The following is a 57,671-nucleotide window of genomic DNA, read 5'->3' as shown; positions in this document are numbered from 1 at the left end:
GGCGCGGATCGCCTCGCTCGCCCCGGCGAGCCGGTCGCCGATCTGCGTGATGTTCAGTGGACCGCCGACCACGGCGACCCTCGCGCAGCCTTCCTCGATGAGATGGGCCATCGCGAGACGGCCCCCTTCGACGTCGTCGAGGGAGATGGACGCCTGCTCGTGCGACATCGCCGCCTGTCCGACGAGCACCGAGGGCGTGCCGCGCCGGCGAAGCCCCTCCAGGCGCTCCTCGATGGGCCAGTGCGAGGCCACGAGCATCGCGAGCACCTGGTTCTGCTCGAAGAAGTGCAGGTAGTCGTCCTCGCGCGCCCGGTCGCGGTGGGAGTTCGCGATGAACATCGAGACGCGCCGCTGCGCGGCCGCGAGCTCCACGGCCTCGGCGAGCTCCGTGAAGTAGGGGTTGCTCACGTCGGGGGCGAGGTAGGCGATCGCCGACCCCCGTCCGAGTCGCAGCTGCCGACCCGCGTTGTTCGGGACGAAGCCGAGGGACTCGATGGCCGCACGGATCCGCTCGGCGCGCTCCGCCGAGACGCGATCGCGGTGGTTGAGATAGTTCGAGACCGTGCCGAGGGACACTCCGGCGAGCGCGGCGACCTCGCGGATGCCCACTCTCGCCATCTCGCCTCCCTGTCGCCGGTGCACGTCGCCCGCCGTTCGTTCGCTCCACTGTATCGAAGGCGCATCCGATTCCGCGGGAGCGCCTCCCTCATTTTGAAACGTCTCATAAACTGGCCTCCTCGCCCCGCACCGCGGAATCGAAGGAGATCGACGGCATGGCACTCGACGAGATCGCAGCAAGCCTGTACGCATGGGACATCGCGGACGAGGGGATCGACCACGCCCTCGATGTCCTGCAGACCCGCGCCGGCGTGAACTCTGCCTATCTCGTGGGGCTCATGCACCATGAGAAGCGGCCGTTGACCGGACAGTTCTACCCGCACAACCCGAGGCGCCGGTACTACCTCCCCGAGGACTCCCGCGTGTACTGGCGTCCGCAGATGTCGCGCTACACCGGACGGATCCGCCCGCTGACCTCGGAACGCGACTTCCTGCGCGACCATGACTGGCTGACCGAGCTCGTCGACGGCGCCCGCGACCATGGCATGCGCACCGGCTGCGAGATCTCGCACACCGTCTTCGACGCCCGGATCGCCAGGGCGGAGTTCCCCGATCTGCTCCAGCGCGATGTCGACGACGAGTTCGCCGGCGCCGCCGAGGCGAACGAGCACGGCCGCGCGCTCCCCTGCGTGAACCAGCCGGAGGTGCAGGACTACCTGCTGAGCCTGTTCGGCGACCTCGTCCACAACTACGACCTCGACTACGTGCAGACCTGCCTCGTGCTGTTCGGCGGCGGCATCGAGGACCCCGGCGGGCGCCCCGTCGCCGGCCGGTGGCAGAACATCCTGGGCGTCGCGACCGGCGGATGCTTCTGCACCGCCTGCGAGCGCAGGGCGCGCGCCGAGGGGCTCGACTGGGACGCGATCCGCGCCGAGGTCGGCCATCTCGCCGCTCTGCAGCGCCGCCGTGGGCTCGAGGCCGTGCACGAACGCCAGATCCTCGACAAGTCCGCCGTCTCGGAGGCCTCGCTGCTGCTGGAGAACCCGGGGCTGGTCGCCTGGCTGCAGTTCCGCGTCCGGTCGGTGAACGCGCTGCTCGCGATGGTGCGGGAGGCGATCCGTTCGGCCGGGACGGGGATCGAGTTCCGCTACAACACCTACATGACGGTCCCCGAGCGGGCGGGTCTCGACTTCAAGACCGCTTTCGCCCATGTCGACTCCGTGCGGGAGTCGGACTACTCGGAGCAGCGCGGCGTGGCAGAGGGCATCGAGGTCAAGCGGGCGAAGCTCATGAAGGCGCGTCGGGCCCTCCGGGACGACCAGCGCCTGATCGCCGCGCTCGGCGTGCGGCCACGGGCCACGCCGGAGCTGCTGATCTCCGCGGTGCGGGCCGCGGTCGAGTCCGGCGCGGACGGCCTCTCGCTCGGACACTACGACGGTGCGACGATGGAACGGCTCGACGCGGTCGCGGAGGGCGTTCGCCGTGGGGAGGGCGATCAGTCCCACTGGCAGCCCGCCTGACCGGCTCGGGCGCCGTGCGAGCCGGCCGTCGACTCGGCCGAGGCAGACTCAGCCCTTCGTGCTCTGCTCCCTCGGCACGAGGCGGAAGCGCGGGCGGATGCCGGTGAGCACCCGTTCCACCTCGTCGACCATGTAGTCGAAGAAGCGCCGCTCCGCGGCGTCCGTGACGCCGGCGATGTGCGGGCTGAGGAACACGTTCGGCATCGCGCGCAGCGGCGAGTCCACCGCCAGGGGCTCCGGGTCGACGACGTCGAGGCAGGCGATCACGTCGCCCGCGCGCAGCCGTTCGATCAGCGCCCCGGTGTCGACGACGGGTCCGCGCGAGACGTTGACGAAGACCGCGCCGGGCTTGAGCAGGGCGAGCTCCGCGGCTCCCAGCATCCCCGCCGTCGCCGTGGTCAACGGCACGAGGCAGATCACGACGTCCGACCGGGAGAGCACGACGTCGAGGTCGGCGAGGTCGATGTCGTAGGCGTTCGCGAGCACGTCGGGAGCGCCGGGATCGTATGCCAGCACGTGCACGCCGAAGGGGTCGAGGAGCTCCAGCAGCCGCCGTCCGACGTTCCCGAGGGCGATGAGCCCGACCGTCTTCCCGGTCAGCTCGCCGTTCAGATATCCGGGGTCGTCCAGGAACACGGTTCGATCCGGCCACATCGACTCTCCCGCGACCAGACGGCGGAAGTGGGCGCCGGCATTGCGCAATCCGATGAGCGAGAGGCCGAGCGCCCACTCCGCGACCGGATCCGAGGAGCCGTTGGTCGTGTCCACCGCGACGATGCCGCGGCGCGCGGCCGCCTCCACGTCGACGCGCGCGGCGAAGCGGTCGCCGTGGGTGTCGCCGATCATGCGCAGCCGCGGGGCGTCCGCCATGATCTCGTCGGTGATCCGCGGGGAACCGTATCCGACGACGAGGGCGTCGAGGTCGCGGACGAACGCCCGCACGCGCTCGACCAGCTCCGGCTCCTCCGGCGGAGCGCCCGTCGTGCGGTCCGGCCCCTCGAGCTCGAGCCAGATCACCTCGGCGGAGCGCCCGAGCCGTTCGACGGCATCCGGGAAGAAGTACCGCTGCCGTGCCGCGGCCGTCACGATGACGCCGACGCGCGGCCGTCCGCCTGGCGCCCCGCTCATGCGATCCTGTCCCTCTCCCGCAGCAGGCGCTCGGCCGTGCCGCCCTGGATGCTCTCGACGTCCTCGGCGCTCAGGAAGCCGGCATGCTCGCGCAGCACCTGCAGCGCCTGACGGTAGCTGTGATGCGGCAGCAGCGACGGCCAGTCCGACGCCCATACCATCCGACCGACGCCCCACGACTCCGCGAACGCCCGGACGATGCGGAGCCGGTCGGCGTACGGATAGTCCCACGGACGCTCATGTCCGTAGTAGTACCCCGACACCTTCACGAGGAGATTGGGGATGTCGTCGTGGTCGAGCACGAGCCTCAGCCCCTCGTCCACGCCCTCGGGGTGCAGCATCACGACGCCGAGATGGTTCACCAGGAACGGCACCTCGGGGAAGCGCCCGGCCACCGCGCGCAGATCGTCGAGCCAGGCCGGCGGGACGGCGAGGCTCACCAGCAGCCGCTTCTCGGCGGCGACGGAGAAGAGCTCCAGCCCCTCGTCGGAGAGGAGCCATCCGTCGTTCTCGGGAGCGAGATAGTGCGAGACGCCGACCGGATCGTGCCGGTCCACCAGGGCCCGCAGCCGGTCGGCTGCGCCCGGCCGGTGGTAGTCCGGTCCGAAGCGGCTGTCCAGATCCGCGATCTGCAGGAGCCGGCCGGGATGCCGGGATGCCGCGTCCCGGCCGTACTCGTTGTTGTCCTCGGCGTTCTCGATCCGCGCGCTCACGACGAGCGCCACATCCACCCCTGCGCGGTCCATCTCGAGCACGAGGTTCTCCGCGCTCCCCCTGGAGTCCGCGTCCGGCACGTCCGGCCGGTACGGCCAGCGCGGCCAGGTGTGGGTGTGGGTGTCGACGATCACCCCTTCACCGATCCGGCCGTGAGCCCCTTCATGACCTGCTGGTTGATGAAGAGGTATACCGCGAGGGTCCCGAACACGATGAGGCTGATCCCGGCGAACAGCGGCCCGTAGTCGATCGAGCCGTACTCGTCGCTGAAGTGCAGCAGCCCCACCTGGATCGTCGACAGATCGGAGTCCGTGGTGAACGTCAGCGCGATGAGCAGATCGTTCCAGACCGAGAAGAACTGCAGCAGCGCGACGGTGAAGATGCCGTTGCGCACCATGGGGAGGCCGACCGAGAAGAACGCGCGGTAGGGGCCGCCGCCGTCCAGGGTCGCCGCCTCGAACAGCTCGCGCGGGATCGATCGGAAGTAGGTCGCCATCAGGAAGACGGTCAGGGGCAGGCCGTGTCCGACATAGGTGATGATCAGCGGCAGATAGCTGTTGATGATGCCGGTCTTGAAGTAGATCGTGAACAGCGGCAGCAGCACCATCTGCAGCGGGACCATCATTCCGCCGACGATGAGGAAGAGCACCGTGTTCCTGCCCTTCCAGACCATGACCTCCAGGGCGAAGCCCGCCGCCGCGCCGAGCAGGATGATGAGCGCGAGCGAGGGCACCGTCACGATGAGGCTGTTCAGCGCGTAGCGGCCGAGGTTGCCGGACGTGACGGCGTCGACGAAGTTCTCCCACTGCAGGCCCGACGGCAACGACCACAGCGGAGCGCTGACGATCTCGTCCTGCGTCTTGAACGCGCTGGTGAGGAGCCAGAACAGCGGATAGATCTCGATGACCAGGAGCACCGCGACGATGAGCTTGATCACGAGCCCCCAGGCGATGGGTCTGGACGGCTTGCGCGGCCGCCCCGCGGATTCGCGGAGGGCGGCGCGGGGAGCCTGCTGAATGGTCGTCACGTTCTCATCCCTTCGTCAGGTCGCGCCGCGAGCTGCGGAACACCAGCAGCGTCACGAGCAGGCACACCACGGTGATCAGCAGCGCGAGCGCGCTGCCGTAGCCGAAGTCGCCGTAGGTGAACGCGTTCTTGTACATGAGGAGGTTCAAGGGGGTCGTCGCCGTTCCCGGACCGCCGTTGTTGAGCGCGAGGATCGAGTCGAAGACCTTCAAGGAGGAGTTGAGGCTGAAGATGACGGTGGCCATGAGCACCGGCAGCGACATCGGCAGGATGATGTGGCGCACGAGCCGCAGGCCGCTGGCGCCGTCGAGCCTCGCGGACTCGAGGATCTCCTCCGGGATCTCGATGAGCCCTGCGAAGAGCAGGATCGCGAAGAATCCCATCGAACGCCACAGATCCATGATCACGATGACGATGAAGGCGTTCTCGCCGGTCGCGAACCAGTCCACGGCCTGCTGACCGAACAGCTCGATGATCGAGTTGATCGGGCCGGTCTGCGGCGAGACGGCGAAGAGCTTGTTGAACAGCAGGCTGATCGCGACCGTGGGCAGCACCACGGGGAAGAACACCAGGGTGCGGACGAAGGTCGAGCTCCTGCGCAGCGCGAAGACGTACAGCAGCGCGAGGAGATACCCGAGGAGGATCTGTCCCGCGCTGATCACCACGGCGTACTTCAGGGTGAACAGCAGCGCCTGCATCGCCTGCGGATCGCTGAAGAGCCGCTCGATGTTGACCCAGCCGACGAACTCGAATCCGAGGACGGGCGTGCCGTCCATGAACGCCAGGAAGAAGGACCAGACGGCGGGGACCACCATCACGCCGACATAGAACAGGAGAGCAGGTACCAGGAAGACGAGGATGGCCTTCTTGTTACCGAGGACGTGCTTCACGAGTGTCCTCTCGGTCAGGGGACGAGGCGGCTACGACCAGGGTCGTCGCCGCCTCGTCCGGCATTGATCTACTACCAGGGCCCCGGATCAGCGTCCGGCGTCCAGCGACGCCTGGATCTGGGCCATGTAGTCCTCAGCAGACATCGCACCCGTCAGCAGCGGCGCGGCGTTGCCCGAGGAGTCGGCGTTCGCCTGGGGGGTGAACAGACCCTCCATCCACAGCACGGAGCTCGGCGCCGACTCGATGATGTCGCCGATCTCCTGCGTCAGCGGCGGGACGTTCTCGACGTCGCCGTTGACCTTGAAGCCGGAGAAGCTGCCCTGCACCTCGAGCGCCTGGGCGCCCCAGTTCTCGGCGATGCAGGTCAGCCAGGAGCCGACCTCGTCGTTGTACGCCTTCTTGTTGATGACGTTCGGCGAGCCGACGTTGGTCGGGATGCCGTCGATCTCCGGGAACGTGAAGAACCCGATGTCCTCGCCGACCTTGTTCTGGGCGGGGTCGTTGACGTTCGCGAGGAACCACGAGCCCATGTACATCATGGCGGCGTCGCCGTTGAGCATCTGCGCGTTCATGGTGTCGTAGTCGAGGTTGGTGATGCCCTCGATGAAGTCCGGGCCGAGGTCCTGGACCCACTGGGCGGCGGCGACGTACTCCGGGTCGGTCAGCTTCGCGTCGCCCGAGGCGACCTTCGCCAGCGCGTCGGAGCCGACCATCGCGTAGATGGTCGCGCCGACCCAGCGGCTGATGGTCCAGCCGGTGCCGCCGGAGGCGACGATCGGGGTGACGCGGGCGGCCTTGAGCTCGTCGGCCGCGGCCTTGAGCTCGTCGAGCGTCGTGGGCACCTCGATGCCGTTGTCCGCGAAGATCTTCTTGTTGTAGAAGATGCCCTCGGCGTTCAGCTGCAGCGGAAGGGTCGGGATGGTCCCGTCGTACAGCTGCTCGATCACCGATTCCGCGGCCGGGGTCACCTGGTCCCAGACCCCGAGGTCCGTCAGCGTCTCCTTGAGGTCGAGGACCTGTCCGGCCTGCTCGAGGTCGCCGCCGGGCTTGACGAGGGACTGTGTGCCCGCGTAGAAGACCGGGAGGGCGTCCTGGCCCGCGAGCAGGGAGATCCGCGACTGGAGGTCCGCGCTCGGGGTCTGGTCGAGCTTGTAGGGCAGGGCGGCCTCGGCGTCAGAGCACTGGTCGTCCTTCAGGATGTCGAAGATCTGGCCGGTCTGGGTGTTCTCGGTCGAGACGAGGACCGAGAACTCCTTCGGATCGGCGGATGCTCCGGATCCGGAGGCGTCGCCGTCGCTGGAGGAACATCCTGCGAGGACGAGACCGGTCAGTGCGGTCATCGCGATAGCCGTGAGAGCGCCTCGACGGCGCCTGGTCATGATCACCATCAAACTCCTTTGTTGGGTGCCTGCCGCAATATCGCGGCTGCGGGTGAATGAAACGTTACAAGTTGCTTCAGCCGGATGTCAACATCCGTAATAAAATCGTTTCAAAGTGCGTTCGAGGCGCTCCATCCGCGCACCTCGTCACCGGCCGCCTCGAGGTTGGCGAAGGTCATCTCCGAGTACTTCCGCGACAGCAGCAGACCGTCCGCACCGCCGTCGAGAGCCGCGGCCACGGACTTGCGGACCTCGATCGGCGTCGTCTGGAAGACGTGATCCGGCGTCGGCACGTTGACATCGATGCCCGGATACACCGAAGCCCTCCCGCCCACCGCGGCGACGGTGCGCCGCGTCTCCCTCCGCACGTAGTCGGGCGACAGCCCCGTGCCGGGGAGGTCCTCGAACGCGATCGCCTCGTCGTAGCCGAGCGCGTGGCGGAACAGGTCGAACACCGTCTGCTCCGGAACGCCGCGGAAGATCCGCTGCGTGACGTTCTTGATGTAGTGGTGGAGACGGTAGCCGGCGCAGTTGTTGTACAGGACGGGCTTGACGAAGTCCGAGTACGCGGACATCCGGTCGAAGTCGACCTGCGACCGGTACCACGGCGAGAACGAGTTGTGATGCCACACGTGCCAGCCCACCTGGATCCCGGGGGCGAGGAACTTGGCCGTCCCGTAGATGCGCGCCTGGAACTCCTCATAGCCGCGGTACCAGAGCTGGTCCCAGGCGATGATCTCGGGATAGGCGCCCAGCAGCCGGAGGAAGCGGATGAACGCGGAGTCCCCGACCGGCACGTCGGGGGCGCTGTCATTGCACAGCCGGTCGAGCTCGAGGTATCCCTCACGCGCCCGGCGGACGTCGATGCCCTCGCGCTCGCCCGCCTCGACGCACCAGCGGCAGAAGCAGTAGGGATTGCCGTTGCGGGCGAACCCGCCCTCCGAGATCGCGTTGTCGAGCGGGCCGTTGCGCTCGGATCCCCACATGATCCCGTCGAGCCCCTCGTACTCGCCGACGTGCTCCTCGATGATCGACAGCCACCAGTTGACGTAGTCGGGGTTGCGCAGGCAGGCATAGGCGTCCGCCCGCCCCCAGGCGTCCACCTGCAGCACCTTGGGCCAGTTGGGGACGTTGCGGCTCAGCCCGGAGTGGGTGTTCTCCAGCAGGAAGGCGTAGACGCCCATGCCGCGCTCCTTGGCGGCGGGGGTCACCTCCGCCAGGACGTCGAAGCCGGCGACCTCGGCGTCCGCGGCGCGATGCGGCTTCAGCACGGTGCCGCCGTAGTGCTCCTCGTGCGGGGTGAGGAAGGAGCCGCCCAGATGCAGGTCGTCCTTCGACTCCGGGCCGTGACCGGGCCACGGCCGGTAGAGCGTCTGCCGGCCGGCGACGCCTCTGTCGAAGCCGTGGGTGTTGACGAAGACGGTGTTCACCGCCCCCTTCTCCGCGACGGTGTCGAGAACGTTCCCGACTCCCTCGTCGACGAACGAGATGGCGCCGATCTGTATGCCGACCATCAAGGACATGCGAGCCTCCTGCCGCATTCGCGCATGGCCCCGACGAGGACCAGCGACCATCCTTGGTCGCCCTTCGAACGTTAGATTCTGTTTTGAAACGTGTCAAGTTCACATAGGATGCGCTAGAGTCAGCAAATTGATACGTTCCAAAGAAAGGGCGACCAATGACGGGACGACCCTCCCGACCACGCATCGAGCACCACAGGGATCCTCTCGGGATCGGCGAGTCCGCCCCCCGCGTCTCGTGGACCACCGAGGCTCCGGCCGGCTGGACGCAGCAGTCCTACGAGCTCGAGGAGACGCGGGACGATCGCACAGCGAGCGTGACGGTGTCCGCTCCTGAGCAGATCCTCGTCGCGTGGCCGTTCGAGCCGCTGTGCTCCCGCGAGCGCGTCGCCGTGCGCGTGCGCCTGACCGGCGGCGACGGGAGGACGGGCCCGTGGTCGGAGCCGGCCGTCCTCGAGGCGGGCCTGCTGGAGCCCGACGATTGGAGCGCCGTGCCCGTCGGAGCCTCCTGGGCGGAGGACCCGGAGTCCGACGACCGTCGTCCCTCGCTCGTGCGCCGCGACTTCCACGCCCGCACCGGCCTCGTCTCGGCTCGCCTATACGCCACGGCGCACGGCCTGTACGAGGTGGAGATCAACGGCCGGCGCGTCGGCGACGACGCGATGTCGCCGGGCTGGACCGTCTACCCGAAGCACCTGCGGTACTACACCTACGACGTGACGGAGCTCATCGAGGAGGGCGACAACGCGATCGGCTCCTGGCTGGGCGACGGCTGGTACCGCGGCCGCCTGGGCTGGCGCGCCGGCTTCCGCAACCTCTTCGGCTCCGATCTCTCGCTCCTCGCACAGCTCGAGCTCCGCTACGCGGACGGCAGCGTCGAGACCGTCGCGACCGACGGCTCCTGGACCGCGGCGCCCAGCCCCATCATCCGCACGGGCAACTACGACGGCGAGGACTACGACGCCCGCGAGGAGCAGACCGGGTGGTCCGCTCCGGGGTTCGACGCCTCGTCCTGGACGCCGGTGGCCCTGCACGAGCAGGACCCGGCCGTCCTCCGCGCCCCGAGCGGCCCGCCGGTGCGCTGCACGCAGGAGATCGCGCCCGTCGCCGTGATCGACGCACCCGGCGGCGGGAAGATCCTCGACTTCGGCCAGAACCTGGTCGGCCGCCCTCGTCTGCGCGTCACCGGTCCCGCGGGCACGACCGTGCGCCTGCGCACCGCGGAGGTGCTGCAGGAGGGCGAGATCTACACCCGTCCGCTGCGCGGCGCGCGCTCGACCGATCACTACACGCTCGCCGGCCGCACGGAGGGCGAGGAGTGGGAGCCGCGGTTCACCTTCCACGGCTTCCGCTACGTCGAGGTGGACGGATGGCCCGGAGACCTCGACGCCGCCGTGGCCGAGGGCGGCATCGTCGCGAGGGTCTACCACACCGACCTCGAGCGCACGGGCTGGTTCGAGTCCTCCGACGAGCTGCTCAACCGGTTCCACGAGAACGTGGTGTGGGGCATGCGCGGCAACTTCCTCGACATCCCCACCGACTGCCCCCAGCGCGACGAGCGCGTGGGCTGGACCGGCGACATCCAGGTGTTCGCGCCGACGGCCTCGTTCCTCTTCGACGTATCGGGGATGCTCTCCGGATGGCTGCAGGACGTCGCCCGCGAGCAGCTCCCCGACGGCACCGTCCCCTGGTACGTGCCCGTCATCCCTGCGCATCACATGTGGACCCCGATCCGGCCTGGCGCCGCCTGGGGCGACGTCGCCACGATCACCCCGCTCACGCTCTTCGACCGATTCGGGGATGTCGGCGTCGTCGAGCGCCAGTACGACTCCGCACGACGCTGGGTCGACCTCGTCGAAGGCCTCGCCGGTCCTTCCCGGCTGTGGGACGAGGGCTTCCAGCTCGGCGACTGGCTCGACCCCGCCGCTCCCCCCGCCGACCCCGCGGACGCCACGACGGATCGCTATCTCGTGGCGACCGCCTACTACGCGTACTCGGCGCGAGCGGTGGCGCGGATGGCCGGGCTCCTCGGGCGCACCGAGGACGAGGCACGTTACTCCCGTCTCGCGGACGAGGTGCGGGACGCCTTCGCGGCGGCGTACGTGCTCCCCGACGGACGGATGACCAGCGACGCGCAGACGGCGTACTCGCTCGCCATCGTCTTCGATCTCATCCCCGATGAGTCACGGCGCAGGGCGGCAGGAGACCGGCTCGCGCAGCTGGTCGCCGAGGCGGGGAACCGGATCGCCACCGGCTTCGTCGGAACGCCGCTCGTCTCCGACGCGCTGTCGGCCACAGGGCACCTCGACTCGGCGTACGACCTGCTGCTCGAGGAGGAATGCCCCTCCTGGCTGTACGCCGTGCGGCAGGGCGCCACGACGGTATGGGAGCGCTGGGATGCGCTGCTGCCCGACGGGACCGTCAATCCCGGGCAGATGACCTCGTTCAACCACTATGCGCTCGGCGCGGTCGCGGACTGGATGCACCGGTACGTGGCCGGTCTCGCCCCTGCGGAGCCGGGTTACCGGAGCATCCTCTTCCGCCCCCGCCCCGGCGGCGGCATCCGACACGCCTCGGCTCGGCACCTCACCCCCTACGGCGAGGCGTCGATCCGCTGGGAGCTGACGGACGACGTGATCTCCGCCGAGGTGAGGGTGCCCACGGGCACGACCGCCGTGCTCGACCTTCCCGGCGGCGAGCCCGTCGCGCTCGAGTCGGGCGTTCACCACGTCTCGGCGCCTGTCACGGGGATGCTGGTGGCATGACCGCGACGGTGGTCGTCCGCGGCCTCGGCCTGGACGAGGAGGAGCGCGCCCGGCTGCGCGCGATCGTCGAGCGCGAGATCGGCTGTTGACGGGCCGGCCGATGCGAGGATGGGCGCCGTGAGGGATTCCGAGACCGCTCTCCTGGCCGACGGCGCGTCCGTCGAGCACCTGGCCTCCGGCGCGGCGTGGAGCGAGGGACCCGTCTGGCTGCCCTCGACCCGCCGCGTCCGGTGGAGCGACATCCCGCGCTCCCGCATCCTGGAATGGGATGCCGGGACGGGCGAGACCTCGGTCGTGCGGGAGCACGCCGAGTACCCCAACGGGCGCACCCTCGACCTCGAGGGGCGCATCGTGCAGTGCAGTCACGGCAGGCGCGCCATCGAGCGCGAGACGCCGGACGGCCCGGAGATCGTCGTCGATCGCTGGAGCGGCGGGCGCTTCCACTCCCCCAACGACGTGGTCGTCGCCTCCGACGGCGCGATCTGGTTCACGGACCCGCCGTACGGACTGCACCCCAACGGGCGGGAGGGCCGTCCTGCGCCGCGGGAGTACGAGGGGTGCTTCGTCTTCCGCGTCGACCCGCGGTCCGGCGTCGCCGAGCCCGTGATCACGACGATGGTGGAGCCGAACGGGCTCGCGTTCTCGCCCGACGAGCGCACGCTCTACGTCGCCGACACCGGGTTCTTCGGCGGGGCGCCGGAGGCGAAGCACATCCTCGCCTTCGACGTCGAGGGCCTCGGACCGGCAGCGCGGGGGACGACGTTCGCCCGCGTGCCGGTCGGCGCCGCCGACGGCTTCCGCGTCGACGAGCAGGGCAGGGTCTGGACCTCCGCCGGCGACGGCGTCTACGTGTACGCCCCCGACGGGACGCTGGTCGGCGGCATCCCGGCGCCCGAGCGCATCTCGAACGTCTGCTTCGGCGGGGACGACGGGACCACGCTGTTCCTCACCGCCGCCGGCGGCCTCTACGGCGTCCGGACCACCACGCGCCAGGCGCCCCGCCCGCCGGCCTGAGCACGCTCTCTCCCTTTTCGACCGGCTCGAAGAATCGAGGACACGATGGACCGATCCACCCGCCTGCTCGCGGACTACATCATCACCAGCTCCGAGCAGATGACCCGGCAGCCGTCCGGCGTCCTGACCCACCCGTACACGGTGCCGAGCACCCCTGATTCGCCGCTGTACTCCGCGGCGCTGTGGGACTGGGACTCCTGGTTCACGAGCGTCGCCCTCGGCCAGGTCGAGGCGGATGCCGGAGCGCCGGGCCGCTTCCGCTCCTTCGAGGAGGGCGTGGTGCGCAACTTCCTCGAGCACACGGACGAGGACGGCGTCATGCCGATCCTGCTCAAGACCGACGGCCCGATGCTGCACGGCGACCCGGGGCGCGAGGCCGGCTTCTCGCAGAACATGCACAAGCCGGTGATCGCCCAGCAGGCCGCGCTGCTCACGCAGCGCGGCAGGGACGTCGCGTGGATCCGCGACGGCCTGCCGGTGATCGAGCGCTTCCTCACCCGCTACCTCGAAAGCCATGTGCACGCCGCGACGGGCCTCGCCTACTGGCAGACCGACTTCGCCGTCGGCGTCGACAACGATCCGTCGACCTTCTACCGAGCCGACGGCAGCTCGGCGTCCGTCTACCTCAACTCCCTGCTCTACCGCGAGCTGCTCGCGTTCGGATATCTGCTCGAGGAGGTCGACCGTCTCTCGGACGCGATCCGCTGGCGCGGGCACGCGCAGGACCTCGCCGATGCGATGCAGACGCACCTCTGGGACGAGCGCGACGGCACCTTCTACAGCGCCGATCTCGCCTTCCGCGACATCGATCCGGCCGACTGGCTGCACGAGGGGGCCCCGCGCGCATGGTCGTCACTGCTCCTGCGCGTGGACAGCTGGTCGAGCTTCCTGCCGATGTGGGCGGGCGTCGCGACGCAGGAGCAGGCCGAGCGGATGCGGGAGCGGATGCTCGACCGGCGCACCTTCCGCGCGAACCACGGCGTGCGAACGCTCTCCCGCCTGGAGAAGATGTACGACCTGCGTGCGACGCACAACCCGTCGAACTGGCTGGGTCCGGTGTGGGGGGTCAGCAACTACCTCGCCGTCCGCGCGCTCGCGCGATATGGATTCCACGACGACGCCAGGACCATCGCCGAGGAGACCGTCACGCTGTTCGGCCGAGACCTCGTGAAGTCCGGCTCGCTGCACGAGTATTATCATCCCGACACGGGAGAGCCGATCATGACGAGAGGCTTCCAGAACTGGAACTTCCTCGCGCTGAACCTGCTCGCGTACCTGGAGGACCGTCCGCTCGTCGCCGAGTTCTGACCGGTCGGGTGGAGTCGCCCTCCGGTTCTGAATATCCTTTCGTTAGCGAATCAGGATTCCGGAACAGGAGCGGTCATGTCTTCGAGTGCCTACGGCAAGCCCGTCGACGGGCAGCTCCGCCTGATGACGAAGGTCGCACGCATGTACCACGAGCGCGGCATCCGGCAGGCCGAGATCGCCGCCGCTCTGAACATCTCGCAGGCCAAGGTGTCGCGTCTGCTGAAGCGCGCGGCGTCTGCGGGGATCGTGCGCACCACGGTGACGCTCGCACCCGGCCTCCACGCCGCGGTCGAGGAGCAGCTGGAGAAGTCGTACGGTCTGGCCGAGGCGGTGGTCGTCGACGTCGATCCGGACGCGGATGCCGCGGAGACGCTCGCGGCCATCGGCGCCGGCGGGGCCGCGTACCTCGAGGCGACGCTCGCGGGCGCGGACCGGATCGGGATCTCGTCCTGGAGCCAGACCCTGCTCGCCGTCGTCGAGCGCATGCATCCCTTCGCGGCGCGCGGAGCGAGCGAGGTGGTGCAGCTGCTCGGCGGCTCCGGCGCTCCGGAGGTGCAGGGTCACAGCCACCGGCTGCTCGGCGACCTCGCTCGCATCCTGCGCGCCGAGGCCGTGTACGTGCAGTCCCCCGGAGTGGTGGGCAACGCGCAGATCCGCGATTCGCTGATCGCGGAGTCCGCGATGCAGGACGTCGGACGCCGCTGGCGGGAGCTGACCATGACGATCATGGGCATCGGCGGCATCGAGCCCAGCGACGTCCTGGCATCCAGCGGCAACGCCTTCACCGCGTCGGACAGAGCCGAGCTGCTCTCGGACGGCGCGGTCGGCGACATCTGCCATCGCATCTACCGCCTGGACGGCACCCCCGTCCAGGGCGAGGTCGACGGGCGGATCATCGCGATCCCGGCGGACGAGCTGAGGCGCGTTCCGAGACGACTCGGCATCGCCGGGGGCACGCACAAGATCGATGCGATCCGAGGGGCGCTGGCGGGCGGCTGGGTGAACGCCCTGATCACCGATCTGCGCACCGCGCAGGAGCTGCTGGCCGAATGAGCCCGCCCTCCGGCTGCCCGATCAGCCGGAGATCGCGTCGCGCAGGCGCGTGATGCCCGGCTCGAGGCTCGTGAGCACCGGCACGGAGACGGAGACGGCCGCGGCCGCGCTCGCCATGGACGCCTGTGCGAGCACGACGACGTCGTTCTCGCCGGCCAGTCGCATGATCGCGCCGGCGACCAGCTCGTCGTGCGCTGCACGGTCGCCGGACGAGACCGCGGCGAACGCGCCCTCGACGACCTCGCTGACGATCCGCGGCTCCGCTCCTGCGAGGGCGGCCCGCTCGGCGATCAGCCGGGTCGTCGGCGCGAGCGTCGTCGGCAGCGTCGCGATGACGGCGATGCGCTCGCCTGCGGCGACGGCTTGGTCGGCCATGGCCTCGTCGATCCGCAGGACGGGGATGCCCAGCCGCTCGGAGAGCGGTGCGGCGTATTCCGAGATCGAGGAGCAGGTCAGCATCACGGCGTCGGCACCGGCGGCCTGCGCCGCGCGCACCAGATCCTCGAGCCGGGCGTCCACGGACGAGGAGCGCTCCGGGTCGGCGAGGTCGGCGACGATCTTGTCGTCGAGGTAGTTGACCGTCGCGGCGTCCGGGAGCAGACGGCTCGCGAGATCCATGACGGGTGGGATGACCACGGCGCCGGTGTGCAGGAACGCGATACGAGTCATCTCCGGGCCTTTCGCTCGTCTGAAACGCTACCGAGGAGCAGAAGATGTGTCAACACTCAGTGCTGCAAGAATATTCACTTCGCGCCGAACCCGTGGAATACTGAGAGCGTCAGCCGATCAGATCGCCTCGAACAGGACCCTCGATGACGAGCACCGCTCCCCACGCCCCCCTCCGCCCTCTCGACGCCTCCAGCGCCCGCTGGTCCAGCGGCTTCTGGGGAGGTGTGCAGCACCGCACCTTCGCGACGACCGTCCCCACGATGTGGGATTCGCTGAACGACGACGCGCTCAGCGCCGGCATCCGGAACTTCCGCATCGCCGCCGGCCTCGAGGAGGGCGAGCACTTCGGCCCTCCCTATATGGACGGCGACGTCTACAAGTGGATGGAGGCGGCCGTCGCGTCCCTCGAGCTCGACTTCGACCAGCGGCTCGCCGACCGCCTGGAGGAGCTCGCGGACCTCATCGCGTCGGTGCAGCGGGAGGACGGCTACATCCACACCCCCGTCCTGATCCGCGCCCGTCATACCGAGCAGGCCACCGCGCTCGCGAACCGCTTCCACTTCGAGACCTACAACCTCGGGCATCTCATCACGATGGGCGTCCGTCACCACCAGGTCACCGGCAGCGAGACGCTCCTCGAGGTCTCGAAGAAGGCCGCCGGCTACATGGCCGGCCTCGCGGCGGACGAGCCGCTCGAACTGGCCAAGAGCGCGATCTGCCCCTCGCACTACATGGCCGTGATCGACCTCTACCGCGCCACGGAGGATCCGCGCTATCTCGACCTCTCGGAGGCGTTCCTGCGGGTCAGGGACGCCTTCGAAGAGGGCGGGGACGACAACCAGGACCGCATACCCGTACGCGAGCAGACCGAGGTGAACGGCCACGCAGTGCGCGCCAACTACCTGTACGCGGGCGTCGCCGACCTGGTGGCCGAGAACGGCGACCAGGAGCTGCTGCACGTGCTCGAGGGGCTGTGGGACAGCGTCGTCGACAGGAAGCTCTACATCACCGGCGGCTGCGGCGCGCTGTACGACGGCGCCTCCCCCGCAGCCACGCCGTGGCAGGACACCCTCAGCCGCGTGCACCAGTCGTATGGCATGCAGTATCAGCTGCCCAACACCACCGCGCATGCCGAGTCCTGCGCGAACATCGGCATGATCCTGTGGAGCGAGCGGATGCTGGCGCTGACCGGCGACGCCCGCTACGCGGACGTCATCGAGCGGATCGCCTACAACGCCCTGCTCGCGAGCATCAGCCTGGCGGGCTCGGAGTACTTCTATACCAACGCGCTGCGCCAGGTGCGCGACCTCCCCTATCCGCTGCGGCGCCCCGGAGACACCGCCCTGCGCCCCATCCCCGTTCCGCCCCCTTCGGACGAGCGCTTCCGCCAGCGCTACCTGAGCTGCTTCTGCTGCCCGCCGAACATCGCGCGCACTCTGGCGCGCTTCCACGAGCGCGCCGCCTCCATCTCGCCCGACGGGCTGTTCGTCCACCAGTACGGAGGCAGCGCGATCGAGCTGGCAGAGGGCGTCCTCGGCCTCCGCGAGGACAGCGACTACCCGTGGGACGAGCGGATCGCGTTCACCGTGACGGCGGCCTCCGATGGCGGGATGCCCGTGCACCTGCGCATCCCCGGGTGGTCGTCCGGCGCGACGCTCACCGTGAACGGTGCGGAGCACCCGGTCTCCGAGCCCGGCTCGTACACTCGCATCGACCGCGCCTGGAGGGTCGGCGACGTGATCGAGCTCACCCTGCCGATGCCGGTGCGCGTGCTCCGCGGGCACCGGCTGGCCGAGGAGATCACCAACCAGGTGGCCGTCCAGCGCGGGCCCGTGGTCTACGCGCTGGAGAGCGCCGATCTGCCCGATGGCGTGCTGCTGGAGCAGGCCGCCTTCCGCCGGGGCGCGGGCTTCGACCTCGTCCGGTCCGAGATCGAGGGCGTGCCGCTGGTGACGCTGGCGACCGACCTCGCCGTGATCCCGGATGCCGAGGAGGACGACCTCTACGCCGACATCGACGACGCGGCGCTGCGCACCGCGCCCGCCCGGCTGATCCCCTACTTCGCCTGGGGCAACCGCGGACGTGGCGAGATGTCCGTCTGGCTGCCGGTGGTGTGGTGATGACGGCTGTCTCCCCCGACCACGTCGTCGCGACCTACGTCATCGAGACCTCGCTCCCGCTGCTGCAGGCGGCCGAGGTGCTCGCGGGCGAGCAGTCCACCGGAACGTTCGTGCGCGTCGAGCGGGAGTCGGACGAGGTCCGCGCCCGGTTCGCCGCCCAGGTCGAGAGCCTCGACGAGATCCCGCTCACCGGCGCCTCGCCGCTGCCGGGGACCGTCGGCGACCCCGCGGCGCGGCGCAGGGCGCTCCTGCGGCTGCGGTTCCCGCTGAACAACTTCGGCGCCTCGCTTCCGAACCTCATGGCGGCCGTCGCCGGGAACCTCTTCGAGATCAAGGAGCTCGCGGCGATCAAGCTGATCGATCTCGACCTGCCTCCCGCGTTCGCCGAGCGCTACCCCGGACCGGCCTTCGGCGTCGAGGGGACTCGCCGTCTGATGTCGCGTCCCGACGGCGCGATGATCGGCACGATCGTCAAACCCAGCATCGGCCTGACCCCCGAGCAGCTCGCGGAGCTGGCCGGGGAGCTGGCCGCGGCCGGCGTCGACTTCATCAAGGACGACGAGCTGCAGGGCAACGGGCCCTCGGCCCCGCTGCACGCCAGGGTCGCGGCCGTGATGCCCGTGCTGAAGCGCCACGCGGACCGCACCGGCGTGATGCCCATGTACGCCTTCAACATCACGGACGACATCGGCCGGCTCGAGGAGAACCACGACCTGGTCGTCGCCGCGGGCGGCACGGCGGTGATGGCCTGCGTGAACCTCATCGGCTTCGCGGGTCTCGAGTTCCTGCGGCGACACGCCGCGGTGCCCATCCATGGGCACCGCACCATGCTCGGCGGCATCATGCGCTCCGGGCAGCTGGGGATCGGGTTCCGTGCATGGCAGAAGATCGCACGGCTCTCCGGCGCCGACCACCTGCACACCAACGGCATCAGCAACAAGTTCTACGAGACGGACGCCGAGGTGCTCGACTCGATCGCGGCGGTCCGCGAACCCCTGCTCGGGATCGCTCCGACCGTCCCCGTGCTCTCCAGCGGCCAGTGGGGAGGCCTCGCCCACGCCACCTACGCGGCGGTCGGCACGAGCGATGTGCTCGTGCTCGCCGGCGGCGGCATCCACGGGCATCCGGACGGCGCGGCCGCCGGCGTCGAGAGCATGCGCGCCGCCTGGGCATCCGCCGAGCGGGGCGAGACGGTCGAAGAGGCGCTGCGGGACTCCGGCCCGCTGCGCCGCGCGGTCGAGCGGTTCGGTCCCGCGCGTGTCTGAGGGGATCCGCGTCGCCTATTACGGCGACGACTTCACCGGCAGCGTCGACGTGCTGCTGCAGTTCGCGCGGCACGGCTGGTCGGGGCGCCTCTTCGTCGGCACGCCGGACGGCGCGCAGCTGCGCGCCGCCGCGGCCGGGCACGATGTCGTGGGCATCGCCGGCATCGCCCGCTCGCTGCCGGCAGATCGGCTCGACGAGGAGGTGCGCCCGGCGCTGGAGGCGCTTCTCACGCTCTCACCGCAGGTGATCCAGTACAAGGCCTGCTCGACGGCCGACTCCTCTCCCATCGTCGGCAGCATCGGTCGCGTGATCGAGATCGGACGCGAGGTCGTCACCGCACGACCGGTGCCGATGCTGTTCGCCCAGCCCGACTTCGGCCGCTACACGGTGTTCGGCACGCACTTCGCCGCCGAGGACGGAACGGTCCACCGGCTCGATCGCCAGCCGACCATGTCCGCGCATCCGTCCACGCCCATGGGCGAGGCCGATCTCGTCCGGCACTTCGCCGCGCAGACCGCTCTGCCGATCGGCGGCATCGCCCGGATCGAGTACGCTCACCTGGCCGCGCGCCTCGCGGCGTCCGCGGATGCCGCGGTCGTGCTGGATGCCGTCGACAACGCGGACGCCGAGACCGTCGGCCGCGCCGTGCTGAGTCTCCCCGCCCCGGTGTTCGCCGTGGGCTCCGGCGGACTCAGCTGGGGGATCGGCGCCGCGTCCCCGGGTGCGCACGTCGCGATCCCGGCGACGACGCCGGCACGCGGGCCGGTGCTGGCCGTCTCGGGCAGCAGGTCTGCGCAGACCCGGCGCCAGGTCGAGCACACGGCGGCGGCCGGCTGGCTCGTCGCCCCTCTGGATTTCACGGACGCGACGGAGCAGATCGCCGTCGTCCGGGGAGCGCTGATCGAGGGGCGCAGCGTCGTCCTCACCTCGGACGATGCTCCGGAAGAGGACACGCTCGAGCGGATCGCGGCGACGTCGGCCGCCGCGATCCGGTCCGCCGCCGATCTCGCCCGCCGCGTGATCGTGGCCGGGGGCGACACCTCAGGGCGGGTCACGCGGATGCTCGGTGTGACCTCCCTCGAGATCGCGGCGAACCCCACCGGGAACGTGGTGCTGCTGCGTGCCGCGTCCGCCGCCCGCGATGTCGACGGCCTGGAGCTGCTGCTCAAGGGCGGCCAGGTCGGAGCCGACGACCTCTTCGAGAGCATCCGCCTGCTCGGCGCCTGAGCTCAGCGGGGTTCGGTTCTGAATCGGACCGCGAGGCGAGCGGCCTGCGGGTGCAGGCGATGCTGCGGGAGCACACCGGGCCCGCACGCCGCCGTGCCGACTCCGTGGACGCGCGCGTTCAGGGAGAGGACGAGCCGGCCGGTGCCGGCCGGAAGCTCGTGGGGATGCGTCGCGGCGGCCAGCTCGGCATCCGTCCATGGCCGCAGAGAGAAGGCGAAGGGCTCTCCCTCGACGACCAGCCAGCGGTCGCCATGCGCGATCGCGAGGACGCCCGTGTCCGCCCGCACGCCGTTGTCCTGCGGGCGCAGATACGACTCCTGGAGCCCGGCGACCGTGGTCTCGAACCAGCCCAGCCGCGCACCGGAGCCGGTGTCGGGGTAGCTCTGCCCGAATCCACGCCCGAACCAGCGCACAGCGGTCTGTTCGTCGAGCCCCGGGAGCACGAGGTCCCAGCCGATCCGCGGCAGGGTCGTCTCCTCGCCCCAGGGTCCGAAGGGCGCCACGTCCGCATCGAGCAGCAGAGCGCCGTCCTGCGCGCGGAACCGGACCGTCTCGTCGAAGCCGACGTCGCGACCGGGGAACCCCCACCGCATCCGCCTCTCCTCGTCGCCGAGGCCGATCAGCCGCCCCTGCGGGGCGAACAGGTGCAGATCACGCCAGGACCGCGCCTCCGAGGAGCCGCCCAGCTCCACCATCCGCACCGCGAGGTCGTTGTCCGTCGGCGCGCGCCATACGCCGAGCGACGGCCCGTCCAGTCGGATGCCGTCGCTCCGGATGCCGCGACGATCGACGCTCCACGACGACCGGCGATCCCCGGCAGCGCGACCCGCGGCCCACGCCGGACGCGCGATGAGATGCTGCCCCCACGCGACCTCGTGTCCGGCCGGAGCCCAGACGGCGTCCTCGGCGAGCACGGCGCTCACCGTGATCAGGACGGCGTCCGGATCGGCCCGCAGCGTCACGACCGCCGAGGCTCCGGGAGCGACGGCCGGCACGGCGACCGCCTCATCGCTCGTCGATCCGTCGGCCCGCAGACGGCGCACGACGTAGGCGTACTCGGAGGTGTCGGTGCGCTCCTTCCGGTTCCGCACGGTGACCGCGCTCGCGGTGACCTCCAGGTCGACAGGCCGGAAGACGGCCTTCAGGTCGTCGAGCGCCGGCCGTCCCACCCGGTCTGGCGAGACCAGGCCGTCCGCGACGAAGTTGCCGTCGTGCACCGCCTCACCGAAGTCACCGCCGTACGCGTAGGCGCGCGCGCCGTCGGGTCCCGGCACGGCGATCCCGTGCTCGAACCATTCCCAGACGAATCCGCCCTGCAGCCGAGGGAACCGGCGGAACAGCTCCTGGTACTCCTCCAGCCCTCCGGGCCCGGTGCCCATCGCGTGCGCGTACTCGCACAGGATGAAGGGCTTGTCGTTCAGCCCGCTCAGCTCGCCCTCGTCCGCGAGCACCACGGCGTGCCGCGGCAGCGTGACAGGCTCGAACCGTCCGATGCGCTCCAGCGCGGCGTGCTCCGCGTACATGAGCGAGAACACGTCCGAGTGCTGGAAGGAGTAGTCCCGCTCGTAATGGATGGGACGCGTCGGGTCCAGCGCGAGCGCCGCGGCGCGCATCGCGCCGAGGTTCGCCCCGGCGCCGCTCTCGTTGCCGAGCGACCACAGGACGACGCTCGGATGGTTCCGGTCGCGCGCGACCATGCGCTGCATCCGATCGACGAGCGCGGCCTGCCAGGAGACATCGTCGACGGGATTGCCCCGATCGCCGACCTCCGAGAACCCGTGGCTCTCGAAATCGCACTCGTCGACGACCCAGAATCCGAGCTCGTCGGCCAGGTCGAGCAGATAGGGCAGAGGCGGGTAGTGCGCGGTGCGGATGGCGTTCACATTGTGACGCTTCATCGTCAGGAGGTCCTCGCGGATGTCCGAGACCGTGACCGCACGCCCGCGGTCCGGGTGGTGATCGTGCCGGTTCACACCGCGGAACAGCACGGGGATGCCGTTGACGAGCAGCTGCGCGCCCACGATCTCGATCCTGCGGAAGCCGATGCGGACGATGGCGCGCTCGCCCTCCGCCTCCACGACGAGGGTGTAGAGCCTGGGGTCCTCCGCCGACCACGGCCGCACGCCGTCGACCCGCAGCTCCTCACCGGCCTGCGCCCGGAGTCCGAGCTCGTCGATCCGCAGCGTCGCACCGGCGGCGCCCGTCACCTCGGCCCGGAGGATGCCGGCGCCGGTCGCCGGGTCGTAGTCCGCGAAGACCTGCAGGTCTTCGATCCCGGCGTCGGGCAGGAGCAGCACCTCGACCGGGCGGAAGATTCCCGACAGCCACCACATGTCCTGATCCTCGACGTAGCTCGTCGCGCTCCACTGCACGACTCGCACCCGAAGGTCGTTGGCACCCTCGTGGGCGAGGGCCGTGACATCGAACTCGTGGGTGTTGCGGCTGCCCTTCGTCTCCCCCACCGGGACGCCGTTGAACCAGACCGCCGCGGAGTTGTCGACACCGTCGAAGCGGAGCACGACACGGCGACCCGCCAGCGGCGGGAGCACGACGTCGCGCTGATAGTCGCCGACCGGGTTCTCGTCGGGGACGTGGGGCACGTCGACGGGGAACGGGAACTGCACGTTCGTGTACGCCGGACGCCCGTAGCCGTGCAGCTGCCACATCCCGGGGACGGGAAGGAGGTCTTCGCCCCGCACCGGCTCGTCCCCGAGCCCGTGCGGGGCGGCCGACCAATGGAACCGCCATTCGCCGTCGAGCGCGATCGTCCGGGCGTCCGTCTCGAAGCGCGCCCGCGGTGCGAGCGCGCCGCGACCGGGGCCGAATCCCGCGATCAGGTTCGCCGTGCTCTGCGACATCCGCTCAGGCCGCGACCAGCAGGAGCCCCTGCTTGGGGAGATCGTCGTCGGTCATCTCCCCCTCCGGGACCGGCTCTCCGGTGATGAGACGGTATCCGTCCGGGACCGTCACGGGCCGGTGCGGTGCGACCGTGAGGATCCGCACGTCGTCCAGAGAACCGGATGCCTGCCCGTCCAGGGCGGCGACGACGTGCGACAGGTGCCCGCGCGTCGAGTCCTCGCGGATGATCCAGATGAAGCTCTTCGGCTTCGGCATGATGTTTCCTCTCTTTAGGGGCGATGGATTAAGGGGCGATCAGTCCTCGATCGGCGTGGGGGCTGGCCCGATCGCTCCCAGGGCGGCCCACAGCGTCTCGGGCACGACCGTGTCGCGGAGCGCGACGAGCTCGTGCAGCCGCTCCGGACGCGAGACGCCGACCACCGTCGAGTGCACGAGCGGCGAGCGCAGCGAGAAGTGCAGCGCGGCCGCCGGGAGGGACACCCCGTGATCGGAGCACACCTGTGCCGCGCGGCGCGTCCACTCGAGCAGCTCAGCGCTCGCGGGCCGGTAGAAGTATGACGCGCCGTCCCGCGCTCCGCGCGAGAGCAGATCGCCGCCGAAGGGAGCCGCGTTGAACACGCCCATCCCCTTCTCGTGCGCCGCCTCCATGAGCGGGACGGCGCTGCGGTCGACGAGCGTGTGGCGGTTGTGGGTCAGCAGGGCATCGAACTCGCCGGACTCCACGTACGGACGCACGACGCTGACCCTCCCCGCCGCGATCCCGATCGCATCGACCAGCCCGCGCTCCTTCAGCGACAGCATCCCGGCGATCGCGCCTCCGGGACCGCGCGCCTCATCGAAGCCGATCGTGTACGGATCGTGCAGGTGCAGCAGGGGGATCCGCTCGACGCCGAGGCGCTCGGCGCTCTCCTCGAAGGAGCGCACCACGCGGTCGGCGTCGAAGCGCCCGGTGGGCACGTCCCGGTCCGTCTTCGTGATGATCGTGCGCCCTGGGCCCGCGCCCCTTCGTGAGGCCAGGCCGAGCACGGCCTCGCTCCGGCCGTCGGCATAGATGTTGGAGGTGTCGATGAGCGGGAAGGGACCGTCGAGGATGGCGACCGCCAGGTCGACGGCATCCTGCTCGGCGACGCTGCCCGGCGTCGTGCCGCGACCGAGCACCGACGTGCCGACGGTGATGCGGCCTCCCACGATGCCGGTCCTGCCGAGTACCACCGACGCGTCGTCCGTCACGGCGCCGCCTCCTCTCGTGTCTTCATGATCATCCCTTCAGCGCTCCGCCCGCCAGCCCCTTCATGATCTTCTGGTTCAGCGCCACGAAGAGCACGAGCAGGCCGAACACGTTGATGCAGATGCCGGCGAACAGCGGGCCGTAGTTGATCTGCCCGTACTCCCCGCTGAAGTTCAGCAGGCCTGCCTGGATCGGCCGCAGGTCGGGATTGGTCGTGAACGTCAGCGAGATGAGCAGGTCGTTCCAGATCGCGAGGAACTGGACGATCCCGATGGTGAAGAGCGAGTTGCGCACCATCGGCAGGCCGATGGAGAAGAACGATCGCAGCATGCTGGCGCCGTCGATGGTCGCCGCCTCGAAGACCTCCCTCGGGATGGCGCGGAAGTATGCGGCCATCATGAACACGGTCAACGGCATCCCGAGCCCGGTGTAGGTGATGATCATCGGCCAGTAGGTGCCGCTGATGCCGAGCTGGAAGTAGGAGATGAACAGGGGCACGAGGATCATCTGCCCGGGGATCATGATGCCCGAGACGAAGAAGAGCAGCGTGATGCTGCGTCCCTTCCAGATCATCACCTCGAGGGCGAAGGCCGCGCCGACGCCGAAGACCAGCACCATGGCGAGCGAGGGCACGGTGACGATCACGGAGTTCAGGAAGTTCTGCGCGATGTCGCCCGTCGTCCAGGCGTCGACGTAGTTCTGGAAGTTCCAGGACTCGGGGAGCGCGAAGGTCGAGCCCTGGATGAACTCGGCCTGCGTCTTGAAGGAGCTCAGGAAGAGCCAGGCGATCGGGTACAGCCCGACGACCAGCAGGACGACGATCCCGATGAGGGCGGGGATCGAACGGAGCGCGCGGGCGACGGTGAGCCGGCGACGGGGATAGCGGAGCCGTCCGGGGGCGAGCATCGCCTGGGTCTCGGTCATGGCGGAGGGGGTGAGCATCGTCGACATCGTCTTAGGCCTTCGTCCGGTCCTTGCGCGCCGATCCGAAGACCAGCACGGTCACGAGCAGGCACATGACGGTCAGCGCGACCGCGAGGGTCGAGCCGTAGCCGTAGTCCTGGAACGTGAACGTCGTCTTGAACATGTAGAGCGTGAGGGGCTGGGTCGCGGTGCCCGGCCCGCCCTGGGTGAGCGCGTAGATCGAGTCGAAGACCTTGAGCGTGGCGTTGAAGCTGAAGATGACGGCCGAGAGCAGCACCGGCGCCGACAGCGGCAGCACGACGTTGCGCACGACCTGCCACCCGTTCGCGCCGTCCAGCCTGGCGGACTCGATGAGCTCCTCGGGGATGTCCAGCAGTCCGGCATACAGCAGCACGGCGTAGAAGCCCATGGACGCCCACAGCTCCATGATCACGATGACGATGAAGGCGCTGTCCGCCTGCCCCAGCCAGTCGATGGACTCGATGCCGAACATGCCGAGGAAGGCGTTGACGGGGCCCGTCCGGGGCGCGACCTCGAAGAAGCTCTTGAAGAGCAGCGCGATCGCGACGGTCGGCAGCACGGTCGGGAAGAAGATGATCGTCCGGATGAACGCCGAGGAGCGCCTCAGGACGAAGACGTAGAAGAGCGCGAGCAGATACCCCAGCAGCACCTGGCCGATCGTCACGATGACGGCGTACTTCACGCTCGTCAGGACGGAGGCTCCGAACTGGGCGTCGGTGAACAGCTTGGCGAAGTTGTCCAGGCCGACGAAGTCGAACCCGCGGAGGTCTCCCTGGAAGAAGGACAGGGCGAACGACCACAGGACCGGCACGCCCTTCACCGCGGTGTAGAAGAGGAGGGCGGGCAGCAGAAGCAGGACGACTGTCTTCCGGTCCGCGAAGACTGATTTCATGGGCGGGTAACTCGTCTCTCCGTGAGGTTCTCCGTGGTCGGACGCCGAGCGGCGGATCGGACGGCCGGCGCCTGCGGCAGGCGCCGGCCGTCCCTCGCCGCGGACCGGTCAGCTGCCGGCCAGATCCTCATCGACCGCGGCCTGGATGATCTCGGCGAACTGCTCCGGGGTCTGGGAGCCGGTGATCAGCGGCACGGCTCCCTCACCGGCCGCCTGCACGCCGCGCTGCCCGAGCGGGCCCTCGAACCACAGCACCGTCTCGTCCACGCCGGTCATGATCTCCTGGATCTCGGCCGTCAGCGGCGGAACGTCCTGCACGTCCTGGTTGAGGGCGAAGCCGGAGATCGTGCCCTGGTTGTTCATCACGCTGGAGCCGAAGTTCTCGGCGATGCACGTGAGCCAGGCGTCGACTCCCTCGTTGTCGAGCTTGGTGGAGATCGAGGTCGCCGCCCCGGCGTTGGCCGGGTACTGGTTGATGTCGCCCTTGCCGCCTTCGACGGCGGGGAACGGCATGAAGCCGAAGGCGTCGGGACCGAGCGGGTTCAGCTCCTCGTTGTTGATGTCCGCGAGCATGAACGAGCCGTTGTACATCATCCCGGCCTCGCCGGTGAGCAGCTGCGAGGTGGCGGTCTGGATGTCCATCGTCGCCACGCCGGGGCCGAGGTACTTCCCGAGGTCGGCGACGGCGGCGATCGCCTCGACGTACTCCGGGTCGGTCAGCTTCGCCTCACCGTCGGCGACCTTCTGCATGGCGTCGGGGCCGAGGTCGCGGAAGATGTAGTTCCCGACCCAGCGGAGGATGGTCCATGCCTGCGAGCCCGCGACGACGAAGGGCTGCTTGCCGGACTCCTGGATGGCGTCGGACGCGTCGAGGAACTCGTCCCAGGTCTTCGGCTCCTCGAGACCGAGGTCGGCGAACATCTGCTTGTTGTAGAAGATGCCCTCGATGTTGAACTGGTACGGCAGGGAGACGAAGCGGTCGCCGTACTGGTTCTTCACGGCGGCGATCGCGGCGGGGAGCACGTCGTCGATCACTCCGAGCTCGGTCAGCTTCTCCTCGAGATTGACCACGGTCTCGTCATCGCCGAGGGCGCCGCCCGGACGCAGCGGCGCGGTCGGCGCGATGAACATCTCGGGGAGCGCGTCCTGGCTGGCCAGGAGCGTGACGCGCTGGGTGACGTCGCCCTGCGGGAGGGTCTCCACCTTGAGGGGCATCGCCTCCTCGGCGGCCTCGCATGCGCCTCCGCTCGCACCGAGCGTCGCGAGCTCGTCGCGGATGATGGCGTTCTCGTTGGCCGCGAGGTAGTCGAAGGTGCCGAGGTCACCTCCGCCGCCTTCTGCGTCGCCGCCGTTGCTGCAGCCCACCAGCGAGCCGACGCCGATGGCGACGACCGCGAGCAGGGCCGACGTCCGAACCGGGTGGCGCATCGTTGCTGTATACACCATTCCTCCTTGAATAGTTATTCATCTCGAGTGCACGAGACGTTGACACGTTTCAAGCGCACAAGCTATTCCGAACCGAGCCCCGCTGTCAAGCATTCGTCCCGACAGAGCCACCCGATGTCGGCGACGCGGCGCGCGACCTGAGAACTTCTTAGCCATGCTAACGGGTATGCTCGTTCCATGGCGCGTTCCATCGCACAGCAGAGCACAGAGCTCCGACTCGCAACATTCCGTCTGGCCAGGCGCCTGCGCTCCGAGCTCGCCCTCGGCGCGCTGACGGACACGCAGTTCGGCGCACTCGCCGTCCTCAATCGCTTCGGACCGCACACCCTGTCCGAGCTGGCGCAGCGAGAGCGGGTCTCCGCTCCCTCGATGAAGCGAACCACCCACTCGCTGGAGGAGAGCGGATACCTCACCAAAGAGCTCGACGACGCGGATCGGCGCCGCTTCTTCCTCGCCATCACCCCGGCGGGCGCCGAGGTGGTCCGCACCACCATCGCCCAGCGGGACGCATGGCTGACGGCGAGGCTGCGCACGCTGGACGCGGAGTCCCGCGAGGTGCTCGCACGAGCAGCGCAGATCATGGAGCGGTTCGCCACCGAATGACCCCGCCTCGCGCGAGCACCCCACGAGGTCACTCCGCGCGCAGGTAGAGCACCCAGTCGCCCTCATCGGGCGCCGTGAAGGTGCGTCGTCCGGCCTCGACCGAGAACAGCTGCGCCTGGCCGTCGCGCGGGTTGAACCACTCGCCGCGCCCCCGGGGCGCGTCCAGCGACGCCTCGCCGCCTTCGGCGTAGTAGAGGACGTACTCCTCATCCTCCGCGGCCAGGCAGTAGACCAGATCGTCCGGAGTGTCGATCAGACGGTCGTTCGGGCGCATCCGCCAGAAGCGCACGCCGCGGCTCTCCACGAACTCCACCTGCCTGCGGATGTCCTCGTAGATCGGCGGCGCGCCGTCGAGGTCGAACTTCGCGGACTCGGCGAGCCTGCCGTCCACGATCGTGGCGAAGTGCCGGTCGGATCTCCCCATCGCATACCCCGCCGTGAAGGCGATCCAGTACAGCCGGCGCTCCGCGTCGTACTGACCGTTGTTCCCCGCCGTCATCTCGCCGACGACCACCGGCCTCCCGAACTTCCACATCATCTCGCCGAAGGCGTTCATCGCGCGCCATCCGTGCCGCACGTCGTCCTTGGGATAGTTGCGCGGATCCTGCGTGATGATGAAGTTGTTGTAGGCACTGGAGACCATCAGCTCCTGCCGTCCGGCGTCGCCGTAGGACTTCAGCCGCGCATAGGGGTCGCGGCGGTTCAGGAAGTCGACCCAGTACGCGTACCAGGCGGCCGGGATCTCCGGGGCGATGAACGCCTGCGGGAGACGCTCGTCGTTGATCCTCGCGAGGTTCCCGTTCTCGGACCCGATCGACCACACGACGTTCCAGTACGCCCCGTAGCGCGCCCAGGTGTAGCGGACGTACCGGCGCACGTACTCCATGTGCACCGGGTTGTCCAGGTCGAACCACGCGCTCCAGCCGACGCCGTCGGCATCGCCCTCCAGCCAGCCGCCGTTGGCCACGTTGGACGGATGATTGCCCCACTCCCTCGGCCGGACGACGGAGTTGTCATAGAGGAGCTCCATCGCGAAGAAGATGCCCTTGTCCTTCGCATACGCGACCTGACGGTCGGCGCGCTGATAGAAGTCCAGGTTGAACCGGTCCCTGTCGACCTTGTTCGCCTCGGCGTCGAGGACCTTCCACGGCCAGCGGAACGAGGTGTCCGTGATCGTCGACTGGCGTGCGTACAGCTGGGCGATGTCGACGACGAAGTTGATCCGGTGCTCGGCGAGGAAGTCGAGGTAGAGATACCAGTCCGCCTCGCTCGGCTGCGGGAAGTCGACGTCCTCGAAGCCGAAGTCGCTGGTGCGGCCGACACGGTTGGCCACATGCGGGAACCAGCCGTCGTTGGCGATGAAGGTGTGCGAGCCGTCCTCGCGTTCGAACCAGTTGCCGAACCGCGAGCTGAGCCGCAGCGAACCGGAGGAGACCGGCGGCGTGCAGTCGAACCCGCCCTCGGCGACCAGTGCCGCGTCCCCGGACTCGGTGCGGTAGGACCACCGGCCCTCGTCCATCGGGGCGAAACGCACCCGCCAGACGTGACGCCCGTCCTCCTCGCCGTCGTAGAAGCCGTCGACCGTCTCGCTCGTCCCGCCGTGCGTGAACGTCGCGCGCAGCTCGACGTCCAGGAAGGGGTTCTCGTACACCTCCTCCGACGAGAGCTCGATCTCGAACACTTCCCACTTCGGAATCGTTGACACTGCAGAACCTCTCAGAGATGACCACGACGATGCGCAGACGTTCGCCTGCCGTCGTCCGGTCACACTATCCGTGGTTCCGCGGGCCGGTCAAGATTTTACTTAGCATTTCTAATAAGCTTTGCTAACGAGTAGACTGCTCGACGATGAAAGGCGTCTTCCGCTCGCTCACCGGGCACAACTTCCGTGCCTGGTTCTTCACCGCGCTGGTGTCGAACGTCGGCGTCTGGATGCAGTCCACCGCGCAGAGCTGGGTGGTCCTGACCGAGCTGACGGACAACGACGCCATCGCCACGGGTGTCACGATGGCGTTCCAGCTGACTCCCCAGATCCTTCTCGTGCCCGTCACGGGGTACATCGCCGATCGCTTCGACCGCCGTATCCTCCTCGGGATCACGCAGACGCTCCTCGGGCTGCTGTCGGTCGCCGTGGGCGTCGTCCTCCTCACCGGCCACGCGCAGCTCTGGCACATCTACCTGTTCGCCCTCGCCTTCGGAGTCGTCGGCGCGGTGGATCAGCCGGTGCGCACGACGTTCGTCTCGAACCTGGTCGACGACCGGAACGTGTCCAACGCCGTCGCCCTCAACCTCGCCTCGATGAACGCCGCTCGCCTCATCGGTCCCGCAGCCGCCGGCGTGGTCATCGCCCTCGTCGGGTCAGGGTGGGTGTTCCTCCTGAACGCGGTGACGTTCATCCCCTTGCTGATCGCTCTTCTCACGATGCGCAGAGGCGAGCTGCGCGCGACGCCTCCGGTGCCCCGGAGGCGCGGGCAGACGCTCGCCGGCTTCGTCTACGTCTGGCGCCGCTCCGATCTGCGGGTCGTCCTCGTCATGGTGTCCCTGCTGGGACTGTTCAGCATGAACTTTCCGCTCTTCGCATCGACGATGGCGGTCGAGTTCGGTGCCGGTCCTGAGCAGTTCGGCCTGCTCACCTCGATCATGGCGATCGGTTCCCTCATCGGCGCCCTCCTCGCCGCGGCGCGCGAACGCGCCAGGATCCGGCTCATCATCGTCGCGGCCGCCTCGATGGGGTCCTTCGCGCTCATCGCCGCGCTCATGCCGAACTTCTGGGCGTTCGCCTTCACGACCGTCTTCATCGGCCTGGCGGGCGTCTCGACCTTCACGACGGCGAACGGCTACGTGCAGACGGCGACGATCCCGGAGCTGCGCGGACGCGTCATGTCGATCCATATGGCCGTCGTCGCGGCAGGGACTCCGATCGGAGCACCGCTCATCGGCTGGGTCGCCAACGAGTTCGGCCCCCGGTGGGCGCTGGGCTCCGGCTTCGTCCTCTGCGCGATCGCGTGCCTCATCGGGACGATCTGGCACTTCAGGCACCGCCGCGGACGCCGTTCCGGCCCGGGTGCGCCGACGGACCCGGACACCAGGACGACACCGATCCGGACGGACCCGGAGGACTGAGCCCCACTTCGTCCGCCGACGGACGACGGAGGGCCGGCCCTCTCGGACCGGCCCTGCGCACCGCGGACTGTCGTCAGTACGCGCCGAGATCCTGCCACGGCCCGTTGACATCCCCCGGCTCCTGGTTGCGGGTCCACCACTTCGCCTTGTAGGCGTGGCCGTCGTGCGCGACGGTCTCCCCGCCCGTGTAGACCCAGGATGCGGTCCAGGCGCGGACGCCCTCACCGGCATCCGCGACGAGCTCGCCCTGCTGCATCCACGATCCGGTCGCGGTGCTGCCCGGCCTCTCGTTCTGCGTCCACCACTGGGCGACGTAGACGACGCCGTCGTAGGAGACCTCGTCGCCCGCGCCGTAGGCCTTCGCGGAGTCCCAGGCCGGGATCGGCGCGACGAGTGCGAAGTCGACGGTCGTGACGTTGCCCGCCACGTCGTAGACCTTCAGCTCGTTCGCCCCCTCGACGGCTCCGAACACGCCCGGCTTCACGCCGTTCAGATCGGAGTAGACGTCGTCGGACAGGTCCTTCTCGACCCCGTTGAGGACGACCCGGTCGACCTTGTTCGCGTCGTGCAGGCGGAACGAGATCCGCTCGTAACCACCCTCGGCGGAGCCGACCGTGTCACCCGGTCCGGTCTTCACCGTCGCGGTCGGGCCCGTGGTGTCGAGCGTGAAGGCGAGCGTCGTGACGTTGCCCGCCACGTCGTAGACCTTCAGCTCGTTCGCGCCCTCCTTGCCGCCGAAGACGCCGGGTTTGACGCCGTTCAGGTCCGAGTAGACATCGTCGGACAGGTCCTTCTCGACCCCGTTGAGGACGATCCGGTCGACCTTGCCCGCGTCGGCGAGTTTGAACGAGACGGAGCTGTACACGCCGTCCCTGCCCTTCGACTCCGGCTTGACCGTGACCTTCGGCGCGGTCGTGTCCGGAGCCGTGATGACGATGTCCGTGCGCTTCTGCGGGAGCGACGCCTCGTCGCCGAGGTAGAAGCCCGCGAATCCGACCTGGTCGTATCCGGTGTTCTTGTTCGCGACGCCATTGCGGTACATCGGGTCGTGCATCAGGGTCCGGATGCCGTACTCGGTCGGCGCGAGCGTCGTGACGATGCCGAGCCGGTTGCCGCTCGCCCGCAGCACGAGCTCCTCGCGCCAGTCGCCGAACAGGTCGGCCTTCAGCGTCGGCGTGCTCTTGTTGCCTGTCGAGGTGAGTCCGGTCGCGAGGTAGGAGGTCGCCGCGAACGTCTGGTCGTCGATGCTGTTCACCGTCGCCCCGTTGACGCCCATGTGCGTGAGCCCGCTGCCGAACCAGATGGCGTTCTGGCCCTGGGCGATGCCGCGCGCGGAGTTCGTGGTCGCGAGGATCTCCCCCGTCACCATGCTGCGCACCTCTCGCGTCGACCCGGATGAGCCTGCCTGCGCGCCCGGCCACCGGTGGGAGAAGTTCCCCGCCACGCTGCCCTCGTCGTCGCTTCCGGAGTAGACCCCGAAGATCAGCGAGTTCTCGGTCACGATGTCGCCGTTCTCATCGACGCGCTTGCCCTTGAGCGGGTCGTATCCCGACGGACCGGGAATCCAGCCGGTCTGGCGACCGGTGCGGATGTCGTCCAGGAGATGCTCCTCCATCCCCGACCATTCGCGGATGTTGTTCTCCTTGTCGACGGGCAGCAGCGCGCTGCGATCGCCGTGTCGCAGCGGAGCCCAGACGTTGTCCGGGTTGTCGCGCACCTCATCCGTCGCGAACTCGAACTGACCGGCCACCGGCGGCACGCCGTCCGTGCCCTCGATGGTGGGCATGACATCGCCGTTCAGCACCCGCGGGAGGATCTTCGTCCCATCGGCGGAGAGGTCGAGCACCATCGCCTTCATGACGATCTCGTCGCGCCCGTCGCCGTCGAGATCGGCCGAGGTCGTGAAGTGGTTGCCCCGGTTCTGGTAGTCGTAGGCGCTGCCGCCGAGCGACCAGTACTGCGGATCCGCGGAGTCGAAGGACGCCTGCAGGTGCACCTCTCCGCCACGGATGTCGAAGGCGGCGAAGGTGGTGCGGTGATAGTAGCCGCGCTGGGAGACGGCGAAGTTGTGCACGCCGTCCAGAGCAGCCACGACGCCGACGTAGCGGTTGGGACGATTGCCCTGCGCGTCGCCGTAGGCCGCCGGCTTCCACGGATGCTCGAGCCAGTACGCCTCGTGCTCGGCGAGGATCTGCGCCTTGTAGTCATCAGCCGACGAGCCGGACCCCGGCCCGGGGAAGGCCAGGTAGGAGTAGTTGCCGCGCTGCGAGGCGGGGGTCATCGCCCAGTTCTCGCCGTCGACGGACGCCTCATAGGGGAAGGGATAGGTCTCGCTGTCCACGAGCACGCCCTTGCCGGCATCCGCATCCCACTCGAACGCGGAGAAGAACTCCTGGTCGTCCTTGGCCGGGCCGATGGGGCCGACGTGATAGGTCTTGATCCAGCGCTTGAGCTCCGGATCGTTCGGCCCGTCGTTGCCGCCGCCGACCGTCGGGCTGCGGTAGGCGATGCTGAAGCTGTTCAGCAGGGACCAGTAGGCGTCCAGGGACTCGTCGTCGCCTTCGGCGAAGTACCTCTTGAACGCCTCAGTCGTCGTCGCAAGCCCGTCCTCGCCGCCGACGACGGTCTGCAGGGTGTCGGGGTAGACGACGGACTGCGACGCCTCGTCCCAGTTGCCGATGCGCGTTCCGAGCCCGGTCTTGAGCATGAGCTCCGACCGGCCGTCCCCGTCGAAGTCCTGCGCGAACAGCGTCGTCTCGTGGTCGTTGGCCGCGCGGACGTTGTACCCCATGTCCACGCGGAACAGCAGCGTGCCGTCCTGCTTGTAGACGTCGATGTACTCGGGAGCCGTCGTGGTGCTGTTGCCGCCGAAGATCGGCTCCGAGTACATCGGGTCGACCTGGGTGCTGCGCCATTTCACGACGATCTCGTACTCGCCGTCGCCGTCGAAGTCGCCGACGGTCATGTCGTGCGTGGAGTAGGCGGCGCTCGGCGAGGTCTCGATGGCGCCGTCATCCGTGTGCGCATAGGGCAGCGACTCCCCGGCGTCCAGGTTCTCGACGTAGGTGATGAACTCGCCCTCGAGCTCCTCGTAGAGGGCCTTGCCGATCCTGCCGTCCTCGAGGGAGTTCTCGAGCTCCCTCGGCTCCTCGTAGGAGGCGACGCCGAGCGCGTTCGGCGTCGTGTTGTAGTCGTTGAGCTCGTCGACCCAGGCGTCCAGCTCGGCCTGCGTGACGGTCTCCTGCTCCTCGTAGGCGACGCGGAACCCGCGCAGCAGATCCATGTCGACGGTGTACCAGTTCTGGCCGCCCGTTCCGGGGATGGTCATGGCCGCGGCGTCCAGGCGTGCGCTGCCGCCGAAGCGGTTCTCGTCGCCGCGGTAGGTGAAGTGCGCCAGGGGCACGGGCGCAGGAGCCGGCTTGAGGGGGATGTAGTGCACCGCGCCTCGGCCCGCCTGGCCGGAGGCGCCGGGGAGCGAGGACAGCATGGGCACGCTCATGCCCTGCCGCTCGCCCTCCTCGCCGTCCACGACAGGGGCCACCTCGTACACGGACGACGCCGTGCCGTCCGGGTCGGTGTAGTCGGAGGGCGTGGAGTCCTCCTTCACGATCCCGGGGTTCGTGTCGTAGTCGCTTTCGGGCTGCACGTCGCGGGGCTCGATCGTCGCGATCCTCTGGAAGTCGCCGGCGCCGTCCTTCCGGTAGACGTTCCAGGAGATGCCGTCGGGCTCGTCGCCCAGGTAGCGCCAGCTGAGGAAGACGCCGTCCTCCCCCTCGGCCGCGACCAGACCTCTGGTCAGCCATTCCATCGGGCGCTGGTCCGGTTCGGCCGTCGCGCCGGCGGCAGCCGGCGCGATCCCGAACCCGGAGACGCCGACCGCCAGCGCCAGCGAGAGCGGGGCCAGTCTTCGCAGTGTTCTTCGCACGTCCATACTCCTCTTCGAGTGGAATTCGGTTTCGCAGGATCGGCGCCCCGTCATTGGGAAACGCTTTCCGGCTACATCCTGCTCCCGGACGATCCCCCGCACAAGACTTGATTTAACGTTTCAACAGGAGTAGCGCGTGCGCACGCGGGAGACCGACAGGGACCCGTGGAGACACGACGGATACCCCCTGATCCGAGGACCAGGGGGTGCCCGTCGCACCGGGTGTCAGCCCGCGGCGTCGATCTCGCCCTGCAGCTCGGCCACGAAAGCCTCGGCCGCCGCCAGCGGCTCCGTCTGCCCCGCGAGGACCTCCTGCGTGTAGCGCTGGAGCATCGCCTCGATGCCGCTCGCGCCGTTCGGCGCCACTGCGGGAGCGGTGCCGGGCGTCACCCGGTCCTGGTACTCGATCGCCGCCGCATCGGTCGGGGTCAGGCTGTCCCCGATCGTCTCGAGGGTGTTCGCGTTGGCCGGGATGCCGCGCTCGGTGCCGATGATGCTGACCGCGTCCTCGTTGTTGAGGATGTAGTCCAGGAACAGGCCGGCCTCGGCGGGGTGCTCGCTCGTGCCGGAGACGGTCCAGTACATCGACGGCTTGTAGAAGCTCGGGTCGACGCCCTCGGGCTCGGGGAGCTTCAGCAGCACCAGGTTGCCGCCGTTCGCCGCCTGCAGCGCGGTGAGCTGGGCGTGCCATGCCATCGACATCGCGACCTTGTTCGTCGCCATCGGACCGGCCGAGATGCCTGCCGCGAAGCCCTCGAAGATCTCGTCGCCGCTCTGCGAGGCGCCGGACGCCGTGAGGTCGAGCTGATACTGCCACATGTCCGCGATCGCCTGCGGGTCGATCGTGACGTTGCCCTCCTCGTCGAAGAGCTCGCTGCCCGCCGAGCGCCCCCAGTACCGGACGCTTCCGGTGTCCAGGCCCCCGACGGTGCCGATCCCGGTGATCTCGCCGCCGCTCTTGTCGGTGAGCTCCTGGGCCAGGGCGCCGAGGTCGCCCCAGGTCCACGTCTCGTCATCCGGAAGGGCGACGCCGTACTCGTCGAAGAGGTCCTTGTTGGCGACGAGCGCGTAGACGCTCACGCCGATCGGGACGGCGTACGTCGTGCCGGCGACCTGACCGGTGGCCAGCGCGTCCTCCGGGAAGCCGCTGAGGTCGAGGTCGAGGCTCGACAGGTCGGCGAGCGCGCCGCGTGCGCCGTAGGACGACAGGTACAGCTCGTCCATCTGGATCACGTCGGCGGCGTCTCCGGCCGCGGTGGCAGTGGCGAGCTGGTCCCAGTATCCGGCCCAGTCGGCGTAGGTCGGCTCGACGGTGATGTTCGGGTACTCGTCCTCGAACGCGTCGATGACCTGCTGGGTCTGCTCGGCGCGGGCGTCGCCGCCCCACCAGGTGACGCGGATCGTGACGGGCTCGTCGCTCAGCTCCGGCGTGTCGCCGCCGTTCGACGAGCAGGCGCTCAGTGCGAGCGCGGCCGTCGTGACGGCAGCGACTCCGATGCCGAGACGACGCAGGTTCTTGCCTTTCATGGTGGGCTCCTTACTCCTGTGTAGGGGGTGTTGCGGGTCTGGATGGTGCCGTGTCTGGCGAGGCGGACCCGGCGCGCTCGCCTACTTCCCTCCGGTCGTGGCGATCCCCTGGAGGAGGAATCGCTGGCCGACGAGGAAGATGATGAAGACGGGCAGGAGAGAGACGACGCTCATCGCGAACACCGCGCCCCAGTCCGTCGCCGCCTGGGCGTCGACGAACGCGCGCAGCGCCAGCGGCGTCGTGTACAGATCGGGCTTGGTCAGGTAGATCAGCTGCGAGAAGAAGTCGTTCCACGTCCAGATGAAGGTGAAGATCGTCGTGGTGCCGAGAGCGGGCACCATCAGCGGCAGCACGATCTGGAAGAAGATCCGCGGATGCCCGGCTCCGTCCACGCGCGCCGCCTCGTCCAGCTCCCTCGGGATGCCGCGGATGAACTGCACCATGAGGAAGATGAAGAACGCGTCGGTCGCGAGCACCTTGGGCAGGATCAGCGGGATGTACGTGTTCACCCAGTCCACCTGGGAGAACATGATGTACTGCGGCACGATGATCACGTGGATCGGGACCATGATCGTGATGAGCATGATGGCGAACCAGAAGTTCTTGCCGCGGAACTCGAGTCTCGCGAACGCGTAGGCGGCGAGCGAGCAGGAGACCAGGTTCCCGAGGATGCAGCCGAGCACGAGCAGCGCGGAGTTGATCAGGTAGTGGCCGAACGGCTGCGCGAACGCGTTCCAGCCGTTGACGTAGTTCTCGATCCGGAAGTCCTGCAGCAGCAGGCTCGGATCCTGGAAGATGACGTCGTTCGGCCGCAGGGAGCTGGCCACCATCCACAGGACGGGATAGAGCATGATCAGCGCACCGAGGATCAGCACGACGTGCTTGACCGCCGATCGCACCGGCTGAAGCGCCCTGCGCCGGCGGCCGGCGGGAACGCGCGTCGCCTGCGTGCGGACGCCGACGATGGTCGCGGTGGCGGGTTCGTCCCGCAGAGTCGGGTCAGTCATCGTAGAACACCCAATACTTCGAGGCCCAGAAGTTGATGGCGGTGAAGCCGCCGATGATGATCACGAGCAGCCAGGCCAGCGCCGAAGCGTATCCCATGTCGAAGTTGCCGAAGCCGCGCTGGTAGAGGTAGAGCGAGAACAGCAGCGTGGAGTCGGCAGGACCTCCCGTGCCCGCCGAGACGACGAACGCCTGGGTGAAGGACTGGAAGGCGTGGATGATCTGCAGCACGAGGTTGAAGAACACGATCGGGCTCAGCAGCGGCATCGTGATCGAGAAGAACTGGCGCCACTTCGACGCGCCGTCCACGCTCGCCGCCTCGTACAGCGACTGGGGGACCTGCCGGAGGCCGGCGAGGAAGATCACCATCGGCGCGCCGAAGGTCCACACGTTCAGCAGGATCAGGGTGGCCAGCGCCGTGTTGGGGTTGGAGATCCAGCCCTGTCCGTCGATCCCGAAGAACCCGAGGAAGGAGTTGAACAGCCCCTCGACGCCGAACACCGTGCGCCACAGCACGGCGATCGCGACGCTGCCGCCGATCAGCGACGGGAGGTAGTAGACCGAGCGGTAGAACGCCAGCCCCCGCACGCCGCGGTTCAGGAGCACGGCCAGCGCGAGAGCGAGGGCGAGCTGCAGCGGCACCGAGACGAGCACGTAGACGAACGTGACGATGAGCGACTGGTGCAGCCGCGCATCCGTGAACATCCGGATGAAGTTGTCCACGCCGTTGAAGACGGGCGGCTGCAGCAGGTTGTACTTCGTGAAGCTCAGCCCGAGCGAGATCAGCATGGGGCCCGCCGTCACGGCGAACAGGCCGATGAACCAGGGCAGCAGGAAGAAGAACGCGGCCTTGCCGTCTCCTCGTCGGGGTTTGACCCCCTTGAGCCTTCGGAGTTCGTTGAGCGAGCTCACGGGCGCCTCACCGCCCTTCGCAGTCGATGGAACATCTTCGTCCTCTCACCATTTCGTGCTGTCATTCCGAATGTTCGGGTTCCAGACATGAAAACGTTTACCGTGATCGTAGGCTTTGAAACGAATCAACGCAACTCGCAAAACGCATCCGCCGCCCTCACTCCGACCACTCCCAGGTGCGGAGCATCCCGCACATGCCGAAGGAGCGCTCTGCGCCCGACGGCGCCGCCCTCACCACCTCGGCGGCGCCCAGGGAGCCCGCCGTGCCGGCCGAGAGCGCGGCGAGCTGGTCGCGCGTGCGCTCGGCCTCCGCGGCGACGGTGCGCTCCCAGCGCTCCCGCCACCCGGCCGCCAGCGGCTGCACGAGCCGCACGGCCCTGGCCTGGAACGCGGCGAGCGCTTCCGCGCCGCCGTCGCGGAGCAGGAGGAAGCCCTCGACCGCGAGATCTCGGCGGGCGCGGACGGCGGCCTCGCGCCCGTCCCCCTCCGGAAGCGCGGCCGCTGCGGCATAGCGCTCCGGATCGTCCAGGATCTCCGCAGGGAAGGTCAGCACGGCGTCGCCCGCTTCGGGGAGACCGGTGTTCGCCATCACGGCGATCAGGCGCAGCCCGCCGTCGTTCACCAGGCGATGCACGGTGCCGGGCGTGAACCAGAGTACGTCGCCGGGTGCGAGCGGATGCCGTTCGAACCCGGCGGACGAGAGCGTCTCCACCGCACCGGCGCCCTCGACGACCACGTAGCCCTCGGACGAGGCCGTGTGCATGTGCGGCGACCCGCCCCGGCATCCGTCGACCGCCATCCCGTCGTAGACGGCGAGGTCCGTGACGGCGACGCCGCCGGGGAACACGCTCACCGCAGCCCCCTGAGGGTCTCGACGAGCCGGGGAGCCCGCTCCCGTCCGCCGTCGGCCACGCCGACCGCGTACCGGAACGTCACGGTCTGCCCGGAGGCGACCGGCAGCTCCTCGCTGAAGAACGGCGCGGGGTTCAGAGCCGCGAACTCCTCGGAGCGGGCGAACCACCGCGGGGGGTGCTGCCAGTTCTCCTGCGCGTCCACCATCACGATCAGCGAGGTCTCGTCGACCACGTCGTGGCGTCCCTCGAAGGCCATCCACTCGTGCCGCTGACCGCGCACGTCGTCACCCGATCCGACGCCGGAGGCCGTGACCAGCACACCGTCGGTGAAGGAACGGGGACCGCGCCAGAACAGCCCGCCGTACCCCGCGTTCTCGCGCCCCCTCGTCGTCGGCGAGCCGATGCGCACCTCCGCGTCCGAGACGTTCTCGAGACTCGTCCGGAACGTGAGCGCCCAGGACTCCCCGTCGAGGATGCGCGCCGTGATCGCCCTGTGCTCCCGGAAGAGCGCCCTGCCGTCCTCGGTCACCCATTCCAGGTCGTGGGCGAATCGTGCGACGCCCCCCGCGACCTCCGCCGCGTCGATGCGTCGATGGGCCTGCGTGCCGTCGTTCGGCAGCTGCACGTATCCCTCGCCGTGGACGTAGGTCGGCCCGCCCCAGAAGTTCTCGTCGTCCACCACAGGCAGCGACCAGGCGATGCCCTTGTGCCAGACGTGGTCCCAGGGGCGGAACAGGCTCACGACCCGGCCGGAGCGCGTGCGGATGGGGTCGAGGTAGGGCTTCGGGGACTCTCGCTGCGGGCTGTCCGGCCGGAAGACGTAGCGCAGCAGCTCGACGTCGCCGTCGACGACGGTGAAGGCGACGTCGGAGGTCGCTGCGGCGAGACTCATACGAGCACCTCCTTGACGGGAGCCCAGGGCGTCGCGCCGCCGTTCATCTCCGCGTAGAACGGGCTCAGCGCGTCGATCTCCCCTGCCCGGACGGTCTCGCCGCGGAAGGCGGAGGCGTAGGTCGCCGCCGCGAGCTCCAGGGTGCGCCGGGCATCGGGCAGGCCGACCAGCGGCGGCTCGCCGTTGCGCAGCGCGTCGACGATGGCGGCGAGCTGCATGCGGTGCGCGCTGCGCTCGTCCGTGGCGCCGGCGTTCCAGCGCTCCAGGAGATGCTCGTGCCCCGCGGCCGGGGTGAACGTCCAGTCCGCGTCGCTGTAGCCGTAGACGTGCTCGAGCTCGACCGTCGCGTGCTCGAAGTCGAAGCGAAGCCGCGACGACTCCCTCGGCGAGACGATCGAGTTGACGATCGTCGCCAGCGCACCGCTCGCGAACTCCACGAGCGCGACGGAGACGTCCTCGGTGTCGGTGGGGAGCTTCTGCCTGCCGGCGAAGGCGGACAGCCGCTCCCAGGGCCCGAGGATCGACAGCAGCAGGTCGAACTGATGGATGCCGTGACCCATCGTCGGCCCGCCGCCCTCGACAGCCCACCGCCCGCGCCAGGGGACGTCGAAGTAGTCGGGCTGGCGGTCCCACAGGGTCTCGCAGGTGGCGACGAGGGGGCGTCCGAGAGCGCCGTCCTCGAGGAGGGCGCGAAGCCGGACGGCGGCGGGCCCGAAGCGGTGCTGGTAGACGGTGAGGATCGGGACGCCGGTCTCCTCGGACATCGCCATGAGCTCGTCCATCTCGGCGAGGCTCAGCACGGTCGGCTTCTCCACCAGGGGGATCACGCCGGCGCGGACGGCCTGAACGGCGAGCGGGCCGTGCGTCCGGGGCGGGGTGCAGATGCTCACGAGGTCGACGGCGGATGCGGCGAAGAGCTCCGCCGCATCCGTGTGGACGCCGGCGATGCCGTACTTCTCGGCGAACGCCCTCGCCCTGGCCTCGTCCACGTCGGCGACCGCGACGAGGTCGATGCCGTCCGGCAGCGACCGGGCCGCCTCCAGATGGGCGTGCGCGATGCCGCCGGTGCCGATGATGCCCATCCGGATTCGGGGGGAGGGAGTGCTCATGCCAGGTTTCTTGCTTTCCTCGATGGCCCGGTTCCATCCGGGCCGGCGTCCAAAAAGTGATCGTTCACGTTTGATCCTCTGACAAGATAGTGAACGATCATCAGAGCTGTCAACATCCGGAGGAGGGAGAGCGCCGTGGCCCAGACATCCGGCATCCAGAAGCGCCCGACGATCATGGAGGTCGCCGGCCTCGCCGGCGTCTCGCATCAGACGGTCTCCCGTTTCTTCCGCGACAACGCGAGCCTCAAGCCCGACACCCGCACCCGCGTGCAGGCGGCGGTGGACGAGCTCGGCTACCGCCCGAATCTCGTGGCGCGCTCGATGCGCACCCGCAGCACGGGCCGCCTGGCCGTCGTCGTGCCGACGCTCATCTTCAGCCCGGTGCGCATGCTGGCCGGGGCGGGGGCGACGGCTCGCGCGAACGGCTACACGACCGACGTGCTCTCGATCGACGGCGGCGCGGAGGAGCGCACGGAGCGAGTGCTCGAGATCATCGACTCCGGACAGGTCGACGGCGTGCTCTCGCTCGCCCCGCTCCTCCCCCGCCTCCCGGCCACGTCCGTGCCGGTGCATGTGGCCGCCGGCCTCGACGACCGCATGCGCGGGATCGCCGAGCTCGCCGACGCCACCCCCGTGGTCGAGCTGGTCCGCGGCCTCGCGGCACTCGGCCATCGCCGGATGCTGCACGTGACCGGATCGCTCGACTTCGCCTCCGCCCGCGCCCGCAGCGAGACCTTCCTGAGGACGACCGGCGAGCTCGAGGGCGTCGAGGGCACGGTCGTCGAGGGCGACTGGACGGCGGAATGCGGCGAGCGCGCCGTCGCGGAGCTGACCGAGCACGATCGCCCCACCGCCATCGTCGCCGCGGGAGACCTCATCGCCGCCGGCGTCGTGCGCGGAGCGGTCGAGCGCGGCTGGAGCGTGCCGCATGATCTGAGCGTCACCGGCTGGGACCGGCAGCCGATCGGGCAGTTCCTGCAGCCTGCGCTCACCACGGTCGACGTCGATCACGAGCAGATGGGCGCCAATGCGATGGATGCGCTCGTCGCCGTGCTGCGCGGACCGGACGCCGTGCCGGCACCGAGGAAGCCGGCGCAGCAGCTTCAGCGCGTGATCTGGCGGGAGTCGACGGGGCCGGCGCCGCACTGAGGAGCCGGCCTGCCGAGCGCCCCGCCCTCGCGTCGGATGGCGGGGCGCTCGGGATCAGCGCGTGCGCCGCCGCTGTCGGAAGGCTACCCCGGCGGCGAGCAGCAGGACTCCGAGGCCGGCCAGGGCGAGGATCCCCGCGGCATCCGGGCCGGTCGTCGCCAGCCCGTCGCCGCCCTCCGAGGGCGAGTCGGCGTCCGGATCCGCCGTACCGGGCCCCGGATCCGCAGCGCCGCCGCCGGCGGCGAGGATGGTGACCGGAGCGCGCAGCTGCTCGCCCGACTCCCGCGTGAGCACGATCTCGTGCTCACCGGCAGGCGTCGAGGCGGGGACGGTCCAGGTCAGCAGGGCGAACCCGTCGTCGTCCGCCATGAGCGCGCCCATCGGCACCGGCTCCGAATGCAGCACGGCATCCGCCGTCTCCCCCGGACGCAGACCGGCGACGGTGATCGTGATCTCCTCGCCGGCGCGCACCTCCTCCGCCGAGAGCGTGACCTGCGGGACGAGCGCCGCCCGCTCGATCACGAGGACGTAGTCCGAGGTCTCGCCGGTGACCGAGCTCGCGGTCACCGCGATCCGGTTCTCACCGTCGTGCAGGGCGACGACCGCCGAGGTCGCCTCCACGGACGGCGGCTCGTCGCCGACGGCGACGCCCTGCCCCTGCCAGCCCCTGCTCCACGAGACGGTCACGGTCGAGACCGAGGCCGGAAGCGTCGCGGTGACGGTGTACGGCGCACCCTCGCCCTTGCGATCGGGCTCGAAGGCGGGAGAGAGGCCGAACCCGTCGACCGAGAGATCCCGGAGCAGGCTCAGCTGCGCGGGGTTCACCCGGGAGACGACCACGCGATACGTCCGGCTCGTGCCGTCGTCGGCGGTCACCACCACCGGGATCTCGGTCTCGACCACGTCCTCGCCGGACTCGCCGGCGGCGAGCGGGACTTCGACGGCCGTGCCGTCCGACGCCTCCTGCCCCGCGATCGACACCTCGGCGAAGCCGCTGCGCGGGCTCGCCGAGACCGAGACCACGTCCGTGAACGGATCGACCTCGCCGGCGAACCCCGTCCCGTCACCGGTGGACGTGAGCGCGATCTCCGCGCCGCCGGCCTCGACGGCGACCTCGGCCAGCGCCGTGTCGCCGTAGGCGAACGGCTCCCCGGTGTTGACGCGGAAGTAGTCGATCAGCAGGTCTCCGACGTTCGAGCCGTTGATGAAGAACAGGAAGCGGTCGAGGTCGGCGACCCTGGTCCGCAGCGGCTGATCCGAGAGGACGGGCGTCTCGAGGTCGTCGACGTAGAAGTCGAACGTCCCCGTGTCGAGGTCGACGACGTTGCGCACGGTGTACCACTGCCCGGGCGCATAGTCGACGACGTTGCGCACGGTGCTCGCACCGGTCACGTTGTGCGTCATGATCTTCCCGCCGGCGAAGCCGAGCGTGGCGGCCGGATTGGTGGACGCGGAGGGGTCGGCCGGCTTCCAGTCGCTCTCGGTGTACGAGTACATCGCGAGCTGGTTCGGCGTCCCGTTCGTGGTGGAGCGCTGCACACGGGCCTCGATCGTGACGGTGCCCGTGAGGTTCAACTCGGTCGCGTTGTGCAGGCCGAGCGTCGCCCGTGTCGCGCTGCTCTTGTCGATGCGGAGGTACTTGTTGCCCTCCCGATCCGGATCCTCCACGATCGTCACGGAGCCCGCCGCCTCGTTCGTCAGGCCGATCAGCGCCCCGTCGGAGGTCTCGGCGAAGGCGCCGGTGGCCTCATCGTCGAACGTCTCGTCGATCGCGTATGCCGTGGCGCCCGCCTCGCGCCGCAGCACGAGGTCGATCGTCACAGTGCGCGCCGCCTCGACGACGACGTCCGTGCGGGAGGCGGTCTCATAGCCCCTCCTTGCTGCGGTCACGGTGTACCCGTCGCCGGCCGCGACCTCCTCGATCGCGTACGTCCCGTCCTCCCCCGTCGTGGTCGTGGCGATCGTCTCGCCCGCCTTGACGACGTCGACGGTCGCGCCGGCGACGCCGGAGCCGGAGGAGGTGACCCGCCCGGAGACGACGCCATCGGTCGCCGTCGTGGCGCCGAGCGTCAGCGGCACATCGCGCTTCTCGCGCGAGGCGAGGGAGAGGCGCACCGCGTCGCCGTCCTGGTATCCCTCCGCCGACGCGGTGAGCGTGTACTCGCCTGCGGCGTTCTCGAAGGAGTAGCGTCCGCGCACGTCGGTCGTGACGGAGCCGCCGGAGAAGGAGACCACGGCTCCTGCCACCGGCCGGCCATCAGCGTCGGACACCGTCCCGGAGACGAAGGCGCGCCCGGCATCCGGGATGTACGAGGTGGCGCCGACGTCCGGCGGCGTCGTCGGGGCGACCCCGAAGAAGTCCGCGACCACGGCGGAGGCGCTGGCCTCGCCGTCGCCCGCGGCGTCGAAGCCCGGCACGATCTCGGCGAGGTCCACAGGGCTCCCCGCCCCGATCAGCGGCGAGGAGGAGGAACCGATGAGCGCGTTGCGGATATCGTCCGAGACGTCGCCCGCCAGCTGCGGATCGGCCTCGATCGCCGAGGCGTCCGCCGCCGGCGCGACGACGCCGGGACCGTGATAGGCGTTGCCCTCGAATCGGACCCCCGGGAACTCGGTGCGGAACGCGGCGCCTGCGACGTCCTCCCTCGCGTTGAGGAAGACGTTGTTCAGCACGTGGTGGGGATTCTTCGCGGTCAGATAGGACGCGGCGCTGCCGGATGACTCGAAGAACCCGACGGTGTTGTTGCGGATGGGGCGGACGGTGTTGACCATGAGGTTGTTGTGGACCACGTTCACGCCGCTGTCGCCGTGCGGGTTGATGTAGTTGCGGTCGATGTCCTGGATGACGTTGTAGCGCACGACGGCGGTGCCGAAGCCGAACCCGCACAGCAGGATGCCCTCGCCGGACTCGTGCACGTAGTTGCCCTGGATGAGGATGTTGGAGGTCCCGCGATCGGGGTCGATGCCGTTGGAGTCGGCCGCGCCCGTGCGTCCTTCGAGCTCGGCGACCTCGTTGTCCTGCACGACGATGTCGTCGGCGTAGTACATCTCGATCCCCGAGACGCCGGCGCCGTCGATGAAGTTGCCCTCCACGGTCGCGCCGCGCACGCTCGTGAGGTACATGGCATCCCAGCCGTACTCGGTGTCGCGGTTGGTGAGGTAGTTGCCCGAGATCTCGATGCCGGTGTGCGGCCGCCAGTCCGGGTCCTCGGTGATGGTCCCGTCCGTCGCCGCCCGTGCCGCCGCGCGATCGCCCCAGCCGGGCGCGAGGTCCTGATAGCGGCTCGTGCCCATGCCGGCGAACTGCTTGAAGACGAGGTTCGCGAAGGAGGTGTTCGCGATGTAGTTGTCGCGGACGCGGACGTCCTCGAACTGCGACGCCGTCTCCGCATCGCCCTTGAGCCCCTCGAAGAGGATGCCGCCGGTGCGCTTCGAGCGATCGAGGCCCGCGCCGCTGACCGACCAGGTGTAGCCGCTGACGTCGCGGATGAAGACGTCGTGGATGTCGTAGCCCCGCAGGGTGCCGGCGTTCTCGGCCTGGACGTGGATGCCGCGCAGATCGCCCGTCGCTGGATTCTCGTCGCCGGGCAGCTGACCGAGATCGCGAGCGGGCTCGAAGTCGGCGGGGTCGAAGCCGGGGGTCTCGTTGCTGATCTCGAGGTTCGAGATGTCCCAGTGCTCCTGGTCGCTCAGCTGCAGCACGTCGTTGACGACGCCGCGGCCGTTCAGCTCAGGGGCTGCTCCGTCGCCATAGCTCGACAGCACGATGGGCGCTCCCGCCGTGCCGGATCCGCGCGGCGCGAGGAGCGCCGTCGCGTCCGGCCCCACCACGTCGGCGCCGCGCCCGCCGCTCCACGTCGTGTAGTCGTAGGCCTCGACGGCCACCCCGGTCCCCTGCGCGGACCAGCTGCCGCCCGCCTTCAGCAGGATCCGGTCGCCCGGCTCGAAGACGGTCCCGTTGACGTTCGCGAACGTCCGCCACGCCTCGGCCGGAGAGCTCCCGTCGGAGGCGTCGTCCCCGCCCTCGGAGTCGACGAAGTACGTCCGGCCGGAACCGGAGGGTGCCGAGCCGTCGACCACCGTCAGCCTCTCCTCCGCCACGACGGCGCGCCCGTCGGCACGGAGCTCCGCCTTGTCGGAGAACCCGGAGAAGGCGGCGGGCGAGGGCGGAGCGGGGACGGCCAGCGCCACGGCGGGCAGGCCGCCCCCGACGAGCGCGGCGGAGACCGCGACCGCGATCACGCTGCGGCGCAGATACGGAGGCAGGGACATCGATGTTCCTTTCGTCATCACGACGACACGACTCGCAACGAGCGGCCGCCGTCTCTTCACGCAGTGCCGCAGCTCTGCGGCGCGCATTCGTGAACGATCACAGTGAACGTTCACTTACGAACGCGAACAGATTAGCCAGTGCCGTTCGCCACTGTCAAGAAGTGCGTGCGGAACGACGGCCGAGACGTCGGCGCCCCGGACGGGGGCAGGTCTCAGCCGACGGTCGACGCCCGGACGACGAGCTCCGGCTGGAAACGGACCCGACGTTCGTAGTCGCCGTCCGGATCGTCGATCGCGCGCAGCAGCAGCTCGACGGCGGTGTGGCCGATGAGCTGCGCCGGCTGCCGGATCGAGGTCAGGGGCACCACCGTCGCCGAGGCGAAGTCGATGTCGTCGTAGCCGATCAGCGCGATGTCCTCCGGCACGCGCAGATGGCTGAACATCGTCAGCGCCTGCAGGAGGCCGACCGCGAGGAGGTCGTTGGCCGCGAAGACGCCGTCCGGGCGTGCGGACGCGTCACGGGCGACGATGCCCTCACCGGCATCCCTTCCGTTCAACACCGTCAGCGCCGACTGCTCGATCACCTCGAGCTCGGCTCCTGGCACCTCGGCCACGGCGCGGCGAGCGCCCTCGAGCCGGTTCGCGACCTGCGCGATCGAGAGCGGGCCGGCGACGTAGGCGAGCTTCCGGCGCCCGACCTCGAGCAGGTGGCGCACCGCGAGATAGCCGCCCTCGACGTCGTCCACCGAGACGGAGGAGAAGTCGCTCCCCGGCACCTCGTGGTCCACGAGGACGACCGGTATCCCGGCATCCTGCAGACGCCGCAGCTTCACGACGTCGTCGGATGCCGGGGTGACGAGCACCCCGTTCACCCTCTGCTCGCGGAAGAGATCGAGATAGCCGTCCTCCCTGGCGGCGTCCTCGTCGCTGTTGCCGAGCAGGACGGAGAGGCGCTCCTCCTCCGCACGCGCCTCTGCGCCGCGGGCGACGTCGGCGAAGAAGGGATTGCCCGCATCCAGCACGACGAGCCCGATGCTCCGGCTCCGGCCGGCGCGCAGCTGCCGCGCGGCGTCGTTGCGCACGAAGCCGAGCTCGTCGATCGCCGCCTGGACGCGCTCGACCGTCGCCGGGGCGACCTTCTCCGGTCGGTTCAGGACGTTCGACACGGTGCCCACCGACACGTCCGCCCTCGCCGCGACCTCGCGCACGCTCACTGCCACCGGTTGCCTCCGCTCCCCTGTTTTCCGCGAGTGTACGGCATGTCCGGGCCTACGACCGGGCTTCGGCCCGCTGCGCGCTCAGGGCGGCGAGTCGTTCCGCGACGGCGTCCCGCGCCTCGGCCCCGGTCACGCGGAGCAGCCGATCGCCGAGCGTGAGGCGATCGCTCCACTCCGTGCTGTCGCGGAAGTCCGACACGACGGCCGGCCGGAGCTCGCTCAGCACCTCGAGGATCGCGGCGTACGCCTCCTGGTCGTCGATGACGGCGGCGAGGCTCGACGCGAAGCCGACCTCGCCGGGCGCCGCGGACTCCGCGGGCGCGGACGACGTCCACCGGTGCGCGCCCGATCCGACGCTGTGCCGCTGCCCGTCGGGCAGGACGACATCCGCCTCCGTGTTCGCCGGCACGACGGCGTCGACGACGATCCGCCCGCCGTCGCGCTCCCAGCGCACCCGCGCCTCGCCATAGGGGGTGCGGTGGGACGCCTCGGCGAAGTCGAACCCCTCCAGCGGATGCGGCTCGATCGCGATGCGCGCATAGCCGGGTGCGGCGGGTGCGAGGCCGGCGACCGTGCGGTGCAGCCAGTCGGCGATCGCGCCGAGGGCGTAGTGGTTGAAGGAGGTCATCTGGCCCGGGTTGATGGTGCCGTCGGGGAGCATCGAGTCCCAGCGCTCCCAGATCGTCGTCGCCCCCATCGTCACGGGATAGAGCCAGGACGGGTTCTCGGTCTGGGTCAGCAGTCGCCGCGCGGTGTCGAGATGACCCGTACGGGTCAGCGCGTCCTGGATGATCGGCGTGCCGACGAAGCCGGTGCCGATCCGGTACGCGCTCAGCCTCGTGAGCTCGGCCAGCCGGTCGCCGAGCGCCTGCCGGCGCTCCGGCTCCACGATGTCGAAGACGATCGCGAGCGAGTATGCGGTCTGCGCATCCGACATCATCCGTCCCGCCGGGGTCACGTACTCGGCGAGGAACGCCCGCCGCACCTCCTCCGCGACGCGGGAGTACTCCTCGGCGTCCGCCTCCCGACCGAGCAGAGCCGCCGAGCGGGCGGTCAGATCCGCGGAGCGGAACACGGAGGCGGTCGCCACGATGTCGGCCGAGGTCTTCGCCTTGGCGGGGTACTCCGGCGGGGCGTCGGGGTCGAGCCAGTCGCCGAACTGGAACATGCCCTCCCAGAGCCGGCGCTCCCCCGACAGCGCGAGGATCGCATCCGTCCACGCCTTCATGCTGTCGTACTGGCGCTCCAGCGTGTCGACGTCGGCGAAGCGCTCGTGCAGCACCCACGGCACCACGGCCGCGGCATCGCCCCACGCGGCTGCGGGACGCGCGTCGCCGAGGACGTTCGGGACGACGAAGGGGACCACGCCGTCGACCTGGTCGATCTCGAGGTCGCGCAGCCACGAGTCGAGGAATCCGCGGACGTCGTACAGGAAGCTCGCGGTCGGCGCGAACACCTGGATGTCGCCCGTCCAGCCCAGACGCTCGTCGCGCTGAGGGCAGTCCGTCGGCACGGAGAGGAAGTTGCCGCGCAGGCCCCAGACGACGTTCTCGTGCAGCTGCCGGACGAGGGCGTGCGAGGTGTCGAACCAGCCGGTGCGCTCCATGTCGCTGTGCACGACGACGGCGACGACATCGGCGGGATCGAACGCGCCGGGCCACCCCTCGATCTCGGCGTAGCGGAAGCCGTGGAAGGTGAACTCCGGCTCCCACTCCTCGACGCCGGCTCCGGCAAGGGTGTAGCGATCGGTGGCCGCGGCGGCGCGGAGCGGACGGGTGCCCAGCTCGCCGTGCTCGAGCACCTCGGCATGCCGCAGCGTCACGACCGTGCCCGCCTCTCCCGACACCCGGATGCGCAGGCGGCCGACGAGGTTCTGCCCGAAGTCGACGACGGTCCTCCCCGAGGGGGTCGTGAGGACCGAGGCGACCCCGACCTCCTCGATGCGGCGCACGAAGGGCGACACCCTCGCCCCCGGCACGGGCAGGTCCTCGACGACGGCGACGGGCGCCCAGGCGGATGCCGCGACGCGCGCGTCGTAGTCCTCGCCCGCGTACAGGCCGCTCGCCGTGAGAGGTCCGGGCGCGCTCTCCCAGGATCCGTCGGTGCGGATGAGCTCCGCACGGCCGTCGGCGTACTCGACGAGCAGCTGCGCGGCGAAGCGCGGCTGATTGCCGTACACCGACTCGGCGTTCTCGCGGAAGCCGAAGCGCTCGGTCGCCCACGCGCCGGCGAGCCGCACGGAGAGCGCGTTCTCCCCCGCCACGAGCAGGGACGTCACGTCGGTCGTCTCGTGCACGGTGCGGGTGTGGAACGGCGTCCAGCCCGGCTTGAGCACCTGGTCGTCGACATCGGCGCCGTTCACGGCGGCCTGGTAGACGCCGACGGCCGTCGCGTAGAGCGTGGCCCTGCGCACCTCGCCGCCCACGGCGAAAGTGCGCCGCAGCACGGCGGGCTCGGCGTGCGATGCAGGAGCGGCGACGGCGATCGTCTCAGCCAGCCACTCCCCGTCCGCGAGGAAGCCGGCGACGATCCGCCGCGGCGCGCTCCACTCGGAACGGATGCCGTCGGAGCCGGTCACCCTGACGCGCAGCCGGACCTCCTCCCTCGGCCGCAGCGGCCGGAACGGCCAGACGAGCCTGACCGATGCCCTGCCGTCGACGACCACCGACTCCGCACCTCCCCGACCGTCGAGCTCCAGCTCGGCACCCGCCTGGATCCATCCCGCGGTGTCGGTCTCCGTCGCCCACCCGATGCTCGGGGTCGCGGTCGCGGTCGCATCACTGCCGTAGGGCGCGTCCACATCGACGCGCGCGACTGTCAGGGTCATTCGCCTTGCCTCTCTCCGTTGTCCGTTCGCTGCGTTCTCGTCTCGGGCCGGGCGACGGCGGCCGCCGTCACCGCGAGCTCGTGGGCTCCCGATGTCAGGATGCGGGATGCCGCCCCGCCGTCGACCGTGATCTCCGAGGCGTCCGTGACCGGCAGGTCGAGGACCGCCGTCGTCCCGAACGGGATCTCGACGGTCGCCCTGAGGTCCTGCCCGTCCAGCCGCCAGTCGATCGCGAGCCGGCCGTACGCCGTGTCGAGGGACGCCGCCGCGTGCGCCAGGCCGACGGCGGGTCGCGGTGCGATGCGCACGCGTCGGTAGCCGGGCTCGGCCGGCGCGATCCCGGCGACGGTGCGGTAGACCCAGTCGATCACCGCACCGTAGGCGTAGTGGTTGAAGGACAGCATGCTGCCGCCCTCGTCGCCGGACCCGGCGTCCATGTCGCCGGAGTGGATGCTCCCGTCGGGACGGATCGCGTCCCAGCGCTCCCAGACCGTCGTCGCACCGCGATCGACCTGGTAGAGCCAGCTGGGCGCCTCGCGGCGCAGCAGCATGAGGTAGGCCTCATCGAGGTGCCCATGGTTCGAGAGCGCGAACAGGACGAGCGGCGTGCCGAGGAAGCCGGTCGAGATCCGGCCGTCCTCGGCCCGGACGGATGCCGCGAGCCCGTCCGCGATCGCCGTGCGCTCGGCGTCGGGAGCGATCCGGAACTCCAGAGCCAGCGCCGCACCGGTCTGGGTGCGGACGGCATCCGCTCCCCAGCGCTCCCAGGCGGCCTGTGCCACCCGGTCGGCGAGCGCGGCGTACTCCTCCGCCTTCACGGCGTCGCCGACGATCCTCTCCGCACGGGCGAGCAGCCGCGCGGAGTGCACGTAGAACGCGTTCGCGACGTAGTCGCTGGAGACCTTCGCCTCCCACGGACGCTCCCCCGGCGCATCGGGATCGAGCCAGTCCCCGTACTGGAACGGCTCGGTGGGCAGGACGAGGTCGTCGCCCGCGCGACGGCGCAGGTGCTCGACCCACCGTCGCATGCTGCTCAGCTGCCGCCGGAGCACCTCGTCGCTGCCGCTGGACTCGTACACGGCCCAGGGCACGATCGTCGCGGCATCCGCCCACCCCGCCCTGCCCATGTTGTCGACGGGGCCCTCGCCCATGCGCATGTCCTCGAAGCGGATGATGTCGGGGACGACCGAGGCCACCCCGCCCTCGTCGGTCTGATCGATCTCGAGATCGCGCAGCCAGCTGCGCCAGAACGCCTCAGCGTCCATGAGCGTGCTGGCGGTCGCGGCGAACGCCTGCGCGTCCCCCGTCCAGCCGAGGCGCTCGTCGCGCTGCGGGCAGTCGGTCGGCACCGAGACGAAGTTGTCCCGCTGCGACCAGAACACGTTCGAGTGGAACCGGTCCAGCGCCGCGGACGCCGAGCGGAAGCTCGATCGGGCGGGCAGGTCGCTGGAGATCGCGACCGCGGTGGCGGAGACGATCTCGACAGGGCCCGCGACCTCGGCGTGCTGGAAGCCGTGGAACGTGAAGCGCGGCTCGAGGATGTGCTCGCCGTCGCGGTCGAGGATGTACCGGTCGGTCGCCTTCGCCGTGCGCAGCGCCGCCGTGTGGAGGGCGCCGGAGGGTTCGAGGATCTCGGCGTGCCGCACGATGATCTCGTCGCCCGCCTTCCCGCGGACGACGAGCCGGACCCAGCCGGAGACGTTCTGTCCGGCGTCGAACTGCACGGCGCCGTCCCGGTCGGTGCGGGCCATCTCGCGCTCGGCGACGACCCGGACGGGCGGCGCGGAGCGCGGCTCGAAACGGGCCAGGTCGGAGGCGATGACCTCGACTGCGGCCCATGCGGAGTCGTCGAACCCGGCGCTGTGGACGTCGACGAGCGCCTCGCGCAGGTCGATCGTCGTCCCGTCGTAGATGCTCGCGGCCCGGACCGCGCCGAAGCCGCCCCGCCAGCTCCCGTCCGTCGCCACGAGGATGCCGTCCTCCGTGTCGATCTGCGCGAGGGCGCCGGAGCGGTCGCCGTAGATCCCGGTGCGGTTCGCGAAACCCATCCGGCCGCGGTACCAGCCGTCGCCCACCTCGAGCACGATGACGTTCTCCCCCTCGCTCAGCAGGCCGGTGACATCGAGGGTGTCCAGCAGCACGCGCTCCCGATACGAGGTCCAGCCCGGTGTGAGCTGCGCGTCGGTGGCGGGCCGGCCGTTGATCCAGGCGTTCACCAGGCCGAGCGCGCTGAGGCGGAGGCGCGCTCGTTCGGGAAGGGCATCGACGACGAAGGCCCGGCGCAGCAGCACGGCTGGGCCTTCCACCTCGCTGGGGATGCCGATGACGGCCGCCGCCAGGCCCGCGCCGTCCAGCCCCGCCTCCACGACGAGCTCCTCGCCGAACGCGGACCAGCCCGCCTCCGTCGCGACCCGCACGGCGAAGCCGCGCCGCTCGCCCGGCACGAGATCGCCCGCCGCGATCGCGACGGACTCCGCCGATTCGACCACCTCGCCCGGCGCAAGCTCGGCACCGGCGGGGCCCGTGGCGAGCTGGTACGCGAGCTGAGTCGCGCCGTCCCTGCTGCTCTCGGTGCGCCACGTCAGCCGCACGCCGCGGCCAGGGACTCCGAGAAGTCCCTCGCCGTGCTGCGAGCGCAGCGAGACGACACGGGTCCGCTCGTCGGAGAGCGTGGGATCAGGGGCTGCCGCCATGGCTTCGTCCTTCCGGTGGCGCGTCATCGCGTCACGAGTCAATTCGCCGACGACCGTTGACTCTCGTCCCGGATCGTCGTACCTTACGGAGAGTTGAATGGTTTCAACCGCTTCCACTCAACATCATTGCGCTCTCGACGTCGAGAACGCAACCAAGAGTCAGCTTTTACATGGAGGTAAAGGATGGACAGCACCCGCACTCGAAGGGTTCTCCTCGCCGCAGCCGGCGTGGCGGCTCTCGCGCTCCCTCTCGCCGCCTGCGGCACCGGCGGCGGAGACGGCGCCGACGGCGGACAGATCGAGCTCACCGCCCTGATAGCGGACTCCGGGGAGAGCGCGGAGGCGCTCGAGGCCCTGGGCGCCGCCTTCACCGAGGAGAACCCCGACATCACGATCTCCGTCGTGACCCAGCCCGGCGGCGGCGAGGGGGACAACCTCATGAAGACCAAGCTCAACACGGGCGAGATGGAGGATCTCTTCGGATACAACTCCGGGTCGCAGCTGCAGGGCCTGCAGCCGGACAGCTTCCTCGTCGATCTCTCCGACGAGCCTTGGGTCGCCGACCTGGACGAGAACATGAAGACCGTCGTCTCCGGCCAGAACGGTCTCTACGGAACCCCGATGGGCACCTCGTTCGCCGGCGCCGTCTTCTACAACAAGCCCATCTACGAAGAGCTCGGCCTGGAGGTGCCCGCCACCTGGGACGAGTTCGCCGCGAACAACGACGCGATCGAGGCAGCGGGCAAGGACGCCGTCATCCAGTCGTACGGCGACACCTGGACCAGCCAGCTCTTCGTGCTCGGAGACTTCGGCAACGTGCTCGCGCAGGATCCGGACTGGGCGGACGAGTACACGGCCGGGAACCGCAAGTACGTCGACGAGCCGGGCCTGCAGGGCTTCCTCAACCAGGAGGAGGCGGGCGAGGCGGGCTGGTTCAACGAGGACTTCGCCTCCACGCTCTACGACGAGGCGCTCGCCAAGCTCGCGAACGGCGAGGGCGCGCACTACCCCATCCTCACCAACGCGGTCTCGGCGATCCAGCAGAACTACCCGGACAAGGTCGATGACATCGGCGTGTTCGCCCTTCCGGCGCAGAACGCCGAGGACACCCGCCTGACGGTGTGGCTCCCGAACGCGCTGTACATCCCGAAGACCACGGAGGGCGCCAAGCTCGACGCGGCCAAGAAGTTCCTGGAGTTCGTGAACTCGCCCGCCGGCTGCGAGATCCAGAACGAGGTCCTCACCCCCGGCGGGCCGTACGCCACGTCGGCCTGCACCCTGCCGGACGACGCCCCGGCGCTGCTGGACGACATGCAGGCCTACTTCGACGCGGACGAGACGGCTCCGGCCCTCGAGTTCCTGTCTCCCATCAAGGGCCCGGCCCTCGAGCAGCTCACCGTCGAGGTCGGCTCCGGGATCCGCCCGGCGAAGGACGCCGCAGCCCTCTACGACGAGGACGTGAAGAAGCAGGCGCAGCAGCTCGGCATCGAAGGCTGGTGACCGTCCGCTGAACCCATGGTGCGGGTCCGCGACCCGCGGACCCGCACCGCTTCTGATCCATCCGACTCGAGGGAGAGTCCATTGACAGCCACCGCAGCACCGGCATCCGTCCGCCGACGCACGCGCAAGGGCATGTCGAGCTCGTATCCGACGTGGTTCTACATCCCGTCCGGCCTGCTCTACGTCATCCTCTTCGCGGCGCCCACCTTCGCCTCGTTCTACTTCAGCCTCACCCGCTGGAACCTCTCCGACGCCGTCTTCATCGGCTTCGACAACTACATCCAGTTCTTCTCCGAGCCGATGCTCGTCCAGGGCTTCGTGAACACCTTCATCTACGGGTTCGTCACGTCGGGCCTCAAGGTCGTCCTCGGCCTCGCGCTCGCGCTGCTGCTGACCGGCTCCATCCTCGGCCGCGGCTACCTGCGCTCGACGATCTTCTTCCCGGTGCTGGTCTCCACGATCGGCGTCGGCATCACCTTCAAGGTGCTGATGGACCCCTTCGACGGGCTCATCAATCAGACCCTCGCCACCCTCGGGATCACGGGTCCCGCCTGGCTCACCGACCCGGCCTGGGCGCTGATGTCGGTCGCGCTCGTCGACGTCTGGAAGGGCGTGGGCATCGCGACGCTCATCTACATCGCCGGCCTCGTCGCCATCCCCCAGGAGTACTTCGAGGCGGCCCGCGTGGACGGGGCGTCGGCATGGCAGCGGTTCCGCAGCATCACCCTCCCGCTCGTGCAGCCGGCGACGGCGACGGTCATCCTGCTCTCGCTGATCGGCGGGCTGCGCTCCTTCGAGCTCATCTGGGCGATGACCAAGGGCGGCCCCGGCTTCACCAGCGACGTGATCGCATCGGTGATCTACAAGCAGTACCAGTCGGGGTTCTTCGGCCTCTCCACCGCCGGCAACGTGGTGCTGTTCCTCGTGGTCACGGCCATCATCGTCCCGATCCAGTACATCCTGAACAAGAGGCAGGTGGACGCATGAGCGTCACGCGCACCATCACCACCGCAGGCGCCGGAAGAGCGAGGATCGCCCGCGGCGACCGGCGACCGCTGACCCCGCGGAGATTCCTGACGCGCTACGCGGTCGGCGTCGTCGCGATCCTCGTCTCGATCGTGGTCTTCATCGTCCCGTTCCTGTTCATCCTGCTCACCGCGGCGAAGAACAGCCAGGAGTCCTCGCTGTTCGAGTTCTCGCTCCCCCAGCAGGGCTGGTACCTCTGGGAGAACGTGATGACGGTCCTGGAGACGCGCAACTGGATGGTGGTGCGGGCCTTCGTCAACTCCACGATCCTCACCGTGGCGAGCGTGGCGATCATGGTGGTGTTCGCGGCCATGGTCGGGTACATCCTGCAGCGCCGCAAGTCCCGGTGGAACCATCTCATCAACCTCTTCGTGCTCGCCGGGCTCATCGTCCCGCCTGCGGTCGTGCCGACGATCTGGGTGCTGCAGGGCATCGGGCTGTTCAAGACGATGCCGGGGATGATCCTCATCGAGGCGACCTTCGGCCTGAGCTTCTGCATCCTCCTCTTCCGGGCGTTCATCGCGACGATCCCCCGGGAGCTCGACGAGGCGGCGGTGATCGACGGCGCCGGCCCCCTGCGACTGTTCTTCACGGTCGTGCTCCCGCTGCTCAAGCCCGTGGCCGTCACGGTGATCGTCGTGCAGTCGGTGGCGGTGTTCAACGACTTCACCGGCCCGTTGTACTTCTTCCCCGGCGACGAGAACGTCACGGTGCAGCTGACGCTCTACAACTTCCAGAGCCAGGCGCTGAACCAGTGGAACCTGCTGTTCATGAACATCCTGCTCATCACGATCCCGCCGCTGGTGATGTACGTCTTCTTCAACAGGCAGATCGTGGCCGGCATGACCAGCGGAGCGGTCAAGGGCTGAGCGAGGTGTCAGAAGTACTCGGCGGGGATCGTGCCCCGCAGCCAGGCGAGCTCGTTGTCGCGGATGAAGACGGAGAGCGAGTCGAGACGCGTCTGACCCCGGCCGAGCCAGTCGTCGACGATCTCGATGACCGCGTTCGCGGCGGCCGTGCCCGGCTCTGCGACGAGACGGTCCCAGGCCGCCACGAACCCCTCGGGACTCGGCACCTCGCGCACCAGCCGGTGGACGTACTTCGGACCGGGCATCAGCCGATGGGCGGAGGCGAACGCCGCGCGCGCCGCGGCGAGCGAGGCGTGGACGGCGGCGTGCCTCAGCAGGAAGGGATCGCCGTGCTCCTCGGCCTGGCGGAGGAAATACCCTCCGTGCAGGTGCACCTGGGCGACGTGCGACCGGATGCGCTGCGCCCACGCCGCCTCGTCGAGCACGCCGATGTCCTCGACGAGCCGTGCGAGCCCGTCGAGACGGCTGAAGGCGACGCGCGCACCGGCGAAGGAGGCCCTGGTCGGATCGTCCGCGCGCTCCACCGCGGTCCGGAGGTAGTCCGGATCGGTGAGCTTCACATCGATGTAGGAGCCGGGGTAGTCCTGCCCCCTGCGGTCCACCCAGGCCCAGCGGTCCTGGGCCGCGGAGCGGGCGAAC

41 protein-coding genes (2 of these 41 running past the window's edge) are annotated in these 57,671 nt (G+C 69.6%); 14 read left to right on the top strand and 27 right to left on the bottom strand.

Annotated elements, in window-relative coordinates:
• Positions 1 to 618: the 5' portion of a LacI family DNA-binding transcriptional regulator gene (locus ACYVGQ_RS18120; protein WP_460786086.1), read on the bottom strand. 390 nt of this gene lie to the left of the window's left edge; the window shows 618 of its 1,008 coding nt (coding positions 1-618); its start codon is at positions 616 to 618; its stop codon lies off the left edge, out of view.
• Between the two features lie 155 nt (positions 619 to 773).
• Here ACYVGQ_RS18120 and ACYVGQ_RS18115 point away from each other — a divergent pair, with 155 nt between their 5' ends.
• Positions 774 to 2,078, top strand: a complete 1,305-nt coding sequence (locus ACYVGQ_RS18115) for a hypothetical protein (protein ID WP_460786085.1) — start codon at positions 774 to 776, stop codon at positions 2,076 to 2,078.
• 48 nt (positions 2,079 to 2,126) lie between these two features.
• Here ACYVGQ_RS18115 and ACYVGQ_RS18110 read toward each other — a convergent pair whose 3' ends face one another.
• From ACYVGQ_RS18110 to ACYVGQ_RS18085, 6 genes are all read right to left on the bottom strand, one after another.
• On the bottom strand, positions 2,127 to 3,206 hold the full coding sequence (locus ACYVGQ_RS18110; RefSeq protein ID WP_460786084.1) for an NAD(P)-dependent oxidoreductase: 1,080 nt from the start codon (positions 3,204 to 3,206) through the stop codon (positions 2,127 to 2,129).
• On the bottom strand, positions 3,203 to 4,054 hold the full coding sequence (locus tag ACYVGQ_RS18105) for an amidohydrolase family protein (protein ID WP_460786083.1): 852 nt from the start codon (positions 4,052 to 4,054) through the stop codon (positions 3,203 to 3,205). Before ACYVGQ_RS18105 ends, ACYVGQ_RS18110 begins: the two co-directional genes overlap by 4 nt.
• Positions 4,051 to 4,947 (bottom strand): carbohydrate ABC transporter permease, encoded by an 897-nt coding sequence (locus ACYVGQ_RS18100; RefSeq protein ID WP_460786082.1) that lies wholly within the window; start codon positions 4,945 to 4,947, stop codon positions 4,051 to 4,053. Before ACYVGQ_RS18100 ends, ACYVGQ_RS18105 begins: the two co-directional genes overlap by 4 nt.
• Before the next feature lie 4 nt (positions 4,948 to 4,951).
• On the bottom strand, positions 4,952 to 5,836 hold the full coding sequence (locus ACYVGQ_RS18095; protein ID WP_460786081.1) for a carbohydrate ABC transporter permease: 885 nt from the start codon (positions 5,834 to 5,836) through the stop codon (positions 4,952 to 4,954).
• Positions 5,837 to 5,923: 87 nt separating this feature from the next.
• Positions 5,924 to 7,177, bottom strand: a complete 1,254-nt coding sequence (locus tag ACYVGQ_RS18090; RefSeq protein WP_460786080.1) for an ABC transporter substrate-binding protein — start codon at positions 7,175 to 7,177, stop codon at positions 5,924 to 5,926.
• A gap of 149 nt (positions 7,178 to 7,326) precedes the next feature.
• Positions 7,327 to 8,739 carry a hypothetical protein gene (locus tag ACYVGQ_RS18085; RefSeq protein WP_460786079.1) on the bottom strand — a complete coding sequence of 471 codons (1,413 nt, stop codon included), beginning with the start codon at positions 8,737 to 8,739 and terminating at the stop codon, positions 7,327 to 7,329.
• Positions 8,740 to 8,894: 155 nt separating this feature from the next.
• Here ACYVGQ_RS18085 and ACYVGQ_RS18080 point away from each other — a divergent pair, with 155 nt between their 5' ends.
• The 4 genes from ACYVGQ_RS18080 to ACYVGQ_RS18065 all read left to right on the top strand — a co-directional run bounded on the left by ACYVGQ_RS18080 (position 8,895) and on the right by ACYVGQ_RS18065 (position 14,876).
• The gene (locus ACYVGQ_RS18080) at positions 8,895 to 11,501 is read left to right on the top strand and encodes a family 78 glycoside hydrolase catalytic domain (RefSeq protein ID WP_460786078.1); all 2,607 of its coding nucleotides are present in this window, start codon (positions 8,895 to 8,897) and stop codon (positions 11,499 to 11,501) included.
• Positions 11,502 to 11,609: 108 nt separating this feature from the next.
• Positions 11,610 to 12,515 carry an SMP-30/gluconolactonase/LRE family protein gene (locus tag ACYVGQ_RS18075; protein WP_460786077.1) on the top strand — a complete coding sequence of 302 codons (906 nt, stop codon included), beginning with the start codon at positions 11,610 to 11,612 and terminating at the stop codon, positions 12,513 to 12,515.
• A 45-nt stretch (positions 12,516 to 12,560) separates the two neighbouring features.
• Positions 12,561 to 13,823 (top strand): MGH1-like glycoside hydrolase domain-containing protein, encoded by a 1,263-nt coding sequence (locus ACYVGQ_RS18070; RefSeq protein WP_460786076.1) that lies wholly within the window; start codon positions 12,561 to 12,563, stop codon positions 13,821 to 13,823.
• A 75-nt stretch (positions 13,824 to 13,898) separates the two neighbouring features.
• A complete protein-coding gene (locus ACYVGQ_RS18065; protein ID WP_460786075.1) occupies positions 13,899 to 14,876 on the top strand; it encodes a sugar-binding transcriptional regulator in 978 nt (325 codons plus the stop codon).
• A 21-nt stretch (positions 14,877 to 14,897) separates the two neighbouring features.
• On the opposite strand, the gene ACYVGQ_RS18060 is transcribed toward ACYVGQ_RS18065, so the two are convergent.
• Positions 14,898 to 15,545, bottom strand: a complete 648-nt coding sequence (locus ACYVGQ_RS18060; protein ID WP_460786074.1) for an aspartate/glutamate racemase family protein — start codon at positions 15,543 to 15,545, stop codon at positions 14,898 to 14,900.
• A 143-nt stretch (positions 15,546 to 15,688) separates the two neighbouring features.
• Between ACYVGQ_RS18060 and ACYVGQ_RS18055 the strand changes: the two genes are divergently transcribed.
• The 3 genes from ACYVGQ_RS18055 to ACYVGQ_RS18045 are packed head-to-tail and all read left to right on the top strand — an operon-like array spanning position 15,689 to position 20,158.
• Positions 15,689 to 17,665, top strand: coding sequence for a glycoside hydrolase family 127 protein (locus tag ACYVGQ_RS18055; RefSeq protein ID WP_460786073.1), 1,977 nt, complete (start codon positions 15,689 to 15,691; stop codon positions 17,663 to 17,665).
• The gene (locus ACYVGQ_RS18050) at positions 17,665 to 18,930 is read left to right on the top strand and encodes a RuBisCO large subunit C-terminal-like domain-containing protein (RefSeq protein WP_460786072.1); all 1,266 of its coding nucleotides are present in this window, start codon (positions 17,665 to 17,667) and stop codon (positions 18,928 to 18,930) included. The genes ACYVGQ_RS18055 and ACYVGQ_RS18050 overlap by 1 nt, the downstream gene beginning before the upstream one ends.
• The gene (locus ACYVGQ_RS18045; protein WP_460786071.1) at positions 18,923 to 20,158 is read left to right on the top strand and encodes a four-carbon acid sugar kinase family protein; all 1,236 of its coding nucleotides are present in this window, start codon (positions 18,923 to 18,925) and stop codon (positions 20,156 to 20,158) included. The genes ACYVGQ_RS18050 and ACYVGQ_RS18045 overlap by 8 nt, the downstream gene beginning before the upstream one ends.
• A 2-nt stretch (positions 20,159 to 20,160) precedes the next feature.
• Here the strand turns inward: ACYVGQ_RS18045 and ACYVGQ_RS18040 are convergent, their stop codons facing one another.
• The 6 genes from ACYVGQ_RS18040 to ACYVGQ_RS18015 form a co-directional block, all read right to left on the bottom strand.
• The gene (locus tag ACYVGQ_RS18040) at positions 20,161 to 23,016 is read right to left on the bottom strand and encodes a glycoside hydrolase family 2 TIM barrel-domain containing protein (protein ID WP_460786070.1); all 2,856 of its coding nucleotides are present in this window, start codon (positions 23,014 to 23,016) and stop codon (positions 20,161 to 20,163) included.
• Positions 23,017 to 23,020: 4 nt separating this feature from the next.
• Positions 23,021 to 23,272 carry a hypothetical protein gene (locus ACYVGQ_RS18035; RefSeq protein ID WP_460786069.1) on the bottom strand — a complete coding sequence of 84 codons (252 nt, stop codon included), beginning with the start codon at positions 23,270 to 23,272 and terminating at the stop codon, positions 23,021 to 23,023.
• Between the two features lie 39 nt (positions 23,273 to 23,311).
• A complete protein-coding gene (locus ACYVGQ_RS18030; protein WP_460786068.1) occupies positions 23,312 to 24,247 on the bottom strand; it encodes an aldo/keto reductase in 936 nt (311 codons plus the stop codon).
• A gap of 28 nt (positions 24,248 to 24,275) precedes the next feature.
• On the bottom strand, positions 24,276 to 25,187 hold the full coding sequence (locus ACYVGQ_RS18025) for a carbohydrate ABC transporter permease (RefSeq protein ID WP_460786067.1): 912 nt from the start codon (positions 25,185 to 25,187) through the stop codon (positions 24,276 to 24,278).
• A 13-nt stretch (positions 25,188 to 25,200) separates the two neighbouring features.
• The gene (locus ACYVGQ_RS18020) at positions 25,201 to 26,082 is read right to left on the bottom strand and encodes a carbohydrate ABC transporter permease (RefSeq protein ID WP_460786066.1); all 882 of its coding nucleotides are present in this window, start codon (positions 26,080 to 26,082) and stop codon (positions 25,201 to 25,203) included.
• 108 nt (positions 26,083 to 26,190) lie between these two features.
• Positions 26,191 to 27,528, bottom strand: a complete 1,338-nt coding sequence (locus tag ACYVGQ_RS18015; RefSeq protein WP_460786065.1) for an ABC transporter substrate-binding protein — start codon at positions 27,526 to 27,528, stop codon at positions 26,191 to 26,193.
• 177 nt (positions 27,529 to 27,705) lie between these two features.
• Here ACYVGQ_RS18015 and ACYVGQ_RS18010 point away from each other — a divergent pair, with 177 nt between their 5' ends.
• On the top strand, positions 27,706 to 28,131 hold the full coding sequence (locus tag ACYVGQ_RS18010) for a MarR family winged helix-turn-helix transcriptional regulator (RefSeq protein ID WP_460786064.1): 426 nt from the start codon (positions 27,706 to 27,708) through the stop codon (positions 28,129 to 28,131).
• A 28-nt stretch (positions 28,132 to 28,159) separates the two neighbouring features.
• Here the strand turns inward: ACYVGQ_RS18010 and ACYVGQ_RS18005 are convergent, their stop codons facing one another.
• The gene (locus ACYVGQ_RS18005) at positions 28,160 to 29,836 is read right to left on the bottom strand and encodes a DUF5060 domain-containing protein (protein ID WP_460786063.1); all 1,677 of its coding nucleotides are present in this window, start codon (positions 29,834 to 29,836) and stop codon (positions 28,160 to 28,162) included.
• A gap of 143 nt (positions 29,837 to 29,979) precedes the next feature.
• Between ACYVGQ_RS18005 and ACYVGQ_RS18000 the strand changes: the two genes are divergently transcribed.
• Positions 29,980 to 31,254 carry an MFS transporter gene (locus tag ACYVGQ_RS18000; RefSeq protein WP_460786062.1) on the top strand — a complete coding sequence of 425 codons (1,275 nt, stop codon included), beginning with the start codon at positions 29,980 to 29,982 and terminating at the stop codon, positions 31,252 to 31,254.
• Positions 31,255 to 31,327: 73 nt separating this feature from the next.
• Here the strand turns inward: ACYVGQ_RS18000 and ACYVGQ_RS17995 are convergent, their stop codons facing one another.
• From ACYVGQ_RS17995 to ACYVGQ_RS17965, 7 genes are all read right to left on the bottom strand, one after another.
• Complete coding sequence (locus ACYVGQ_RS17995; protein ID WP_460786061.1) at positions 31,328 to 35,179, bottom strand: rhamnogalacturonan lyase family protein; 3,852 nt, start codon at positions 35,177 to 35,179, stop codon at positions 31,328 to 31,330.
• 225 nt (positions 35,180 to 35,404) lie between these two features.
• Entirely contained in the window at positions 35,405 to 36,706 is a 1,302-nt protein-coding gene (locus ACYVGQ_RS17990) for an ABC transporter substrate-binding protein (protein WP_460786060.1), read from the bottom strand.
• 81 nt (positions 36,707 to 36,787) lie between these two features.
• Positions 36,788 to 37,714, bottom strand: a complete 927-nt coding sequence (locus ACYVGQ_RS17985; protein ID WP_460786059.1) for a carbohydrate ABC transporter permease — start codon at positions 37,712 to 37,714, stop codon at positions 36,788 to 36,790.
• On the bottom strand, positions 37,707 to 38,624 hold the full coding sequence (locus ACYVGQ_RS17980; RefSeq protein ID WP_460786058.1) for a carbohydrate ABC transporter permease: 918 nt from the start codon (positions 38,622 to 38,624) through the stop codon (positions 37,707 to 37,709). The genes ACYVGQ_RS17985 and ACYVGQ_RS17980 overlap by 8 nt, the downstream gene beginning before the upstream one ends.
• Before the next feature lie 157 nt (positions 38,625 to 38,781).
• Complete coding sequence (locus tag ACYVGQ_RS17975; protein WP_460786057.1) at positions 38,782 to 39,477, bottom strand: cupin domain-containing protein; 696 nt, start codon at positions 39,475 to 39,477, stop codon at positions 38,782 to 38,784.
• Complete coding sequence (locus ACYVGQ_RS17970; RefSeq protein ID WP_460786056.1) at positions 39,474 to 40,370, bottom strand: DUF6807 domain-containing protein; 897 nt, start codon at positions 40,368 to 40,370, stop codon at positions 39,474 to 39,476. Before ACYVGQ_RS17970 ends, ACYVGQ_RS17975 begins: the two co-directional genes overlap by 4 nt.
• Entirely contained in the window at positions 40,367 to 41,479 is a 1,113-nt protein-coding gene (locus ACYVGQ_RS17965) for a Gfo/Idh/MocA family protein (protein ID WP_460786055.1), read from the bottom strand. The genes ACYVGQ_RS17970 and ACYVGQ_RS17965 overlap by 4 nt, the downstream gene beginning before the upstream one ends.
• 135 nt (positions 41,480 to 41,614) lie before the next feature.
• On the opposite strand from ACYVGQ_RS17965, the gene ACYVGQ_RS17960 reads away from it, so the two are divergent.
• Positions 41,615 to 42,628: a LacI family DNA-binding transcriptional regulator gene (locus ACYVGQ_RS17960; RefSeq protein WP_460786054.1), complete on the top strand. Its 1,014-nt coding sequence runs from the start codon at positions 41,615 to 41,617 to the stop codon at positions 42,626 to 42,628.
• 54 nt (positions 42,629 to 42,682) lie between these two features.
• Here ACYVGQ_RS17960 and ACYVGQ_RS17955 read toward each other — a convergent pair whose 3' ends face one another.
• The 4 genes from ACYVGQ_RS17955 to ACYVGQ_RS17940 form a co-directional block, all read right to left on the bottom strand.
• Positions 42,683 to 46,900: a carboxypeptidase regulatory-like domain-containing protein gene (locus ACYVGQ_RS17955; protein WP_460786052.1), complete on the bottom strand. Its 4,218-nt coding sequence runs from the start codon at positions 46,898 to 46,900 to the stop codon at positions 42,683 to 42,685.
• Between the two features lie 212 nt (positions 46,901 to 47,112).
• Positions 47,113 to 48,120 carry a LacI family DNA-binding transcriptional regulator gene (locus tag ACYVGQ_RS17950; protein ID WP_460786051.1) on the bottom strand — a complete coding sequence of 336 codons (1,008 nt, stop codon included), beginning with the start codon at positions 48,118 to 48,120 and terminating at the stop codon, positions 47,113 to 47,115.
• Between the two features lie 49 nt (positions 48,121 to 48,169).
• Entirely contained in the window at positions 48,170 to 50,944 is a 2,775-nt protein-coding gene (locus ACYVGQ_RS17945; protein ID WP_460786050.1) for an alpha-L-rhamnosidase, read from the bottom strand.
• Complete coding sequence (locus ACYVGQ_RS17940; protein WP_460786049.1) at positions 50,941 to 53,637, bottom strand: family 78 glycoside hydrolase catalytic domain; 2,697 nt, start codon at positions 53,635 to 53,637, stop codon at positions 50,941 to 50,943. Before ACYVGQ_RS17940 ends, ACYVGQ_RS17945 begins: the two co-directional genes overlap by 4 nt.
• 183 nt (positions 53,638 to 53,820) lie before the next feature.
• Between ACYVGQ_RS17940 and ACYVGQ_RS17935 the strand changes: the two genes are divergently transcribed.
• From ACYVGQ_RS17935 to ACYVGQ_RS17925, 3 genes are all read left to right on the top strand, one after another.
• Complete coding sequence (locus ACYVGQ_RS17935; RefSeq protein ID WP_460786048.1) at positions 53,821 to 55,137, top strand: ABC transporter substrate-binding protein; 1,317 nt, start codon at positions 53,821 to 53,823, stop codon at positions 55,135 to 55,137.
• Positions 55,138 to 55,269: 132 nt separating this feature from the next.
• Positions 55,270 to 56,124 carry a carbohydrate ABC transporter permease gene (locus ACYVGQ_RS17930; RefSeq protein WP_460786148.1) on the top strand — a complete coding sequence of 285 codons (855 nt, stop codon included), beginning with the start codon at positions 55,270 to 55,272 and terminating at the stop codon, positions 56,122 to 56,124.
• Positions 56,121 to 57,032, top strand: a complete 912-nt coding sequence (locus tag ACYVGQ_RS17925; protein WP_460786047.1) for a carbohydrate ABC transporter permease — start codon at positions 56,121 to 56,123, stop codon at positions 57,030 to 57,032. Before ACYVGQ_RS17930 ends, ACYVGQ_RS17925 begins: the two co-directional genes overlap by 4 nt.
• An 8-nt stretch (positions 57,033 to 57,040) precedes the next feature.
• Here ACYVGQ_RS17925 and ACYVGQ_RS17920 read toward each other — a convergent pair whose 3' ends face one another.
• Positions 57,041 to 57,671: the 3' portion of a nucleotidyltransferase domain-containing protein gene (locus tag ACYVGQ_RS17920; RefSeq protein ID WP_460786046.1), read on the bottom strand. Its footprint extends 152 nt past the window's final position; only the last 631 of its 783 coding nucleotides appear in the window; its start codon lies beyond the right edge, outside the window; the stop codon is at positions 57,041 to 57,043.

The sequence above is a fragment of the Microbacterium tumbae genome (assembly GCF_054780175.1).
This window is presented reverse-complemented; position numbering and strand designations above follow the sequence as displayed.

Bases quoted from the DNA above. Each gene is read 5' to 3' on its own strand.
- ACYVGQ_RS18115 (WP_460786085.1), top strand. From the start codon at position 774: ATGGCACTCGACGAGATCGCAGCAAGCCTGTACGCATGGGACATCGCG.
- ACYVGQ_RS18110 (WP_460786084.1), bottom strand. From the start codon at position 3,206: ATGAGCGGGGCGCCAGGCGGACGGCCGCGCGTCGGCGTCATCGTGACG.
- ACYVGQ_RS18090 (WP_460786080.1), bottom strand. From the start codon at position 7,177: ATGACCGCACTGACCGGTCTCGTCCTCGCAGGATGTTCCTCCAGCGAC.
- ACYVGQ_RS18085 (WP_460786079.1), bottom strand. From the start codon at position 8,739: ATGTCCTTGATGGTCGGCATACAGATCGGCGCCATCTCGTTCGTCGAC.
- ACYVGQ_RS18080 (WP_460786078.1), top strand. From the start codon at position 8,895: ATGACGGGACGACCCTCCCGACCACGCATCGAGCACCACAGGGATCCT.
- ACYVGQ_RS18075 (WP_460786077.1), top strand. From the start codon at position 11,610: ATGGGCGCCGTGAGGGATTCCGAGACCGCTCTCCTGGCCGACGGCGCG.
- ACYVGQ_RS18070 (WP_460786076.1), top strand. From the start codon at position 12,561: ATGGACCGATCCACCCGCCTGCTCGCGGACTACATCATCACCAGCTCC.
- ACYVGQ_RS18065 (WP_460786075.1), top strand. From the start codon at position 13,899: ATGTCTTCGAGTGCCTACGGCAAGCCCGTCGACGGGCAGCTCCGCCTG.
- ACYVGQ_RS18060 (WP_460786074.1), bottom strand. From the start codon at position 15,545: ATGACTCGTATCGCGTTCCTGCACACCGGCGCCGTGGTCATCCCACCC.
- ACYVGQ_RS18055 (WP_460786073.1), top strand. From the start codon at position 15,689: ATGACGAGCACCGCTCCCCACGCCCCCCTCCGCCCTCTCGACGCCTCC.
- ACYVGQ_RS18050 (WP_460786072.1), top strand. From the start codon at position 17,665: ATGACGGCTGTCTCCCCCGACCACGTCGTCGCGACCTACGTCATCGAG.
- ACYVGQ_RS18040 (WP_460786070.1), bottom strand. From the start codon at position 23,016: ATGTCGCAGAGCACGGCGAACCTGATCGCGGGATTCGGCCCCGGTCGC.
- ACYVGQ_RS18035 (WP_460786069.1), bottom strand. From the start codon at position 23,272: ATGCCGAAGCCGAAGAGCTTCATCTGGATCATCCGCGAGGACTCGACG.
- ACYVGQ_RS18025 (WP_460786067.1), bottom strand. From the start codon at position 25,187: ATGCTCACCCCCTCCGCCATGACCGAGACCCAGGCGATGCTCGCCCCC.
- ACYVGQ_RS18020 (WP_460786066.1), bottom strand. From the start codon at position 26,082: ATGAAATCAGTCTTCGCGGACCGGAAGACAGTCGTCCTGCTTCTGCTG.
- ACYVGQ_RS18015 (WP_460786065.1), bottom strand. From the start codon at position 27,528: ATGGTGTATACAGCAACGATGCGCCACCCGGTTCGGACGTCGGCCCTG.
- ACYVGQ_RS18010 (WP_460786064.1), top strand. From the start codon at position 27,706: ATGGCGCGTTCCATCGCACAGCAGAGCACAGAGCTCCGACTCGCAACA.
- ACYVGQ_RS18000 (WP_460786062.1), top strand. From the start codon at position 29,980: ATGAAAGGCGTCTTCCGCTCGCTCACCGGGCACAACTTCCGTGCCTGG.
- ACYVGQ_RS17990 (WP_460786060.1), bottom strand. From the start codon at position 36,706: ATGAAAGGCAAGAACCTGCGTCGTCTCGGCATCGGAGTCGCTGCCGTC.
- ACYVGQ_RS17985 (WP_460786059.1), bottom strand. From the start codon at position 37,714: ATGACTGACCCGACTCTGCGGGACGAACCCGCCACCGCGACCATCGTC.
- ACYVGQ_RS17970 (WP_460786056.1), bottom strand. From the start codon at position 40,370: ATGAGTCTCGCCGCAGCGACCTCCGACGTCGCCTTCACCGTCGTCGAC.
- ACYVGQ_RS17965 (WP_460786055.1), bottom strand. From the start codon at position 41,479: ATGAGCACTCCCTCCCCCCGAATCCGGATGGGCATCATCGGCACCGGC.
- ACYVGQ_RS17955 (WP_460786052.1), bottom strand. From the start codon at position 46,900: ATGTCCCTGCCTCCGTATCTGCGCCGCAGCGTGATCGCGGTCGCGGTC.
- ACYVGQ_RS17945 (WP_460786050.1), bottom strand. From the start codon at position 50,944: ATGACCCTGACAGTCGCGCGCGTCGATGTGGACGCGCCCTACGGCAGT.
- ACYVGQ_RS17940 (WP_460786049.1), bottom strand. From the start codon at position 53,637: ATGGCGGCAGCCCCTGATCCCACGCTCTCCGACGAGCGGACCCGTGTC.
- ACYVGQ_RS17935 (WP_460786048.1), top strand. From the start codon at position 53,821: ATGGACAGCACCCGCACTCGAAGGGTTCTCCTCGCCGCAGCCGGCGTG.
- ACYVGQ_RS17930 (WP_460786148.1), top strand. From the start codon at position 55,270: ATGTCGAGCTCGTATCCGACGTGGTTCTACATCCCGTCCGGCCTGCTC.
- ACYVGQ_RS17925 (WP_460786047.1), top strand. From the start codon at position 56,121: ATGAGCGTCACGCGCACCATCACCACCGCAGGCGCCGGAAGAGCGAGG.